The 57,671-nt window shown below is 40.7% G+C and carries 59 protein-coding genes (2 of these 59 only partly in view); 8 read left to right on the top strand and 51 right to left on the bottom strand.

Annotation, left to right across the window (positions count from 1 at the left end; genetic code table 11):
• Together tagH and KTHG_RS01425 are read right to left on the bottom strand one after the other, a co-directional pair.
• Nucleotides 1-73 carry the start of a teichoic acids export ABC transporter ATP-binding subunit TagH gene (gene tagH / locus KTHG_RS01430; RefSeq protein ID WP_020189136.1) on the bottom strand. It extends 725 nt beyond the left edge of the window, so only the first 73 of its 798 coding nucleotides appear in the window; it begins with the start codon at nucleotides 71-73; the stop codon falls past the left edge of the window.
• A gap of 11 nt (nucleotides 74-84) precedes the next feature.
• On the bottom strand, nucleotides 85-894 hold the full coding sequence (locus KTHG_RS01425; protein WP_020189135.1) for an ABC transporter permease: 810 nt from the start codon (nucleotides 892-894) through the stop codon (nucleotides 85-87).
• A 278-nt stretch (nucleotides 895-1,172) separates the two neighbouring features.
• Here KTHG_RS01425 and KTHG_RS01420 point away from each other — a divergent pair, with 278 nt between their 5' ends.
• Nucleotides 1,173-2,324: a CDP-glycerol--glycerophosphate glycerophosphotransferase gene (locus KTHG_RS01420; RefSeq protein WP_020189134.1), complete on the top strand. Its 1,152-nt coding sequence runs from the start codon at nucleotides 1,173-1,175 to the stop codon at nucleotides 2,322-2,324.
• A 13-nt stretch (nucleotides 2,325-2,337) separates the two neighbouring features.
• On the top strand, nucleotides 2,338-2,727 hold the full coding sequence (tagD, locus tag KTHG_RS01415; protein WP_020189133.1) for a glycerol-3-phosphate cytidylyltransferase: 390 nt from the start codon (nucleotides 2,338-2,340) through the stop codon (nucleotides 2,725-2,727).
• Between the two features lie 57 nt (nucleotides 2,728-2,784).
• Here the strand turns inward: tagD and KTHG_RS01410 are convergent, their stop codons facing one another.
• The 13 genes from KTHG_RS01410 to KTHG_RS01350 form a co-directional block, all read right to left on the bottom strand.
• Nucleotides 2,785-6,090 carry a YhgE/Pip domain-containing protein gene (locus KTHG_RS01410; protein WP_020189132.1) on the bottom strand — a complete coding sequence of 1,102 codons (3,306 nt, stop codon included), beginning with the start codon at nucleotides 6,088-6,090 and terminating at the stop codon, nucleotides 2,785-2,787.
• Between the two features lie 84 nt (nucleotides 6,091-6,174).
• Complete coding sequence (locus tag KTHG_RS01405; protein ID WP_020189131.1) at nucleotides 6,175-6,744, bottom strand: TetR/AcrR family transcriptional regulator; 570 nt, start codon at nucleotides 6,742-6,744, stop codon at nucleotides 6,175-6,177.
• 346 nt (nucleotides 6,745-7,090) lie between these two features.
• Entirely contained in the window at nucleotides 7,091-8,629 is a 1,539-nt protein-coding gene (locus tag KTHG_RS01400) for a glycosyltransferase (protein ID WP_020189130.1), read from the bottom strand.
• Between the two features lie 12 nt (nucleotides 8,630-8,641).
• Nucleotides 8,642-9,817: a CDP-glycerol glycerophosphotransferase family protein gene (locus KTHG_RS01395; protein WP_020189129.1), complete on the bottom strand. Its 1,176-nt coding sequence runs from the start codon at nucleotides 9,815-9,817 to the stop codon at nucleotides 8,642-8,644.
• A 31-nt stretch (nucleotides 9,818-9,848) separates the two neighbouring features.
• The gene (locus tag KTHG_RS01390) at nucleotides 9,849-10,982 is read right to left on the bottom strand and encodes a CDP-glycerol glycerophosphotransferase family protein (protein WP_020189128.1); all 1,134 of its coding nucleotides are present in this window, start codon (nucleotides 10,980-10,982) and stop codon (nucleotides 9,849-9,851) included.
• Nucleotides 10,970-11,995 carry a ribitol-5-phosphate dehydrogenase gene (locus KTHG_RS01385; protein WP_020189127.1) on the bottom strand — a complete coding sequence of 342 codons (1,026 nt, stop codon included), beginning with the start codon at nucleotides 11,993-11,995 and terminating at the stop codon, nucleotides 10,970-10,972. Before KTHG_RS01385 ends, KTHG_RS01390 begins: the two co-directional genes overlap by 13 nt.
• Nucleotides 11,995-12,708 (bottom strand): IspD/TarI family cytidylyltransferase, encoded by a 714-nt coding sequence (locus KTHG_RS01380; RefSeq protein WP_020189126.1) that lies wholly within the window; start codon nucleotides 12,706-12,708, stop codon nucleotides 11,995-11,997. Before KTHG_RS01380 ends, KTHG_RS01385 begins: the two co-directional genes overlap by 1 nt.
• Nucleotides 12,709-12,892: 184 nt before the next feature.
• The gene (locus KTHG_RS01375; protein ID WP_020189125.1) at nucleotides 12,893-14,059 is read right to left on the bottom strand and encodes an aminotransferase class I/II-fold pyridoxal phosphate-dependent enzyme; all 1,167 of its coding nucleotides are present in this window, start codon (nucleotides 14,057-14,059) and stop codon (nucleotides 12,893-12,895) included.
• Nucleotides 14,060-14,253: 194 nt separating this feature from the next.
• Nucleotides 14,254-14,982, bottom strand: coding sequence for an amino acid ABC transporter ATP-binding protein (locus KTHG_RS01370; protein ID WP_020189124.1), 729 nt, complete (start codon nucleotides 14,980-14,982; stop codon nucleotides 14,254-14,256).
• A gap of 12 nt (nucleotides 14,983-14,994) precedes the next feature.
• Complete coding sequence (locus tag KTHG_RS01365; protein ID WP_020189123.1) at nucleotides 14,995-15,651, bottom strand: amino acid ABC transporter permease; 657 nt, start codon at nucleotides 15,649-15,651, stop codon at nucleotides 14,995-14,997.
• A 110-nt stretch (nucleotides 15,652-15,761) separates the two neighbouring features.
• The gene (locus tag KTHG_RS01360; RefSeq protein ID WP_020189122.1) at nucleotides 15,762-16,577 is read right to left on the bottom strand and encodes a basic amino acid ABC transporter substrate-binding protein; all 816 of its coding nucleotides are present in this window, start codon (nucleotides 16,575-16,577) and stop codon (nucleotides 15,762-15,764) included.
• A 377-nt stretch (nucleotides 16,578-16,954) separates the two neighbouring features.
• The gene (locus KTHG_RS01355; RefSeq protein ID WP_020189121.1) at nucleotides 16,955-17,785 is read right to left on the bottom strand and encodes a flagellin N-terminal helical domain-containing protein; all 831 of its coding nucleotides are present in this window, start codon (nucleotides 17,783-17,785) and stop codon (nucleotides 16,955-16,957) included.
• Between the two features lie 143 nt (nucleotides 17,786-17,928).
• Nucleotides 17,929-18,375, bottom strand: coding sequence for a transcriptional regulator (locus KTHG_RS01350; RefSeq protein WP_020189120.1), 447 nt, complete (start codon nucleotides 18,373-18,375; stop codon nucleotides 17,929-17,931).
• A gap of 297 nt (nucleotides 18,376-18,672) precedes the next feature.
• On the opposite strand from KTHG_RS01350, the gene KTHG_RS21720 reads away from it, so the two are divergent.
• The 4 genes from KTHG_RS21720 (at nucleotide 18,673) to tnpB (ending at nucleotide 24,324) form a co-directional block, all read left to right on the top strand.
• Nucleotides 18,673-19,056 (top strand): SWIM zinc finger family protein, encoded by a 384-nt coding sequence (locus KTHG_RS21720; RefSeq protein WP_255512324.1) that lies wholly within the window; start codon nucleotides 18,673-18,675, stop codon nucleotides 19,054-19,056.
• 44 nt (nucleotides 19,057-19,100) lie between these two features.
• Entirely contained in the window at nucleotides 19,101-20,243 is a 1,143-nt protein-coding gene (locus KTHG_RS01345) for a hypothetical protein (RefSeq protein ID WP_255512323.1), read from the top strand.
• The gene (locus KTHG_RS01340; RefSeq protein ID WP_020189119.1) at nucleotides 20,240-23,005 is read left to right on the top strand and encodes a DEAD/DEAH box helicase; all 2,766 of its coding nucleotides are present in this window, start codon (nucleotides 20,240-20,242) and stop codon (nucleotides 23,003-23,005) included. The genes KTHG_RS01345 and KTHG_RS01340 overlap by 4 nt, the downstream gene beginning before the upstream one ends.
• A gap of 173 nt (nucleotides 23,006-23,178) precedes the next feature.
• Complete coding sequence (gene tnpB / locus KTHG_RS01335; protein ID WP_020189118.1) at nucleotides 23,179-24,324, top strand: IS200/IS605 family element RNA-guided endonuclease TnpB; 1,146 nt, start codon at nucleotides 23,179-23,181, stop codon at nucleotides 24,322-24,324.
• A gap of 125 nt (nucleotides 24,325-24,449) precedes the next feature.
• Here tnpB and KTHG_RS01330 read toward each other — a convergent pair whose 3' ends face one another.
• Nucleotides 24,450-24,863: a single-stranded DNA-binding protein gene (locus KTHG_RS01330; RefSeq protein ID WP_020189117.1), complete on the bottom strand. Its 414-nt coding sequence runs from the start codon at nucleotides 24,861-24,863 to the stop codon at nucleotides 24,450-24,452.
• 185 nt (nucleotides 24,864-25,048) lie between these two features.
• Here KTHG_RS01330 and KTHG_RS01325 point away from each other — a divergent pair, with 185 nt between their 5' ends.
• Complete coding sequence (locus KTHG_RS01325) at nucleotides 25,049-25,477, top strand: YwpF family protein (RefSeq protein ID WP_020189116.1); 429 nt, start codon at nucleotides 25,049-25,051, stop codon at nucleotides 25,475-25,477.
• A gap of 33 nt (nucleotides 25,478-25,510) precedes the next feature.
• Here KTHG_RS01325 and fabZ read toward each other — a convergent pair whose 3' ends face one another.
• The 34 genes from fabZ to KTHG_RS01155 all read right to left on the bottom strand — a co-directional run bounded on the left by fabZ (nucleotide 25,511) and on the right by KTHG_RS01155 (nucleotide 56,109).
• A complete protein-coding gene (gene fabZ, locus KTHG_RS01320; RefSeq protein WP_020189115.1) occupies nucleotides 25,511-25,945 on the bottom strand; it encodes a 3-hydroxyacyl-ACP dehydratase FabZ in 435 nt (144 codons plus the stop codon).
• Between the two features lie 53 nt (nucleotides 25,946-25,998).
• Nucleotides 25,999-26,295, bottom strand: a complete 297-nt coding sequence (locus tag KTHG_RS01315; RefSeq protein ID WP_020189114.1) for a DNA-directed RNA polymerase subunit beta — start codon at nucleotides 26,293-26,295, stop codon at nucleotides 25,999-26,001.
• A gap of 21 nt (nucleotides 26,296-26,316) precedes the next feature.
• Nucleotides 26,317-27,162, bottom strand: coding sequence for a flagellar hook-basal body protein (locus KTHG_RS01310; RefSeq protein WP_020189113.1), 846 nt, complete (start codon nucleotides 27,160-27,162; stop codon nucleotides 26,317-26,319).
• A 13-nt stretch (nucleotides 27,163-27,175) separates the two neighbouring features.
• Complete coding sequence (locus tag KTHG_RS01305) at nucleotides 27,176-28,012, bottom strand: flagellar hook-basal body protein (RefSeq protein WP_020189112.1); 837 nt, start codon at nucleotides 28,010-28,012, stop codon at nucleotides 27,176-27,178.
• Nucleotides 28,013-28,028: 16 nt separating this feature from the next.
• A complete protein-coding gene (gene mreB / locus KTHG_RS01300; protein WP_020189111.1) occupies nucleotides 28,029-29,042 on the bottom strand; it encodes a rod shape-determining protein MreB in 1,014 nt (337 codons plus the stop codon).
• Between the two features lie 311 nt (nucleotides 29,043-29,353).
• Complete coding sequence (murA, locus tag KTHG_RS01295) at nucleotides 29,354-30,661, bottom strand: UDP-N-acetylglucosamine 1-carboxyvinyltransferase (RefSeq protein WP_020189110.1); 1,308 nt, start codon at nucleotides 30,659-30,661, stop codon at nucleotides 29,354-29,356.
• A gap of 315 nt (nucleotides 30,662-30,976) precedes the next feature.
• Nucleotides 30,977-31,222 (bottom strand): DUF1146 family protein, encoded by a 246-nt coding sequence (locus tag KTHG_RS01290; protein ID WP_020189109.1) that lies wholly within the window; start codon nucleotides 31,220-31,222, stop codon nucleotides 30,977-30,979.
• Nucleotides 31,223-31,739: 517 nt separating this feature from the next.
• Nucleotides 31,740-32,147, bottom strand: coding sequence for a F0F1 ATP synthase subunit epsilon (locus KTHG_RS01285; RefSeq protein ID WP_020189108.1), 408 nt, complete (start codon nucleotides 32,145-32,147; stop codon nucleotides 31,740-31,742).
• Nucleotides 32,148-32,172: 25 nt separating this feature from the next.
• On the bottom strand, nucleotides 32,173-33,597 hold the full coding sequence (gene atpD / locus KTHG_RS01280; RefSeq protein ID WP_020189107.1) for a F0F1 ATP synthase subunit beta: 1,425 nt from the start codon (nucleotides 33,595-33,597) through the stop codon (nucleotides 32,173-32,175).
• Between the two features lie 51 nt (nucleotides 33,598-33,648).
• Nucleotides 33,649-34,503 (bottom strand): ATP synthase F1 subunit gamma, encoded by an 855-nt coding sequence (atpG, locus tag KTHG_RS01275; protein WP_020189106.1) that lies wholly within the window; start codon nucleotides 34,501-34,503, stop codon nucleotides 33,649-33,651.
• 44 nt (nucleotides 34,504-34,547) lie between these two features.
• Entirely contained in the window at nucleotides 34,548-36,068 is a 1,521-nt protein-coding gene (gene atpA, locus KTHG_RS01270) for a F0F1 ATP synthase subunit alpha (protein ID WP_020189105.1), read from the bottom strand.
• A gap of 29 nt (nucleotides 36,069-36,097) precedes the next feature.
• Complete coding sequence (locus tag KTHG_RS01265; RefSeq protein WP_020189104.1) at nucleotides 36,098-36,634, bottom strand: F0F1 ATP synthase subunit delta; 537 nt, start codon at nucleotides 36,632-36,634, stop codon at nucleotides 36,098-36,100.
• A complete protein-coding gene (gene atpF, locus KTHG_RS01260; RefSeq protein WP_020189103.1) occupies nucleotides 36,631-37,155 on the bottom strand; it encodes a F0F1 ATP synthase subunit B in 525 nt (174 codons plus the stop codon). Before atpF ends, KTHG_RS01265 begins: the two co-directional genes overlap by 4 nt.
• Before the next feature lie 212 nt (nucleotides 37,156-37,367).
• A complete protein-coding gene (gene atpE, locus KTHG_RS01255) occupies nucleotides 37,368-37,589 on the bottom strand; it encodes a F0F1 ATP synthase subunit C (RefSeq protein WP_020189102.1) in 222 nt (73 codons plus the stop codon).
• A 76-nt stretch (nucleotides 37,590-37,665) separates the two neighbouring features.
• On the bottom strand, nucleotides 37,666-38,379 hold the full coding sequence (gene atpB, locus KTHG_RS01250) for a F0F1 ATP synthase subunit A (protein WP_020189101.1): 714 nt from the start codon (nucleotides 38,377-38,379) through the stop codon (nucleotides 37,666-37,668).
• A gap of 36 nt (nucleotides 38,380-38,415) precedes the next feature.
• A complete protein-coding gene (locus tag KTHG_RS01245) occupies nucleotides 38,416-38,787 on the bottom strand; it encodes an ATP synthase subunit I (protein WP_020189100.1) in 372 nt (123 codons plus the stop codon).
• 485 nt (nucleotides 38,788-39,272) lie between these two features.
• The gene (wecB, locus tag KTHG_RS01240; protein WP_020189099.1) at nucleotides 39,273-40,379 is read right to left on the bottom strand and encodes a non-hydrolyzing UDP-N-acetylglucosamine 2-epimerase; all 1,107 of its coding nucleotides are present in this window, start codon (nucleotides 40,377-40,379) and stop codon (nucleotides 39,273-39,275) included.
• Nucleotides 40,380-40,397: 18 nt separating this feature from the next.
• Nucleotides 40,398-41,027 (bottom strand): uracil phosphoribosyltransferase, encoded by a 630-nt coding sequence (upp, locus tag KTHG_RS01235; protein ID WP_020189098.1) that lies wholly within the window; start codon nucleotides 41,025-41,027, stop codon nucleotides 40,398-40,400.
• 362 nt (nucleotides 41,028-41,389) lie between these two features.
• Nucleotides 41,390-42,643, bottom strand: a complete 1,254-nt coding sequence (gene glyA, locus KTHG_RS01230) for a serine hydroxymethyltransferase (protein ID WP_020189097.1) — start codon at nucleotides 42,641-42,643, stop codon at nucleotides 41,390-41,392.
• Nucleotides 42,644-42,687: 44 nt separating this feature from the next.
• Entirely contained in the window at nucleotides 42,688-43,245 is a 558-nt protein-coding gene (locus KTHG_RS01225) for a TIGR01440 family protein (RefSeq protein WP_020189096.1), read from the bottom strand.
• A 12-nt stretch (nucleotides 43,246-43,257) separates the two neighbouring features.
• Complete coding sequence (gene rpiB / locus KTHG_RS01220) at nucleotides 43,258-43,701, bottom strand: ribose 5-phosphate isomerase B (protein ID WP_020189095.1); 444 nt, start codon at nucleotides 43,699-43,701, stop codon at nucleotides 43,258-43,260.
• Between the two features lie 304 nt (nucleotides 43,702-44,005).
• Nucleotides 44,006-45,289 carry a methyl-accepting chemotaxis protein gene (locus tag KTHG_RS01215; protein WP_020189094.1) on the bottom strand — a complete coding sequence of 428 codons (1,284 nt, stop codon included), beginning with the start codon at nucleotides 45,287-45,289 and terminating at the stop codon, nucleotides 44,006-44,008.
• A gap of 12 nt (nucleotides 45,290-45,301) precedes the next feature.
• Nucleotides 45,302-45,733, bottom strand: a complete 432-nt coding sequence (locus KTHG_RS01210; protein WP_020189093.1) for a low molecular weight protein arginine phosphatase — start codon at nucleotides 45,731-45,733, stop codon at nucleotides 45,302-45,304.
• Between the two features lie 138 nt (nucleotides 45,734-45,871).
• Nucleotides 45,872-46,897, bottom strand: coding sequence for an L-threonylcarbamoyladenylate synthase (locus KTHG_RS01205; RefSeq protein ID WP_020189092.1), 1,026 nt, complete (start codon nucleotides 46,895-46,897; stop codon nucleotides 45,872-45,874).
• 16 nt (nucleotides 46,898-46,913) lie between these two features.
• The gene (prmC, locus tag KTHG_RS01200; RefSeq protein WP_020189091.1) at nucleotides 46,914-47,777 is read right to left on the bottom strand and encodes a peptide chain release factor N(5)-glutamine methyltransferase; all 864 of its coding nucleotides are present in this window, start codon (nucleotides 47,775-47,777) and stop codon (nucleotides 46,914-46,916) included.
• On the bottom strand, nucleotides 47,761-48,840 hold the full coding sequence (gene prfA, locus KTHG_RS01195) for a peptide chain release factor 1 (RefSeq protein ID WP_020189090.1): 1,080 nt from the start codon (nucleotides 48,838-48,840) through the stop codon (nucleotides 47,761-47,763). Before prfA ends, prmC begins: the two co-directional genes overlap by 17 nt.
• A gap of 156 nt (nucleotides 48,841-48,996) precedes the next feature.
• A complete protein-coding gene (locus tag KTHG_RS01190) occupies nucleotides 48,997-49,599 on the bottom strand; it encodes a thymidine kinase (RefSeq protein ID WP_020189089.1) in 603 nt (200 codons plus the stop codon).
• Nucleotides 49,600-49,811: 212 nt separating this feature from the next.
• Entirely contained in the window at nucleotides 49,812-50,012 is a 201-nt protein-coding gene (gene rpmE / locus KTHG_RS01185; RefSeq protein ID WP_020189088.1) for a 50S ribosomal protein L31, read from the bottom strand.
• 159 nt (nucleotides 50,013-50,171) lie between these two features.
• Complete coding sequence (gene rho, locus KTHG_RS01180; RefSeq protein ID WP_020189087.1) at nucleotides 50,172-51,455, bottom strand: transcription termination factor Rho; 1,284 nt, start codon at nucleotides 51,453-51,455, stop codon at nucleotides 50,172-50,174.
• Between the two features lie 184 nt (nucleotides 51,456-51,639).
• On the bottom strand, nucleotides 51,640-52,608 hold the full coding sequence (glpX, locus tag KTHG_RS01175) for a class II fructose-bisphosphatase (protein WP_020189086.1): 969 nt from the start codon (nucleotides 52,606-52,608) through the stop codon (nucleotides 51,640-51,642).
• 129 nt (nucleotides 52,609-52,737) lie between these two features.
• Nucleotides 52,738-53,997: a UDP-N-acetylglucosamine 1-carboxyvinyltransferase gene (locus KTHG_RS01170; protein WP_020189085.1), complete on the bottom strand. Its 1,260-nt coding sequence runs from the start codon at nucleotides 53,995-53,997 to the stop codon at nucleotides 52,738-52,740.
• A 97-nt stretch (nucleotides 53,998-54,094) separates the two neighbouring features.
• Nucleotides 54,095-54,742, bottom strand: coding sequence for a fructose-6-phosphate aldolase (fsa, locus tag KTHG_RS01165; RefSeq protein WP_020189084.1), 648 nt, complete (start codon nucleotides 54,740-54,742; stop codon nucleotides 54,095-54,097).
• Nucleotides 54,743-54,798: 56 nt separating this feature from the next.
• Nucleotides 54,799-55,653, bottom strand: coding sequence for a class II fructose-1,6-bisphosphate aldolase (gene fba / locus KTHG_RS01160; RefSeq protein WP_020189083.1), 855 nt, complete (start codon nucleotides 55,651-55,653; stop codon nucleotides 54,799-54,801).
• 84 nt (nucleotides 55,654-55,737) lie between these two features.
• Complete coding sequence (locus KTHG_RS01155; RefSeq protein WP_020189082.1) at nucleotides 55,738-56,109, bottom strand: response regulator; 372 nt, start codon at nucleotides 56,107-56,109, stop codon at nucleotides 55,738-55,740.
• Nucleotides 56,110-56,200: 91 nt separating this feature from the next.
• On the opposite strand from KTHG_RS01155, the gene KTHG_RS01150 reads away from it, so the two are divergent.
• Nucleotides 56,201-56,725 carry a DUF2529 family protein gene (locus KTHG_RS01150; protein ID WP_020189081.1) on the top strand — a complete coding sequence of 175 codons (525 nt, stop codon included), beginning with the start codon at nucleotides 56,201-56,203 and terminating at the stop codon, nucleotides 56,723-56,725.
• A gap of 709 nt (nucleotides 56,726-57,434) precedes the next feature.
• Here KTHG_RS01150 and KTHG_RS01145 read toward each other — a convergent pair.
• Nucleotides 57,435-57,671, bottom strand: partial view of an ABC transporter ATP-binding protein gene (locus tag KTHG_RS01145; protein ID WP_020189080.1) — the end only. Its footprint extends 426 nt past the window's final position; the window shows 237 of its 663 coding nt (coding positions 427-663); the start codon falls outside the window, past its right edge; its stop codon occupies nucleotides 57,435-57,437.

Raw genomic sequence — 57,671 nt, 5'->3', positions numbered from 1 at the left:
TGAGTTGCTCGGATTTCGATTCATACATTGAATACGTTTTCGTCACATTTTTTAAAATAACTGTTTTTGCCACCGTAAATCCTCCTAAATGAAGTCAGAGAAGCGTGTTCTGAACTTGAAGTGTGCTTTCGCGCCTAAGAATAGGAACACGAAAATAAGTGCTAAATTATAAAGTGTTAGCTCCCAGTGCGTAATGATGTACCATTCGCCGTTTAATAACGCGGCGCGGTAGCCATTTGCTAGGAAGTAAAACGGATTCAGCTGTAAGATGTTCGCTAGCCAGTCAGGGAATTTGTCTGAACGGTCCCATAAAATTGGCGAGATAAAGAACATCGCTTGTAGTAATGATTGGATTAGCATTTGTAAATCACGCACAACGACGGTTAATGTCGACGTTAAAAGCGTAATCGAAAAGGCTAATAAATAGCTTAGTGGGATAAAGAATAGAAGCTGTATATAATAGATAGTTGGTAAGTAACCACTAAACCAGAAAACAATCATAATAATTCCAACGAGCGCTAGATGACTGTAAAATTTGCTTGTAATAATGTAGCTAGGGATGGCTGATAGTGGGAAGTTCATCTTGGCGACGGTATTATACTTCTGGTAAATCGACTTTGAGCCGTCTAAAATGGCCTTGTTGATAAAGAACCAGAATGAAATACCGGCGAGCATCCAAAGGACGTATGGCATACCATCAATTGGCTCATTACGGTTCATTGCATAACCGAATACAAACCAGTACATCACCATTTGGATTGCTGGATTTAATACTTCCCAGACAACGCCTAAATAATTGTTGTTGTTATCGATTCGCATTTGGAACTTTGCCAAACGCTGAATCAAGTAAAAGGAGCTGATTTGCTCTTTTACGATTTTGATTAAATCTTTCATGTAGTGTTCCTCAATTCCACGAAATTAGGTTAATAATCCACATCATAGTATAACATAGAACATTCGCTGAAACTTGCGAAAAAAGAGAATTTTGTCGAAATCTCTCTACCTTTTGACGGGTTGTAAACCGTGTCATTTTCACTGTAAATTTCTTGTTTTGAAGCCTTATTTCCTTTTTCTGCTTCTTTGTTAGTGAAAAGCTCTTGTTCAATCGAGCTCAATTTTGCGCTATAATAGGCGTTAGGGTTTTCAATTCTATCTAGAAAACAGGTGACTGTATGAGAAAAGAATGGATCATTACCCTCTTTTTAATCGTCAATAAAATCTTTTTTAACACATTTAAGCTGTCTAAAAAAACAAATAACATCGTTTTTTTATGTGATTTCGGTGACAATGCCGAATATGTCACGAAAGAACTTGGTCGACGAGGCTATCAGGATGTTGTCGTTTTAAAAACCGGCAAATGTAAAACGTCTTTTAAAGACGCTGGTGTAGGCGAAATTGTTTCATTTAAGCCGACAAAACCTTTTGAGTATTTGCGCGGCTTGAAACGACTCGCTACGGCACGTACTGTCCTAATCGACAACTATGCCGCCATTCTTAGCGTCTGTCATTTTAACGACGAAGTGGAAGTCATTCAGCTCTGGCACGCGGCTGGTGCCGTAAAGAAATTTGGGATGGCCGACCCAAGCTTGACTTATCGCACACCAAGAGCAATAAAGCGTATTGCAAAGGTGTATGAGGAAATGGATAAGATTGTCGTTGGCTCACCGTTTATGGCTCAAATTTTTGCGAGAGCATTCCAAAAAGAGAGCAATGCGTTTTTACACACAGGTATTCCACGTACTGATTTCTTCTTTGATGAGAAAGCAAAGAACGAGACAATGGATAAGGTGTACGACACGTATCCAGAGTTGCGCGGTAAGAAGGTCGTCCTGTACGCACCGACTTTCCGTGACAATGAATTATCACAGCAACAAATCCCACTCGATTTCGTCAAAATTGCATCACAGCTTGGCGATGACTATCGATTAGTGATTAAATTGCATCCAGCGGTCGTGCATGATTTAAATGCCTTCCGTCATCCATATATTATCAATGTAGCAAACAAATTATCCGTAAACGATTTGCTGCTTGTCACCGATTACTTGGTGAGTGATTATTCATCGATTCCGTACGAATTTGCACTTCTTGGCAAGCCACAAATTTTTTACCCATATGATTTAGAACAGTACCAAATGAGCCGCGGTTTTTGGGATTCCTATGACCAGGTTGTGCCAGGTCCTGTCGTTGATAGCGACGAGGAGCTTGTGCACACACTGATGCATATGGACTTTGATTTACCACAGGTTGAGCAATTTGCTGCAAAGTGGAATTGCTACTCAGACGGTCATACCGCACAAAAGCTTGTAGACTACTTACTGAAATAGGAGTGATTTGTAAATGAAGACCGTTCTTACATACGGAACATTCGATTTACTGCATGTCGGACATATAAATCTTTTGCGTCGTGCGAAAGCCCTCGGTGACAAGCTAATTGTTGCCATTTCCACAGATGAGTTTAATGCGATGAAGCATAAGCAAGCGTATTACCCGTTTGAGCAACGCAAACAGATTTTAGAGGCCATCCGTTACGTGGACCTCGTGATTCCAGAAGAAAACTGGGAGCAAAAAATATCAGACGTTCAAAAATACGACGTCGATACGTTCGTCATGGGTCATGACTGGGAGGGTGAATTTGACTTCTTAAAAGAATACTGTGAAGTCATCTACCTTCCGCGCACAGATGGTATTTCTACAACGAAAGTGAAATCAGATTTAAGCGAGCATTAAATTAAAAAGAGGAAAAAAGCACTCAACAGGCTGTTGAGTGCTTTTTTGTATGCCTTATTAAGCTTTTGTTGCGCTATGGCGTTTTTTAAATACTAATAGGAAGTACATAAATGTAATCGCATAAGCTACGATTGCTACGACAACAAGTACCGCGATATTTTTCCAGAAGAACGGCATATCGCCTGTTGAAATAGCTGCTTTAAATCCTTGAATTGAATACGTCATTGGCATGAATGTATTTAATTTTTGGAAGAAGCTTGGTAGCATTTCAAGTGGGAATGTACCCGCACTTGATGTTAATTGCATCACCATAAACACAAGCATAATGTAACGACCGACATCATTGAAGATCGATACGAGCATTTGTACAAGTCCAATGAATGTGTAGCTTGCGACAAGCGCCATGAGATAGACCGCAAAGAGATTTTCTGTATGGAGGCCAAGGAATAATTTCACGACTGTTACGATGATGATTGCTTGGAAGAAGCCCATCACAAGTAATACAGACGTTTTACTCCAGTACCACGCACTTGCGCTTGTTGGCTGTACGGCAGGATGTGTCACATTGAAAATAACCGTAATAACAAGTGCCCCAACGAGAAGACCCATTGAGATAAAGTATGGTGCAAAGCCTGTACCGTAGTTTTCTACCGCATTTTGCTCTTTCTTATCAAGCTCGACTGGCTCTGCTTCCATATTGTATGTTTTTTCATCTGCATCGACATCTGCCTCGTCTTTGGCATCTGCAAGTTTTGTTTGAAGCTCTTTCGAACCGTCTGTTAAGTCATTTTGACCGTTTAGTAATTTAGTAGAACCATCAGCAAGTTCCGTAGAACCGTCTGCTAAGTCGCCTGTACCTTTGTGTAAATCACCGAGACCTGTTTTCAGTGAATTGGAACCTTCATCTAATTGACCAAGACCAGATACAAGTGAGCCAGAGCCATCTGCTAATTGTGTCATACCAGATTGTAGGTTACCTGCACCTGTTTGTAATTGACCTAAACCACCATTTAAGTCATTAGCACCTGTTATAAGCTGACCTAAGCCAGTTGTTAAATCAGTTGAACCTGTTTGGAGTTGACCTAAACCATTGTTTAAGTCGCCCGCTCCTGTTGCCAGTGTACCGAGACCATTGTTAAGGTCGGTCGCGCCAGTTTGAAGCTTTCCAAGGCCACCGTTTAAATCAGTCGCACCTGTTGCCAGTGTGCCGAGACCTTTATTAAGATCTGTCGCACCTGTTTGAAGTTGACCAAGTCCGCTATTTAAATCGGTCGCGCCTGTTGCCAGTGTACCGAGACCTTTATTTAAATCAGTTGCACCTGTTGAAAGTTTTCCAAGTCCACTATTTAAATCGGTCGCGCCTGTTGCCACTGCTGAAGCGCCGTCACTTAATTCACTTGCGCCCTGCTGTAATTCAGGCACTTTACTGTTTAATTCAGTGGCACCGCTTGCTAATTGTTTCGCGCTATCATTTAATTCATTAGCGCCGGCAATTGAGCTATCCCAGCCGTCTGCAAGTTTCGTTGTTCCTGCTGCTAATTCATCTGAGCCTGCTGCTAATTGATTCACAGCGCCTTTAATTCCGACTGTTTGCTCTGTACCATTTAAACCTTCCGCAACGGCTTTTGATAATGCTTTCGCATTTTCAGTTACGTCCGCTTTTGATGGTAGATTGCTCGCTGTATCAGAAATTGTTTTTTGAGCATCGGCTGTTGAGTTCGCTGCAGTCGCTGCTTTTGCTGTGGCATCCTTTGTCGCATTTGCCGCTTCAAGTAATGCCGCTTTTTGACTTTCGTCTATTTCTAAGGCATTAATTTGATCAACTAATGCTTGTGCACTTGCATCCGCACTGGCTGCTGTTTGTGCGCCATCTGCTGTGACCGCATTTGCTTTTTCGACTGCATCTTTCAGTGGTGCTGTCTCATCTGTTGATGTTGGAACAGCATCTAATGCTATCGCTAATTGGTTAGCCGCATCTGCAAGAGATGAGATTTTTTCATTTAAAGTATTTAATCCTGTTGATAAATCAGTTGCACCTTTATTCAATTCATTGATTTGTGGTTGCTGTTCGGTAAGTGATGTGACAAGCTTACCTGTCCCTTCTTTTTGAAGCTTTGTCGCACCATCGGCTAATTGCTGTGTGCCATCTTGGAACTGACCCGCACCATCGGCTAAGTCACTAGCACCACTTGCTACTTTTTTTGCACCATCCGCTACTTTTTCAGAACCTGTTGTCGCTGATTTTGCACCGTCTTCAAGTTTTTTAGAGCCTGATTTTGCAGATGTTGCACCGTCTGCTAGTTGTTGTGAACCATCTTTCGCAGAGTTAATCCCGTCTTTCAATTGTGTAGACCCTGATTTTGCAGATTTCGCACCGTCTGCTAGCTGTTGTGAACCATCTTTCGCTGAACCGATGCCGTCTTTCAACTGCTTCGAACCGTCCTTCGCGGAAGTAGCACCGTCTGCTAGCTGTTGTGAACCGTCTTTCGCTGACGTAATTCCTGTATTTAATTGCTCAGAGCCTGATTTTGCAGATGTTGCACCATCTGCTAATTGTTGTGAGCCATCCTTCGCTGACGTAATCCCTGTTGCTAATTGATTGGAGCCATCTTTCGCAGAGCCAATCCCTGTATCAAGTTGAAGTGCACCGTCTTTTGCTGAAACGATCCCGCTATGTAGCTCTGTAGCACCTGATTCCGCATCTGCAGCACCTGTATTCAGTTGGATCGAGCCATCCTTCACTTGAAGAATACCGTCTTGTAAATCCGTTGTCCCATCGGCTAATTTTTTAGAGCCATTTTTTAATTTTTTCGCACCTTTTGAAGCGTCACCGTAGCCATCGCTCATTTTTTTAATATTATCGAATAATTGCTCTGAGTACGTTTCGGCTACTTTTGTATTCACTTTCGTACGAATTTTTTCCATCGCTGAATTAGTAACTTGCGATGCCAAGAAGTTTAAGCCTTGGTTTTGTTTATATTTCAGTGTCATTTTCTCAGGGTCTTTATCTAATAAAGTTCCTGCATTTTCACTGAAGTTTTCTGGGATTTCAATCGACATATAATACTTTCGATCATCTAACCCTTTTTGCGCTTGTTCCTCTGTTACCTCATGGAAATCTAAACTTTTATCTTTCAGCAATTCATCGACTAAGTCATCACCGACTGTTAATTCTTTGCCTTCTACCTTTGCCCCAACGTCTTGATTGACGATAGCAACAGGTACTTTATCTAATTTGCCATACGGGTCCCAAAAAGACCATAGGAACATGCCTGCGTAAATGATTGGAACAAATAAAATGGCTGCTAATGAAATCATGAGCATTTTATTTGAAAAAATCTGCTTCCATTCTTCTTTAAACATGCATGTGACCCTCCTTTATTTTATATTCCGAAATACCAACTGACCAATTCCTTCAATTAGTCATTTTTGAGCAAAAAAATACGATTAGGGTGTAAGCCCTCTAAAAATCGTACCTTGGAAAAGATCAATGATTTGCTCTTCTGTCAGCTCGTTTTCATGATAATCTGACCATTCAACGGCAACTGCAAGATAAGCTTTCAGCAACAAGTACGCCACTAATCGCGTATCATTTGCGACCATTTCACCTTTTGACACCGCATACTCGATTCGCTCCTCTAAGAACGATAGCAGCGCATCCTCAATCTTCGTCATCATCGTATGAACTTCTGGTGTATTCATTGATTTTTCTTCTTCAATTAATTTGGCATAAAGCTTATGCATCTCACGAAATTCTAAAATTTTCATTAACACATGATGTGCATTTTTCGTAAATGGTAGGTCATGATCAATAACCGCTTCTACCTCTCGCTTCATCTCTGCAACCATTTGAAGCGCAATATGTTCGAATAATACGTCCTTGTTTTTGAAGAACGTATAAATCGTGCCCTTACCGACCTTTGCAAGTTTTGCGATTTGGTCCATTGTCGTTGCTTTATAGCCAAATAAAGTGAATGACTGACGTGCTGCTTCGATAATTTCTGTACGGCGATCCATGTCACTCAACTCTCTCTCTCGTATTTTCTCTAAAACTGACCAGAAACCTAATCCGGTCATCTAGTCATTCATTCTATCACCTTTCTAAAAAAATTCAACCGTTTTGCGTAAAAGAATGATGGATTGATTTCTAACAAACGAAAAAAAAGCGCCGGGATATGCGCTTTCTTTCGAAAAAAGTGAATGGGTTAAGGTAGAAGAAGCTGGTGAAACTTCTTCTATATTTAATCTATCATCTGACGAGCTTGTACTCAATAACATGCGCCAACACAAAAAAATGGCCTAAAAAAAGTGCGGAAAAATGACTTTCCCGCACTCCATCGATGCTTTTTTTCAGCTAAAGTGATTATTTTGCTGCTAGTTCTGAAAACAAGGCATCCCATTTTTTATACTGATCCGCAAAATGATAGTGATTTTTGACAAGTTCATACCCTGCCTCACCCATCGCTTTTGCACGCGCTGGGTCTTTAAATAATTCAATCATCGCATCCGATAAGGCTTCCTTGTCGCCATCCGGTACAACCGATGCGAGCTTCGGATTATCGTACATTTCTTCTACTAAGTAGTTAATGTCAAATGCGACAACCGCTGTTTTATTTGCGTACGCCTCTAGCGCGACAAGTGATTGTCCCTCATAAAGCGACGTAATAATCGTAAATTGCGACTCTGCAAACACATCATCCGCATTGGTCGTATAGCCTTTGAAGAACACATGATTCGTTAATTTTAATTTACGAACCAGCTTGCGTAGCTCAGGCTCTTCATCACCTGTACCATAAATATTCAAAATCGCATCCGGCTCTTCTCGCACAACTAATTTAAATGCACGAATCGCTAAATGGATACGTTTTTCAGGTGCTAGTCGACTAACAATCGACGCAACAAATGGCTTCTTCTCTACTACATTTTGGCGTACATTCATCGCATGTGAAATGACATGATAATCAAAGTTATCGCCAAAATCCGCTTCTAAATCGGCTTTTTGATGCTCCGTTAACACGACAACCGGTACATGCGCTTCTTTATTCGCAAATAAACGCTTATGATTGTCCTTCAGCTCGCTCCCCTGCGTAAATGGCTCTTCATACACCGTTGTATGAATGGCGTAAATCCGATGCGCAAGTGATGGCGACATCTTTTGAAGCTTCGTCGCAGAACCAGGACCATCACAAATAAAGTATGGCTTCGTATCCTCAGCCCTTGCAAGCTCTTCTAAGAAATATGTGTGAAACTCCGTATTATTTTCAAATGACACAACTTCTTTTTTATCGGTGCCAAACAGCACAATACGCTGCTGCTTGCCTGTGCCTGAATTAAACCAGCGCGCTAAGTAGCAATGACCATCCGGCGTATAATGTAAAATCTGATTGAGCCCCCCGTTTTTCGGGTGGTACGTCGATTTACGAATCAAATAGCCCTCAGGATGGTACTCCTCGGTATAAGCGATGACACGCGTATTTGAATAATAGTAATCAATGCTTGCAAGTTGTCCGTTCGTATCCCACTTTTTATGCTTTACGAACTGGCCATTTAAAAAGTACAGCGTCGCCTGCTCATCATCCTGTATTTTATAGCCTTTTTCTTCACGCTTATGAAGCTGCTCGTAATGCTCGCGGTCCTCGTCACTGACATTTTTATCGCGCGTCATTTTCTTGCGGTAATAATCATAGACATTAATAATAGAAGCTTCGCTATCAAGTCGACCGTCGTCATGCAGCTGTTTTTCAACCTCCGCATAGCCATACTGCTTATCATCGAACGTCACGATATTACTGCGGTAGCGCTCGTTATTAAACATATGGGTACGACGGAACATGACACTATTGATGCCGCCCTTATGAACATCTACATCCCATACAACCATAAATACTGTGCGTTTTGTCATCGCTTCTCACTCCTACTTGCGGTTCATACAATCGATAACAAGCTGTGCTACACGTTCAGTAGACTTACCATCTAAATCATCGAAGAATTTATCGGTGAATTCCGTTAAATCGACTACCTCGTCTGCACGATGTTTGTTCATTGACGCAACAAGCTCATCGGTATTACGTACGACATCTCCTGGTGTAAATTCGTCGTAGGATACGTAGAAATCACGTGATGCCACGTATTCTTCTAAGTCGAAGCAGAAGAAGATCATCGGTTTGTTTAATAACGCAAACTCGAAGCAAACAGATGAGTAGTCGGTAATTAAAATATCGGTAATAAATAAAATATCATTAACAGAAGGATATTTTGTGAAATCTTTAATTTTATCGCGATATTCTACTGGAATTTTAAATTTCTTCTTAACGAATGGATGCATTTTAATTAAGAACACATCATTTTCGCCAAGTGACGCATATAATTTATCGAAATCAAGCATATGGTGTGGGAAGTGGGCACTTGTTTGGCCATTACCACGGAATGTCGGCGCATATAATGTCACATGCTTGCCTTCAAGCTCTGGGTATTTTCCGTACATCATCGCTTGTTTATCTGCTTTGTATTGCTCATCGAAAAATACATCCGTACGCGGCACACCTGTTGCCACAACTTTTGATTCGTCGATACCAAAGCCCTCTGCATAAAACGGTGCGACATATTTTGAACTTACAATCGCTTTTGTATAGTTTTTATGCGATACAGACGTTGGCTTTGGACCACCTGGCTTACCCATACGGCTAAAGCCGAATGTTTTGAACGCCCCAACTGCATGCCAAATTTGAATTAAGTCGGCACCTTTGCGGATTTTCAATGGATAAATCATTGGGTAAAAGTCATCGAGCATGATAACTTTTGATGTAGCGATATTGTACGCTAATTGAATAATTTCAATGTAGCGTTTACGTTTTTTCACACTTGGTTTTAATAAAAAGTAATACTTATAGTTCTCACGACGTTGTAACTCATCATAAACCATTTGGAAGTTATCACTTAAATCTTTACGGCTATCTGATAGAATCGATACTTTATTTTTTTGAATTGGGAGCATCGAGAAACCTTTATACATCGCTTGGAAAATTTCTTTTTTAAATTTACGGTCTAATTTTTTCTTAAACGATTCTTTTTTCTTCTTTTTTGTTGCCATTTGTCTACCTCTTTTCGAAACAAAATCATCCTTAATTGGATTCAAATAGATGTTGTACGATTTTTTTCGATACATCCTCTGTGTGGCTGAAATTAAACTCAACCATACGCGATGTATCATACTGTTCATTTTTCTTGCGGTTGTTAATCCAAGAAACAAGCGCGTGTTGTTCTTGTAAAATCGTACCATCCGAAATAGCTTCAAGTGGACGATAAAGCCCTCTGCTTGCTGTATACTCCGCTAAATCTGGCACGTAATGTGCAAGTGGGCGTTCGAATAATGCAAATTCAAAAATCGCTGATGAATAATCCGTAATAAATGCGTCTGCTATCGGCATCCATTCATTTAACGGGTGCTGATAATCGAGCACGATATTATCAAATTGTGTCAACACACTCCACTCAGTACGGTCCGAATACGGGTGCGGCATAACGATAAGCTGAATATGGGGCGCTAATTGCGGTGCAATCGTTTGTAGCACAGCGAGCCAGTCTAGGTTCGACTCACTTTGGCCACTTTTCGCACGATACGTTGGCGCAATCAATACTTTACAGCGCTCTAGTTGAACCGGTGTTAATGCATCACTCGGCACAACTTCCTCACCGAGTAGGTCCGTACGCGGAATTCCTAGTGGATACACTTGATTTTCCGACATATTAAACGCTTCTGCGTAATACGGTACGACCGCCTTTGATGACACATAGACATGCGAATAATGCATATGGACAGGCACAATATTTAAATACTGTGAGGACGGTCCAAATTTCGTATCCTTCGTACTATACCCGAATTTTTTAAATGCACCTGCTGCATGCCATAATTGAACGAATTTTGTTTCTTTACGTGGATTTATTAAATAAACCGGTAAGAAATAATCGTCTAGTAACACCATTTTTGCATTAGCGATAGCCGGCAGCTCTTTAAATAACGCAAGTCCCATTTGCTTAGGTGCCTTGCGTATTTCGATATGCATTTCCGGATGCGTCTTTTGGATTTCACGCACGACGGCCTTTAGATTGCCCTCTAGCTGATTCGAGCGATACGTGTAGACGACAATTTTTTTCTCATCAATCGATTTTTGCTCTAAAACGAAATAGAAGAATCTATAAATTGCTTTATAGATTCTTTGGATTGTATATTGGATTGTCTTTTTTAGATTTTCCATAACATGACGCTCTTACCCCATGAGCTAGATAAGTCACTTTCAAAGGCAGTGATAATGTCTTTAACAGATGTCACTTCTTGTGTGTATCCAACTAATGTCGATAAGTACTCAGGAATTTCAGGATGTGCTTTATAAAGATCCACTGTTTTTTGGAAATCAACAGCACCACTACGGCTTGAGCCAACAAGTGTTAAGCCTTTTTCAAGCACCATACGTGTGTTGATTTCTACAGGATATTCACTTACACCTAATAAGCAAAGTGTTGCTTCAGGGTGTACGTGGTCGATCATTTGGTCGATTGCGTATTGGCTACCTTTACCGCCAGCACATTCGAATGCATGGTCTACCATGTAGTCCTCAGGGATTTCGTTAATGAAGATTTTTTCGTCAACGAATGAGAAGTGGTCTAATTTATATTGTGTTTTACCAAAGATGGTTACTTTGCAGTCTGGGTACATGTATTTTAATAATAGACATGTGATGAAACCTAAGTTTCCGTCGCCCCAAACGCCAAATGTACCGCGGCGTTTAATTGCTTTGCGTTCAAAGCGAGCGATTGAATGCGTAGCGATAGTTACTAATTCTGTAAATGCCGCTACTTCCATATTCATATCTTCTGGTAATACGACTAAGCGGTCACGATTTAAGAACACATAATCTTGCATGAAGCCATCGTAGCCTGAAGAACGGAACTTACTAGAGCGTAAGTAGTTTTCTGCTACATATGGGTCTTCCTCTGTTGGTGTATTCGGTACCATGACAACCTTTGTGCCGACCGCATATTCACCAGTTGGGTCGTAAGCGACTTCCCCTACGCCTTCATGGATTAATGCCATCGGTAATTTTTTCTTCATCGCTTCTTCGCCGCGTGTTCCTGTGTAGTAACGTTGGTCTGCAGCGCAAATTGAAAGGTGAGTTGGACGTACAACGACGTGGTCAGAAGAAATTGCACGATCCTTATAAGTTACTTCGATCTGGCGAGCAGATACTAATCGATAAATTTGGTTAATCATTATTTATCTAAACTTCCTTTTAAAATTGAATTCGCCACGTTTAAATCGTAAGGCGTTGTCACTTTAATGTTATAACTTTCACCACGTACTAATTTAACTTTCTCACCTTTGATTGCGAAGATTTTACATGCATCTGTTAAGATTTCTTTTTCATCTTGAGACAGGCTATTATAAAGCTCTTGTAATTTTTTGATGTTGAATGTTTGTGGCGTTTGGCCTTGGAACATATGGCTACGCACTGGAATTTGTGTAATAAATTCGCCGTCTTGTGATTCAACGATTGTATCGATAGCTTCGATTACTGTATCAACTGAACCAAATTCAAGACCTGCATCGATATTTTGCTCGATGATGCGGTGTGTTAAGAATGGACGTACGGCATCATGTGTTACTAAAATATCGTCGTCGTTTAAGCCGTTTTGGCTATCGATTGCTGCGATGACGTTCATGATTGTGTCATTACGGTCTGCGCCGCCTTGGATTACTTCAACTTTTGGTAAATCTAGTTGATGTTTTTTCACAAGATCGCGTGTGTATTGAACCCAATCTTTTGGTACTGCGATGAAAATTTTATCTAGACGATTGTTTAGAATAAATTTCTCTAATGTATGGATGATGATTGCTTTATCATTTAATGTTAAAAATTGTTTAGGCATTGGTACGTTACCCATACGAGTTCCTTTACCACCTGCTAAAATACCTGCATAAATCATGTATAGCACCTCATTGATTATAAAATTAATTATTATTATTTTTGGAATTTATCTCTAAAAGTAAGAATAGCATAAATACCTTTCAAAAACATAGAAACATCCGTATTGTTATACAGTTGAAATACATTTTGAAGGCGTTTTCTTCACATTTAGAACGTCTAAATGTCGATTTGGGTTGCGATAATTAGTGTGATGCTTGCTCAGCGCGTACTTTTTCAACAAATGCAGCGAGGCGGTCCATCGCTTCAACTAATGTTTCAAATGCATAAGCATACGTAATACGTAAATAACCTTCTGCCGCAAATACAGCGCCCGGTACAACGCAAACGCCCGCTTCTTTTAATAAGCGTGTCGCAAATTCATGAGAGCTCATGCCAAATTGTTTAATAGAAGGGAAAATGTAGAACGCACCATTTGGCTTATGTACTTCAAGTCCCATTTCTACTAGACGACCATAAATGTAGTCGCGACGTTCTTTATAAGACGCTGTCATCGCAATTGGCGCGTCTTTTGAGCCTGTAAGTGCCTCAATTGCTGCGTACTGGCTTGGTACCGCTGCACATAAAATATTGAAGGCATTTACTTTTACCGTAATATCCGTCAATGCTTCAGGTGCTAGGATAAAGCCAATGCGCCAGCCTGTCATCGAATGTGATTTTGATAACCCCGAAATTAAGAATAGCTTATCTTTCAGTGCAGGGTAACTACCAAATGAACGATATTCCCCTTCAAATGTGATTTCACTATAAATTTCATCGGAGATTAAATAAATATCTTGCTCTGCTAAAAACGCAGCTAACGCATCCATACGTTCTGGACTTACCGTTGCACCGGTTGGATTTGACGGGAAGTTAAATAAAATCGCTTTCGTTTTTGGCGTAATCAATGCTTTTAAGGCATCGACTTCGGGCTCAAAGTTTGTTTCCGTGATGTCTAAAAATACAGGTTTTGCTTTTGCATATTCAATCATTGGAACATAACCTGCATACATTGGTGCAGATAGGATGATTTCATCCCCTGGCTCGATAATCGTACGTAATACCGCGTCAATCGCCTGTGTTGCACCATTGGTTACGAGCACTTCATTTGCGTTGTAATTGCAATTGTAGCGTTCGTTGAAATACGCCGCCGTCACTTGACGCAATTCAAGCAAACCGGCATTCGGAGAGTACGATGTTTTGTTTTCTTCAATCGCACGAATACCAGCTTGCTTCACAGCTTCAGGCGTTGGAAAATCTGGTTGGCCAATTGTTAAGTTTAAGGCATTTGGGTAATCTACTAGTTGATTTGAAAATTCACGAATTCCAGAGATACGAAGTTGTGTTGCTTCGCTATTTAATGTTAATGACATGAGTCAATCAATCCTTCTTTTCCTTATAAATGACGTGCTTTTAAACACGTTTTTTGAATTTGTCCTTATTATACAATTATATGACGTAAAGAGAAATACAAATACATCATTCTGTCAAGTTGACTGGCACGACACATCAAATTTTTAGCACAAAAAAAGTACTGCTATTAAGCAGTACCCTCTTTTGTCACAGATTAATGATTTAATACTGCTTTTAAAAATTCTTGTGCACGCACAGTCTTTGGTGCTGTAAAGAATTCAGATGGTGGTGCTACTTCGACAATTTTACCCTCAGCCATAAACACGATGTCATTACAAATCTCTTTTGCAAAGCCCATCTCATGTGTCACGACGACCATCGTCATACCGGCATCTGCTAAACTACGGATCGCATCAAGCACCTCTTTTACCATCTCTGGGTCAAGTGCTGATGTCGGCTCGTCAAATAGCATAACTTCTGGGTCCATCGCAACGGCACGTGCGATTGCGACACGCTGCTGCTGACCGCCTGATAGACGTCCTGGATAAGCGTCAAATTTATCCCCTAAACCAAGCTGCGTTAGTAATTCCTTACCGCGCTTTTCTGCCGCTTCCTTCGATAAGCCTTTTACTTTCATTGGGGCCATCGTGACATTTTCAAGTGCCGTTTTAAACGGATATAAATTAAAGCTTTGGAATACGAAGCCAATATTCGTACGTGCTTTGTTAATGTTTGTTTTTTTATCGTGGATGGAAATACCATCGACAATAATTTCGCCGCTATCAATCGTTTCAAGTGCATTAATCGTACGAATAAGCGTTGATTTACCAGCACCACTTGGCCCGATAAGCGCGATAACGTTTGATTTTGGTACTTCTAAATTAATATCTGTTAGCACATGGTGGTCACCATAGCTTTTATTGACGTTTTTAATTGAAATCATGATGATTACCTCCTACTGCTCTTTATCCATCATACGTTTTTCGAAGTAACGAATAACTAATGATAGCACGAACGTCATGATGAAATAAATGACAGCAATCGCCGTATAAATTTCTAATGGTTTTAATGTTGTTGCAACTAAGTTTTTACCTTTTAGCATTAAGTCAACGCCACCAATAACAGAGATTAAAGATGAATCTTTAATTAACATAATGAACTGTGAGGCAGATGGTGGCATAATGCGACGAACTGCTTGCGGTAAAATAATGTAGCGCATCGCTTGTGCACTCGTCATACCGCTCGCACGCGCTGCCTCCATTTGACCTTTTGGTACTGCTTGGACACCTGCACGGAAAATTTCCGCTAAAAAGGCACCGTTAAATGTTGCTAAACCGACGACTGCTGCAACCGTTGTCTCAACGTTTACAACATCACCTAAACCAATATAAATCCACATTAATAAAACTAATAGTGGTACACCACGCATAATCTCAACATATGCTCCAGCTAAAAAACGAATGACAGGGTTTTTCGCAATTCGACCGAAGCCTACAATAATACCAATTGGCAAACTAAAAATCAGGGCTATAAATGAAATTTTAATTGTGAACCAAGCGCCTAACATCAATACTTCCCAGTTATCAGAAACAACGCTCCAGTCCCAAGACATGCTACTCAATACATTAACCTCCTATAATCGAAACCTTCTTATAATAAAAAAACGAAAAAGAAAGGATTCTCATCCCTTCTTCTCGTCAAAAGTCTATGAACTAAAAATGATTATTCTTCGTCTACATTGTTCATCCAATCAGCATTGTTGAACCATTTCTTTTGAAGTTCTTTTTCTTCTTTTGAACCTTTAAATTCTTTTAAGTACTCATTGATAAAGTCAACTGTCTCTGTGTCGCCTTTTTTCACTGCGATACCAAGATCATCCGCTGCAAGTAAGCCATCTAGTTTCACAACTTTACCTTTGTTTTGTAATTCGTAGATTTGGATTGCTGGCTCATCATAGACAACCGCTGCAACTTTACCTTGTTGTGCAGCCATTGCTGCTGTTGGGAAATCTTCAAATTCTTGAACTGTTGCGTTTTTGATTTCTTTTGCTGCAACAATTGCACCTGTTGTACCGATTTGAACAGCTACTTTATTGCCTTTTTTATCGATATCTTTAATTTCTTTTGCTGTGCTGTCTTTGCCGACCATTACTGCCTGACCTGTTGTATAGTAAGAATCCGCGAATTCAACTGTCTTTTTACGTTCATCGGTAATTGTCATACCCGCTAAGACTAAATCAACTTTACCAGCATTTAATGATGGAATTAATGTTTCAAAGCCAAGTTGTTTTACTTCTAATTTTGCGCCCATTTTATCAGCGATAGCTTGCGCAACGTCCATGTCATAACCAATCATTTTGCCGTTTTTATCAAACATTTCAAATGGGTAATAACCTGCATTTGTTCCTACTACTAATGTTTTTTCTTCTTTTACTTTTTCAAGTGTTGTTTGTGAATCTTTTTTATCATCCCCACCGCCACATGCTGCAAGTGCTGCAGTTACAACGACTAATAAGAATGCTGCTAACCATTTCTTCATGTCTCGCTATCCCCTCTCGGAATTCTTTTTTCGAATATTTATTATATATGAATTATAGTTTATTTTTATTCATCTGTCTACATAAAAATTAATATTTTTACATTAAAATGAGTGTATTATTCAATATTTTTAAGTAATATACAGCATTTATGAATAAATAACGTATACACAACAGCATATATATACATATTTCAATTGACGATTCTCGCTAGTAAACGTTGCTTTAACGCCATTTTTTTGAACTTTTTACTATTATTAGTGAAATATCATGTTGTTTAATGTATATTTATACACTTTTATTTTATTTTATTCGTTTGTATTATGCAATGAAAAAATGCTTTTGTAAGAATATTCCCTTTCAAAAGCACTTTATGCGTTCATCCATTCATTTTTAATAGCTGTAACATGCCTTGTGCCGTCTGCATATGCATTGCCATCGCATATTGTGCGGCTTGCTGTAAAATATTCGCCTTCGTAAAGTTCATCATTTCCTTCGCAATATCCGCATCACGAATACGCGACTCAGCGGCTGTTACGTTTTCCGCGGTATTGACGTTGACATTATAGGCATGTTCCATCCGATTTTGATACGCACCTAGACGTGACCGCTCCATCGATACACTTTTAATCGCAGCATCAAGCGTGGAAATCGACGCATCTGCCTCGTCCCGTGTCGCAATCGACGCGTCTGTGATGCCAATCGCATCCGCACTCATATCATTCATCGTTAAATCAATCGTCTGTCCTGCATTCGCACCAGCCTGAATTTTCAGCGGTGTCGTCGCATTATCACCATTTAATAATTTGCGTGTATTAAATTCCGTATCCGTCGAAATACGTGTTACTTCTTTTTTAAGTTCCTGAAACTCCACATCAATGCGTGCGCGGTCGTCATCCGTCAACGTATCATTCGCCGCTTGCACGGATAATTCACGCATGCGCTGTAGCATTGCATGTGTCTCATTAAGCGCACCCTCTGCGGTTTGAACCATTGAGATGCCATCCTGTATATTCTTCGATGCCATATTCAGTCCACTAATTTGGCCACGCATTTTTTCAGAAATCGCCAGTCCTGCTGGGTCATCGCCTGCTCGGTTTATGCGATAGCCGGTTGATAGTCGTTCAAGCGCCTTCGATGCTGCATTCCACTGACGATTCATATTGCCCCAAATCATCATACCCTGGCCATACCATGCACCAATTCTCATTCTTACGCCTCCCTTCTTATTACTCCTACTTCTACTATCGGCACAGGGACCTTTTTTTCGACAAAAAAGCAGGCATCTATGAGTGCTTCACATAGATGCCTGTTATTGACTGTGGTAACTTTTTAAAATGTCGATCCGCTCCTTTAACGCATGTTGGTTAAGTCATCAAATAAATTTTTATCCCGACGATCGAGCGCTACATCAATTAAGTGGAGGCGATTTTGGTTTTCCATTTCGTTAAACAACAACTCAAATTCTGAGTGTGCCGCTGCGCGTGCCTCTTTCTGCTCTTTTTTCAGCTCTAGGTCATCTAAAATCTTTTGAAGATGATCATGGATGTTAGAGACGAGCAATAACTGATACAACGGTAGGCGGATAAAGCGGCTACCTCGTTGAAAAACGAAAACATCGGATAAGTTTTCGACTTGTAGCGTTTTGAGATTAATAATAATCTCTTTCCCTTCGACTGGAATAAAATTAAATAACTCATCATCTTTTAACACGGAGAAATATTGATAGGCAAACACAAGTTTTAAACGGTCCCCTACGCGTTTTGTATAGAACGGTTCGATTCGACGGATTTGTAACATGCTGTTCCCCTCCTTTTAACAAGGAATGATTAATCCTTAATGCTAACGGAGTCCTATTAAGTGATCGATATCTTGCAATAAGAATTGAGGATGAATCATGAGGAAAGTCACGCACTGTCCTATTGCAATATTCTGACTACTTATATAATACCACCATTTACATGTTTTCACACATATTCTGATTGAAATCCAACATTTTAACTAGAAGAAATGTTGTTTCAATCGAAAACATTTACGCATCACCTGAATGGGCATATAATGGAGAGAAAGATTTTTTTTGAGGACGGGATTATAAACATGAATACAAACGTTTCAGAAATCGCTCATTTATATGAAGATTTTTTACGCAATAAAATGCTAGAACTTAGCCTTGAACTCGATTCCTCGAATGAACAGGATGAGGAAACGGTTCGCCGTGCTGCCTTCTTAGCACGCCACAACTATGTAAAATTACGCAGCTTCCGCGCTGAATTGGGACGTCTACAATTTGCTGTGCAAGATGCTGGTACGCCGACGGTTACAATCGTCGTAGAGGATGAGAAATTATCATGCGACTGCCCGACAAAAAAACCTTGCCGCCACCAATTAGCAGCGATGTTTACGCTTTATCAATATGTCGATTCATTATCGCAGTGGTTAGAAGATTTTCGTAACAAAAAAGTGTACAGCTACGCCTTTTAAATGAAGAACGTACACCGGAGTCATGGCTAAAGCTTGTACAACAAGTGTATCGCCAAAATTTATACAATCAACAAAAGCTTAATCCGTATTTACTAGAAAGTATTTTTTCAGATATGCAGCAGCAAATTTTCCGCTATACCCCACTTGAGCGTGAATGGAGCAGTATGTATCAGCTCTTCACACATGTTGCGCTATTGTCGCATACGTGGAAGCATTTAAGCACGTCAACAGAAGCTTCTCGCTCATTTTATATTAATTTCATTGAGCATGAGGCAGATAAAATGAAAGAATTCATTCGCCAATGCGCGAATAAATCACGCCTTTTTGCGTTGGACCCTTTTTATGAAAGCCTACAGCAGGTCGTCAATTACTTCTTGCTGCACCAGGAAGGCTATTTTGATGAGCGCTTAACTATTTATACGTTGTTCTGGGAATCGATGTTTCAGGATAAACGCTCACGTGAGGCAGAGCTTTTAATGCTACAAAATGAGCGTCATATTGCAGACGATGTCGACATCAATGCGGTGTATGCGATGTTTTACATTATGCTTGATAAGCGCGATGACTTTGCGGCGATGCTTGAGTCGATTGAGGCGAAGCAGTTGCTTGTGTGGACCGATTTAGCACATTTTGCGAATCGTAACGGCTATGACGATATGCTTGCGATGATTGTCCGCGCGATGCTTCCACATGTCGATGCCTTTATTAATGAATGGCTAGCGACGCGCTATCGTTCCACATTTGTTAATGAATTTAATGAGCTTTGTAAGCAAATTAATTTAACAGATGAGGAAAATGAATTGCTATTTGCCGCTTCTGGCATGTATGGCATTCAGCCGTATTCACGCTATTTAATAAAAAAAGAACGTTATATCGAATGGTCTGCCCTCCATCAGCGCTTCCCCTCTTCACTTAGCTACTTAGAGCTTTGTGGGCTACGCGATATGCTTGAGCAAAAACCAGAGGCCCTACTGCCACTTTATCATACGCTTGCGATGAATGAAGTGAATCAAAAATCACGTCAGCATTATAAACAGGCCGTTCGTGTATGGAAAAAGATGAAAACTGCCGCGAAAAAATCGGCGAAAAATGAATTTTGGAATGATTATGTAACGACGTTAAAACAAAGTTATAAGCGTTTACGTGCCTTACAAGAAGAAATCGAGAAAGGAAACTTAATGCTATGACAATGACAAAGCATGTACCAAGCACTTTTTTAAAGTCATTTATGCTAGAAATCTCAGAATTTAATCATGTCTACTCGCTTTCTGCATATGATGCCTCAACTGGTACAGCATTAAAAGCGGAGGACTGGGTACCCTTTTTATACTTCCGCTATGAGCGTGGCTTTTTCGGCTTAACAGCTAATACAACAGAGGATTCGATTTTATTATCACCACTTGAAATGATCGAGCTATTTTCCCCTAATCAGCTTCACCCATTCGCAACGTATAGCGGGAAATCACTGCATGACCAAGATGTACTAGATGCGGCAACACGTGCGGGCAATTATTGGTATAGCCCTTCGCTTTGGGATTATGTGTCATTAAAAGAGGATACGATTCACCTTTCATTAGAGGATAAAGAAATCAATCATCTGCTAGAGCTTGCCCTAACGCAGAAGCTTGTCGATGAGGGCTTACGCTTTGACGATTTAGACGCATTGATTCCATTATTTAAAGATGGTGGCTGGCCGCTTCAAGATAAACAAATTGATGATACACTCGTTGTTGCATTACGTCTAAGTGAGCCCAAAGAAGGCGAAAGCGATTGGACACTAGAAACCGTACTACGTGCGAAAAAATCAGCGAGCTACTGGGCTGTGCCAGCACGTAAACAAGCACTATCCATTGAAAACGCACTGCCCTCTAAGTGGGCCGACTATAGCGCTCAAGTACGTGAGCTGCAATCGCAAATGCTGAAGTTACTACAGAGAAGCGTATATGGTGAAAATCTAACGAATGCACAATTTATCCATGTGAAATTAGCAGATCGTGATGTGCGTGAATTTTTACGTAGCGACTTTATTTACTTACAGGCACTTGGCTTTGAAATTGTTCTGCCTGGTTGGCTAAAAGAATTAAAAGAATCACGTATGAAAGTACAGGCAAGCGCCTCTACTGCCTCAAACTATAAATCAGCAGCTGGTCTGGATGAGATTTTAACATTCAACTGGAAGCTATCACTTGATGGGCATGAGGTCAGCGCGGAGGATTTTGAAAAAATGGTCGCTGAAAATCGTGAGTTTATTCGTGCGGGTACAGAATGGATTCGCGTGGATGCAGCATGGATGCAAGAAATCCGCAAGCTGATGGAGAAAGCCGAAAACGAAAACTGGACGGTGCGCGATTTACTCTTTAAAGATATCGGCAAGGATTTGACGATTCCACTTGAATTAGAAGAGGAAGATTATTTAGATGACCCTGTGCTGCAATTTGAGCTACAGCGTTCGCTAAAAGATTATATGCAAAAAATCGTTGATAAGCAGGGACTTCCTGAAATTCCACTGCCTAAAACATTGCAAGCTGAGCTACGTCCGTATCAGCAGGTCGGCTTTGACTGGCTTGTATTTATGCGTGAGCAAAAATTCGGTGCCTGCCTAGCGGATGATATGGGGCTTGGGAAAACGATTCAGCTTATTTCGTATTTACTGCATGTATACGAAACGGCGACAGAACCAACGCTTATCATCTGTCCGACATCGGTGCTAGGAAACTGGCAAAAAGAATTAGAACGCTTTGCGCCTTCTCTGAATACGTATTTGCATTACGGTGCAAAACGCTTAAAAGAGCAGGACTTCATGCAAACAATCGAACGCGATAATGTCCAAATCATTTTAACGACGTATGGTACGGTGACACAGGACATTGAGATGCTAGAAGATTTAACCTGGGCGAATGTGACGCTCGATGAAGCCCAAAATATTAAAAATATGAATACGAAGCAATCAAAAGCAATTCGTCGTTTACGCGGGACACATCATATTGCCCTAACAGGAACGCCTGTTGAAAACCGTCTGTCTGAGCTATGGGCGATTTTCGACTTTATTTACAAAGGCTATCTTGGTAGCTTCTCGCGCTTCCAAGAAAACTTTATCGCGCCAATTGAGCGTGATAATAATGATGAAGTGAAAGAGCAACTACGCCGAAAAATCCAGCCGTTCTTATTACGTCGAACAAAACAAGACCCAGAGCTTCAACTAAATCTACCAGATAAAATTGAGCAGCGTGAATATTGTCCATTAACCGAGGAGCAAGCCGTTCTTTATGAAAGCTATATTCAAGAAACGATGCATAAGCTTGAAACGCTAACGGGCTTTGAACGCAAAGGGCTTATTTTAAAAATGCTCGGCAAATTAAAGCAGCTGTGTAATCACCCGGCCCTTTACTTAAAAGAGCCGTTTGATAATGCGGAGGATATGATTCATCGTTCTGAAAAATTAGAGCGTCTCGTATCACTCGGTGCCGAAATCGTGCAAAACGGTGAGCAATGCTTAATCTTTACACAATACATTGGCATGGGGCATTTAATGCAGCACTGCTTCTCTGAGCTGTATGATATCGACGTGCCGTTCCTAACAGGAAGTATGCCGAAGCAGCAGCGTGACCATTTCGTCGAATCTTTCCAGCGTGGGGACTTCCCTATTTTCATTCTGTCATTAAAAGCAGGTGGTACGGGCTTAAACTTAACAGCCGCAAACCATGTACTTCACGCCGATCGCTGGTGGAACCCTGCCGTTGAAAATCAAGCAACAGACCGTGCCTACCGTATCGGTCAAACGCAATTTGTCCATGTGCATAAATTTATGACGACGGGCACAATTGAAGAAAAAATCGATGCGTTACTAACGGAAAAACAAGCTTTATCTGAACAGCTTATTCAGTCAAGTAATTGGCTGACCGAATTAAATGATAAGGAACTCGAAGACTTACTAAGCTTCTCCTTCTAATGAATGACGCAAGGCTCCCTAAAAATACAGGGAGCCTTTTTTTATCATTTTTTCGCAGAAGACACCCTCCTCAACGCGTGGAGCGAGTAGGTGGGTGATGAATGCGGTGCTTAAAAGTAGAAACAGAACGTTTGTTTGTGTTAAACTAGAAGGCAAACAAGGAGGTGTTCGCCATGATCTACAAAGCATACCCATTTCGTCTCTATCCGAACAAAGACCAACAAGCGTTGATTCATCAAACGCACGGTCATTGTCGTTTTGTCTATAACCATTTTCTTTCATTATGGAATACAACATACAAAGAAGAAGGAAAAGGCTTAAATCGCTCCAGTATGTCTAAACTGCTGACAAAACTGAAAAAACAGGACGACACAGCCTGGTTGCGCAACGTAGATAGTGTGGCCCTACAAACCTCCTGTGAACAGCTTGTGGATGCATTTGGGCGTTTTTTCAAGAAACAAAACAACTATCCGCGTTTCAAAAGTAAGAAAAACGCCGTGCAAAGCTATACGACTAAAAATACGAATCATAATATCGCGATTGTCGGCAACAAAATCAAGTTACCCAAACTAGGACTCGTGAAATTCAAACAAACACGCGCGCTCGAAGGACGGATTATGCGCGCAACGATTCATTATCACGCGAGTGGTCGTTTCTCGGTGTCCATTACGTGCCAGGTCCCCGAATTTCACCCCCTGCCAAAAACACATCAAGCAATTGGCATTGATTTAGGCATTACCGATTTCGCGATTCTTTCGGATGGGCGTAAAGTGGATAACCAACGCTTTACGGCTAAGATGGAACAAAAGTTAAAACGTGAGCAACGAAAACTTTCACGCCGTTACGAACAAGCGAAAAAAGACAACCAGGTTTTACGAGACTGCATGAACTACCAAAAACAACGCCGTAAAGTGGCGCGTTTGCGTGAAAAAGTGGCGTTTCAGCGAGAGGACTTCTTACACAAGTTGACGACGGCATTCATTCGTCAGTACGATGTCATTTGTATCGAAGATTTGAACACCAAAGGCATGCTGAAAAATCATAAACTAGCAAAAGCGATTAGTGACGTATCCTGGTCTTCGTTTGTGCAAAAACTGATGTACAAAGCGAAGTGGTATGGCCGAACAATCGTGAAAACCAATCGCTTCTTCCCATCAAGCCAACTATGCCATGTATGTGGGCATCATGATGGCAAGAAAGCCTTAGAAATTCGCGAATGGACTTGTTCATCATGCCACACGACACTCGACCGCGACATCAATGCAAGTCGCAACATTTTAGCAGAAGGATTACGCCTTTTTGAAGCAACCCAACCGTAGGGACTACGGGGCTAGCCTACTAATAGAAGTGAAGCCGCTGTTTCGAGCAAAGAGGAACAAGCATACACTGTTCGTAGGAATCCCCCACTTCAAGCGAGATCGTGAAAACGCTAAGTGGGGGTAGTTCAAACGGGTAAATTTTCTGGTGTCGTAAAATGCGATAGCAGCTCAGCATCAGGTAGCATCGGTGAATTCCCATCTGTGATTTTCTTCTTCGATGATAAAAAGCGTACATCTGAAACGACAATTTCCGTCGTATAGACGCGTTCATTTTGTTTATTCGTGTATGAGTTACTTTGCAGGCGGCCTATCACACTAACGAGGGAGCCCTTGCCACAATATTTCTGCATATTTTCAGCATCCTTGCCCCATACATTACATGATAAAAAGTCAGCCTCAATCACCCCCTGTTTATTTTTAAAATTACGAGATACAGCGATTGAAAAGCGTGCGACTGCCTGCTGTTTATCACCAACATAGCGTACATCTAAATCCTTTGTAATTCGTCCAACACAAGCAACTTGATTCAGTTGAATCACCTCCATGCGCTTACTATACGATAGAGGCCTTTAAAGCTCGAATCGTCATAAATGAAAAATCACATCATTTTGCAGATGATTTCAAAGCGATGCGCACTTTTCTCTCTTTGCACCGGCTGTTTTCTCAAATATCGCATATGGTATACTTTTAATACGACTCTTTATAACGAAAGGCGATGAATCATGTGAAAACGTTTAAATTGATGTCCTTTGAAGTGTTTCAAAACGATAGCTTTAAAAAATACCCGCTTGAAGATGGTATTATTATTAACCAAGAAAGTAGCCACCAATCATGGGTGCTCGAAATCTTCGTAGATGCAAGCTATGAGGATGATTTCAAAGCGTACATTGGTACGGATACGATTTTAGAGGCACGCGCTGTTATTTCGTATCCAGACAACGAGCCCGCTGCATTCCGCGTGCTCGTACAGCAACTCGAACATACGAGTGATGGCCGTTTATCGATTTTATTTAAAGGCACATTGAAAACGCAAAATCGTCAGCAATACGCCGAGCTATTATTGGCGCACTTAATTAGTACCGGGCTCACTGGCGAGGAATTACTGACACAATTCCAACATGATATGAAACGTCGCCCGCGCATAAAAGCATAAAAAAAGAAGGCTTCCAAAAGGAGGCCTTCTTTTTTATTCTGCTTTCGGTCCAATTGCAAATAAAATATCACATTCACAAACAAGCTCACCATCAACTGTCGCAGTAGCATGTCCTTTACCCATTTGACGACGTAGTCTTGTGAATTCAACTTCCATTTTTAATTGATCGCCAGGAGTTACTTGGCGTTTAAAACGCGCATTATCAATTCCTGTTAAAAAGGCTAAATGCCCTTTGAATTCATCTTTAGAAAGTAGCGCAACGCCACCAACTTGTGCAAGTGCCTCAACGATTAATACACCTGGCATTACTGGATATCCAGGGAAATGCCCTTGGAAAAATGGTTCATTAACCGAGACATTTTTTAAACCAACAGCGCGTACCCCTTCTTCCATTTCCGTAATACGATCAACGAGTAAAAACGGATAGCGGTGCGGTAAAATTGCTTGAATTTCTGATGCATTTAACATAAAAATTAGTACCTCCCAGTAAATTATTACCTGATACTAATAGTATACCATAATTAATCCATTTTACCATTCATGATGTCAAAGATGTGCGTCCATGTTCCAGGGTTTAATACTTGTAATGGATTACCATCACCAATCACACCATAGCCAATCATTGAGCCTACTAGCGCCACGACTAAAAATAATACAACAACGATTAAAATTCGTGTAATCCATGAAGCAAATCCAATCGATACGATAGGTTGCTCTGTTAGCACATCTTGTGGTAGCTCCTCTTGTACGCGTTTTTCTTTCTTCACTTTACGATCCTGACGCTTTTGCATACGCGTTTGTTTTGTTTCCTCTGTCATTCAAATAACTCCTTCATTCTGTTATCGAATGCTATTCACGAGTCCCATCATTTGGTCCGCCATCGAAACGGTACGAGCATTAAATTGATATGAGCGCTGTGTTTGAATCAAGTCACTCATTTCCTTCGATGTATCAACATTTGACGATTCAATCACACCATTTTCAAGCGCAATTTGATTTCGATTATTACCAACTAATTGTTCCATCGCTCCATCAACGTCTAGGTCGACAGCATTTTCAGGAAGTGTAAAATACGTGCCTGATAAATGCGATAAGATTTCTGGACGGTTCACTTTTGTGACACTAAATGCAATACGCTCTGTTGAGCCATCTGTATACGCCACTTGCATGACACCGTTATTGTCCATGCGAATGTCCTTTAAATCACCTTTAAATTGAATCGGCTCGCCATCTGCATCGAGCACATAGTTACCACTTTCATCGACTAAATTTGACGTGCCATCGTCATTTGCAGACAATTGGAAGTCCCCTTGTCTTGTCCAAACAATTTGTGCTGGCTCGCCATCTAGCTGGTGATTATTCATTTGCACATTGAAGAAAAGATTTTCATCGGTAAAGGCAAAATCCAAGTAGCGATCTGTCGTTTTTAAGCTCCCTTGCTTCGTTACAAGCTGTGTTTGCGCAATTTGCGCGCCAACGCCCATACGAATGCCTAAAGCTGTCTGACGAGGTGCTTCGTCTGCCTTGTCATTGTTAAATTGTTGATATAATAGCTCACCAAATGTAGCATTCTTAGACTTATATCCTGACGTATCTGTATTCGCCAAGTTATTCCCAATAATATCAATTTTCGATTGTAATTGCGACATTGTATTCGCTGCTGACAGCATCGTACGATTAACCATTTATTTCTGCCCCCTATACTTTCCCAATCTCATTAACCGCCTTATCCATACTGCGGTCATAAGCTTGTAGCATTTTTTGATTCGCTTCAAATGAGCGATAAGCGGACATCATTTCGGTCATTGTCGAGCCTGCATCAACATTTGATTGCTCAATATAGCCTTGTCGCATAGAAAACGCAATATCATTATCATCATACGCTGATGTTAATTCATTGCCATCCTCTGTATAGTATAACCCATTATCTTGTTTTATTAACCTATCTGGGTCTTCTACATATGCGACGTCAATTTGCGCAATAAGTTCATTATTTTCGAGTACGCGACCATCCTCTGTGATTGTATAATCATCTGATGTCACTCGAATCGGCTCTCCTGTTGTTGATAACACATAGTTACCGCCCGATGTTACGAGCGAGCCTTGGCTATCAACAGTAAAGTTCCCATTTCTAGTATACGCTTCCTGGCCATCTGTTTGTAGACGGAAATATAGCCCACCTGTGCGGCTTTCATCTCCTCGAACTGGTAAATATTCATCAACTAATGCGACATCTGATTTTAAATCCGTTTGTACTAGTTGCCCCTGTGTATAATCCGGAATCGTCTCCTGCATATAAACGCCCGTTCCGAGTGTACCGATTTGCTGGACGGACATTGGATTAAAGCCATTTTGCAAATTGGCCTTTCCATTTTTCTCAATTGCTGACAGCAGCATATTCGGAAATGCGCGCACCGTCGATTGATCCGCCTTATAGCCTGGCGTTGATGCATTTGCAATATTATTTGAGAGCATTTCTGTACGGCGCTGCTGTGCAATCATCCCTGTTGTAGCTGTGTAAAACCCTTTAAACATCGTTTATACCTCCTCATTAAGCCTCAATCATTTTTTTCGTTTTTGAAATACGGTCCATATTTTCTAATAAAATACCGGTGCCATCCGCTACACAGCTCATGGCATTGTCCGCCACAAATACCGGTACGAATAATTCGTCAGTTAATAGTTGGTCTAAGCCATGAAGTAATGCACCACCACCTGTGAGCATAATGCCGCGGTCAATAATATCCGCTGATAGCTCTGGTGGTGTTTTTTCGAGTACATTTTTTGCGCCTTGTACGATATAACGAATCGAATCGCGCAGTGCATCAAAAATTTCATCTGAAGAAATTTGCACCGTTCGCGGTAAGCCATTCATCATATCACGTCCACGAATGTCTGTCACTTCGCTGCGAAGACCTTTCACAGCGGTCCCAACCTCTATTTTAATACGCTCTGCCGTATGTTCACCAATTAATAATTTATACTGTTTTTTAACGTACTCTGCAATATCAGCATCAAACGTATTGCCAGCAGTTTTTAAGGACTGTGATGTCACAACACCACCTAATGATAACACCGCAATATCCGATGTACCGCCACCAATATCGATGACCATATTGCCGTATGGCTGAAAAATATCCATCCCAGCACCAACCGCAGCTACCTTAGGCTCCTCTTCTAAGAAAACCGTAGCACCACCTGCATGTTTTGCCGCATCACGAATCGCTTTTTGCTCAACTTGCGTCACATTTGTTGGGCAACAAATTAAAATACGCGGCTTTTTTGACCAGCGTCCACCTAAATTCAGTGAGCGAATAAAATGCGTCAGCATCGCCTCTGTCGTATCAAAATCTGCAATAACCCCGTCTTGTAGAGGGCGAATTGCTATAATATTACCTGGCGTACGGCCAACCATTCGTCTCGCTTCTTCACCAACAGCTAATACTTTCTTTGTTTTTTGGTCTAGCGCTACTACTGAAGGCTCATTTAATACAACACCTTGTCCTTTAACATACACTAATACGTTCGCCGTTCCTAAATCGATACCGATATCATTTGAAAACATCCCCATGTTTCCCCTTTCATGTCGTAAATAATCTATATTTCGTCAAAACATTCATCGGATTCCATACGTAACTCACACTAGTGTATCATAGGTATTAAAGACGAATATAGAGTATATTTAGTGAAATTTATAAGGCTTTCATACGCAAAACGTTAGTTATCACAACGAAATTAGTCCTAATATATCAATATTAAATAATAGTTATCTACTCTATGTAAGGCTTAAGATATAAAAAAAGAGAGATTGGCAATCGCCAACCTCTCTAGACACTTCTTAGCTTTAGTTAAAATTTAAAATAAATAATAGCGTGATTAAGCTTTTTGAAGTTCTTTTTCATCTGTAGTTTCTGTTTCAGTGTCGATACGTTCAATATCTGCACCTAAAGCTTTTAATTTACCGTGGAAGTTTACATAGCCACGATCTAAATGTTTTAGTTCAGAAACGCGTGTTACGCCTTCTGCTACAAGACCTGCAAGAATAAGTGCTGCTGCTGCACGTAAGTCAGTTGCTGCAACTTCTGCGCCTTGTAATTTTGTAGGACCTTCGATTACTACTGAGCGACCATCAATTTTCGCATTTGCGTTCATACGACGGAATTCTTCCACGTGCATGAAACGATTTTCAAATACAGTTTCAGTCACCATGCTGCTACCTTTAGCAACTAGCATTAGAGACATCATTTGTGATTGCATATCAGTTGGGAAACCAGGGTGTGGAATTGTTTTTACATCTGTTGCTTTTAAAGGATGTGTTGCACGAACGCGAACGCCACCATCTTCAAGTTCTGTAATTTCAACGCCCATTTCGCGCATTTTCGCTACTAGAGCTGTCATGTGCTCAACTTCTGCATTTTCAACGATCACATCGCCACCAGTAATTGCTGCGGCTACCATGAAAGTACCTGCTTCAATACGGTCTGGAATGATACTATGTGTTGTACCGTGTAATGTTTCTACACCTTCGATACGGATTTTGTCTGTACCTGCACCAACAACTTTACCACCCATTTCGTTGATAAAGTTTGCAAGGTCAACGATTTCTGGTTCGCGTGCTGCGTTTTCGATAACTGTTGTACCATCTGCAAGTGCTGCGGCTGTCATTAAGTTTTCAGTTGCGCCAACTGATGGGAAGTCCATATAAATTTTAGCACCTTTAAGACGACCATCTGTTGTCGCTTCTACATAACCGTGACCCATTGTAATTTTAGCACCCATTAATTCGAAACCTTTTAAGTGGATGTCGATTGGACGAGAACCGATTGCACAGCCACCTGGCATTGCTACACGAGCAAAACCGTTACGAGCTAATAGTGGACCCATTACTAAGATTGAAGCACGCATTTTACGTACAAACTCAAATTGTGCCTCCGAGTTAATTTCGTTAGATGCATCGATATTTACGATGTTTGTTTCTGGATCGTATGATAGTTCTGCATTTAAGCTTTTTAACACTTCATCAATTGTATATACGTCTGATAAGTTTGGTACATTTTTAATTACATTTTTTCCTTCTGATGCCAGTAATGTTGCAGCAAGTACTGGTAATACAGCGTTTTTAGCGCCCTCTACTCGTACTGTACCTTTTAAAACATTGCCGCCTTTTACAACGATTTTTTCCACTTTTTGTCCCTCCGAATGTATTTATATCAAAAAAATTTTCATCATCTATTCATTATTCATTATTAATGTCTGTTGTCAATTATTAGTAGCAAAACACATATAATGATACATGGTTTTCTAGGGATTGACAAGCATCCAAAACACTAATTTCAATTAGCCTTTATAAATTTTAACATAAATCTATTACCGATGCCTACTTCCATCATATTATTCCCCAGGAAATAGTAAATTATTCATGTCATATAAAATTAAACAACTTAGGTTATAAGAAAAAAATTTTCAATCAGGTTTCTATTATATCAAAATATAAACGGTCTACGAAAATAAATAACTAAGCTGCTTGGCCCATCCTGTAAATTCCAAGAAAACCCTAGATGCCGCTCCTCCGATGGCAATGCTTAATAGAATTAAAATGAGTCGCGTTTGAAAGACATGATTTTTTTTGAAAAACTGGCTGTACATTAAACTTTGTAATCCATAAAATGTAATTGCCATGAAAAAGATATGTGACAATAAACTGAACAGTGCGTTCTGCCCAATTAATGTAGAGACCTCACCCATACTACTTAACCTCCAATTCATCATGATTACCTAGTTTAAAAAATAGAAACTCGACTAATTGCTGCTTAAGACATAGTCGAGTTTTTTTGAGTTTCTTCTATAATATATTCTAATGGATTTGATGTATTTTTTCGACAGAAAGCTTCGGAAAGAAAATTGACTTTATCCGCTAATTCGTAACAATGTTTTCCCTCTCTATTACGATGTATTCATTCCTTCATATACATATTCTTTGAAATGGATTTTCTTGTGGTTAGTTGCTTCTATATAAAGGAAGTTTTTTATAGTACGTTAAAAGGAACTGACTGAGTGCTAATGCTTTTATAAATGAGGTTCTGCTAAAACCGCCGCATCCTTTACAACTTCAATGAAATGCTGAGGCTCTAGTTTTTTTTCAAGGAAGCTCTGACAGAACGCCACGTCCTGTGGCTTGTCAGAGCTTTTCGCATCCGTGCGAATAAAAAAACGAGTAGATCCCGGCCGGAAATCTACTCGTTTTATATAGTAAGCACAGAGCTTAAATGTTACCCTCTTTAACGTTGATACGATTTATCGCGCGGTTAAGAGCTAACTCAGCGCGCTTAACATCGATGCCGTCTTTTTTCGCTTGCAGGCGTTGTTCCGCACGTTTAAGTGCTTCTTTCGCACGAGCAAGGTCAATATTTTCGGCAACTTCAGCAGATGGTGTAAGAATAGTAACTTGTTCAGGACGGATTTCTACAAAACCGCCAGTAACAGCTACTAATTCCGTTTTATTGTCCGCAGTTTTCACGCGTACAATACCAACAGCAAGTGGTGCTACTGTAGGAATGTGACCTGGTAAGATCCCCATTTCCCCAGATGTAGCACGAACACTTACCATTGCAGCTGCTGAATCGTATACAGGACCGTCAGGAGTGACAATGTTGACTACAGTGGTCTTCATATTTTCTTCCTCCTAGTCCCTTTGATTAAAGTGTTACGCCTAAGCCTTTAGCTTTTTCGATAACGTCGTCGATGCCACCAACTAAGTGGAAAGCTTCTTCAGGGAATTTATCGTATTTACCTTCAAGAATTTCTTTGAAACCTTGAATAGTATCTTTCACTGCAACAAGAGAACCTTTTTGACCAGTGAATTGTTCTGCTACGTGGAAGTTTTGAGATAAGAAGAATTGGATACGACGTGCGCGGCCAACTAATACTTTATCGTCATCAGATAATTCATCCATACCTAAGATAGCGATGATATCTTGTAATTCATTGTAGCGTTGTAATGTTGATTGAACTTTACGAGCTACGTCGTAGTGTTCTTGACCAACGATTTCAGGTGCTAATGCACGAGAAGTTGAAGCTAATGGGTCAACTGCAGGGTAGATACCCATTTCAGATAATTTACGTTCAAGGTTAGTTGTTGAGTCTAAGTGAGCGAATGTTGTAGCTGGAGCCGGGTCAGTGTAGTCATCGGCTGGTACATATACCGCTTGAATAGAAGTAACAGAACCTTTGTTAGTAGAAGTGATACGTTCTTGTAATTTACCCATTTCAGTTGCAAGAGTTGGTTGGTAACCTACAGCAGAAGGCATACGACCTAATAATGCTGAAACCTCTGAACCTGCTTGAGTGAAACGGAAGATGTTATCTATGAATAGAAGTACGTCTTGACCCATTTCATCACGGAAGTATTCTGCCATTGTAAGACCAGAAAGTGCTACACGCATACGAGCACCTGGTGGCTCATTCATTTGACCGAATACCATCGCAGTTTTAGTGATAACGCCTGCGTCAGTCATTTCGTAGTAAAGGTCATTACCTTCACGAGTACGTTCACCAACACCAGCGAATACTGAGATACCGCCGTGACCTTTGGCGATGTTGTTGATTAATTCTTGGATTAAAACGGTTTTACCTACACCGGCACCACCGAATAGACCGACTTTACCACCTTTGATGTAAGGAGCTAATAAATCGACTACTTTAATACCTGTTTCAAGAATTTCTACTGAAGTAGATAATTCATCGAATTTTGGAGCTTCGCGGTGAATTGGATCGCGACGAACTGAAGCTGGTACTGGTTCTTTACCTGCTTCTAAATCGATTGGATCGCCTAGTACGTTAAATACGCGGCCTAGAGTTTCTTCACCTACTGGTACTGAGATTGCAGCACCTGTGTCAGTTACGACTGCACCACGACGTAAGCCATCAGTTGATGCCATTGCGATCGTGCGGACAGCGTTGTCACCTAAATGAAGAGCTACTTCTAATGTAAGAATAGTAGGTTCTTCGTTAGGTTTGTTAATTTCTACAGTTAGCGCGTTATAAATTTCTGGTAGTGTACCTTCGCCGAATTGTACATCGACTACGGCACCCATAATTTGAAGAACGTGTCCTGTGTTCATTATGCGTTTCCCTCCTATCAAAATCTACAGGGATCAGTGCATAGTGAGAGCCTATTCTAAGGCAGCTGCACCTGCAACGATTTCTGTAATTTCTTGTGTAATCGCCGCTTGACGCGCGCGGTTATACAATACTGTTAAGTCATTAATTAATTCTTTAGCGTTGTCTGTTGCGTTTTTCATTGCTGTCATACGTGCAGCATGTTCACTAGCTTTCGCATCTAATAATGCACCGTATACTAGGCTTTCCGCATATTGTGGAAGTAATACTTCAAGGATTTCTTCACCTGATGGCTCGAATTCGTAAGAAGCATTTGTAGTAGCTGGTGCGATATCAGTGATTGGTAGTAATTTGCGTTCAGTGAACACTTGTGAAACGGCATTTTCGAAATGCGCATAACACATTACTACTTCATCAATTTGACCATCTGTGAACATACCAACAGCAGTACGAGCAATACGTTTAATGTCAGAGAAAGCAGGTTGGTCTGGTAAACCGATTTCAGAATCGACTACGTTATAACCTTGTTTCGTGAAGAAGTCTGATGCCATACGACCTACTGCGAAGATGACTGCTTGATCTTTCGATTGTTTGCGGTCTTCCATTGCAGTAATTGCTGTACGAATTGAATTCGTATTATAAGCACCAGCAAGTCCACGGTCAGAAGCGATGACGATATACGCCGTCTTCTTAACAGGACGTTCTACTAACATTGGGTGAGAGGCAGCTGTACCGTTAGCGATTGCAGCTACCACGTCTTGAATTTTATTCATATATGGAACGTATTTTTTCGCGTTACGCTCTGCACGTGCCATCTTAGAAGATGATACTAAATGCATTGCTTGCGTAATCTTTGAAGTAGACTTCGTAGAGTTAATACGTTGTTTGACCTCACGTAATGTTGCCATTGATATTTCACCACCTTATTATTTTAAGTTAGTCACAAGAAAGATTATTCAGCTGAACGAGCGAAAGTTTTTTTGAATGCTTCAATAGTAGCTTTCATATCTTCATCTGCTGGAAGAGCTTTAGTATCTTTGATTTGACCTAAAATGTTTTTGTGGCCTGCATCGTTAGCATCTAACCATAAGTTGAATTCGTTTTCGAAACGTACGATATCTTGTACCGGAACGTCATCTAAGAATCCTTTAGTTAATGCGTAGATGATTGCAACTTGTTTTTGAACTGGGATTGGTTTGTTTAAGTCTTGTTTTAAAACTTCAACAGTACGTTTACCACGTTCTAAGCTACGAGTAGTCGCTTCATCTAAATCTGAACCGAATTGTGCGAATGACTCAAGTTCGCGGAAACGAGCTAAGTCAAGACGTAATGTACCGGCAACTTTTTTCATTGCTTTGATTTGCGCAGAACCACCAACACGAGATACAGAAAGACCTGGGTTGATCGCTGGGCGTACACCAGAGTTGAATAAGTTAGATTGTAAGAAGATTTGACCATCTGTGATAGAGATTACGTTTGTTGGGATGTAAGCACCGATATCACCAGCTTGTGTTTCAACGAATGGAAGAGCTGTGATTGAACCACCGCCGTAGTTTTCGTTAAGACGAGCTGCACGTTCTAATAAACGAGAGTGTAGGTAGAATACATCACCAGGGTAAGCTTCACGACCTGGAGGACGACGTAATAATAATGACAGTTCACGGTAAGCTGCTGCTTGCTTAGAAAGATCATCATATACGATTAATACGTCTTTACCTTGTAGCATTAATTCTTCCGCCATTGATACACCAGCATAAGGAGCTAAGTATAACATTGGAGATGGAGAAGATGCTGCTGCAGTAAGAACGATTGTGTAGTCTAATGCACCGTGTGCACGTAAAGTTTCTACTAAGTTACGAACTGTAGATTCTTTTTGACCGATAGCAACATAGATACAAATAACATCTTGGTCAGCTTGGTTGATGATTGCATCAACTGCTACAGATGTTTTACCTACTTGACGGTCACCGATGATTAATTCACGTTGACCACGGCCAATTGGAACTAATGCATCGATTGCTTTGATACCTGTTTGTAATGGTTGGTCTACTGACTTACGAGCCATTACACCGAAAGCTGGGCTTTCGATAGGACGAGTTTTTGTTGTGTTGATTGGACCTAATCCATCAACTGGTAAACCTAATGTGTTTACAACACGACCAATTAGTTCTTCACCAACTGGAACTTCCATAATACGGCCTGTACGTTTTACTTCGTCGCCTTCTTTGATACCATCACTTGGACCTAGAATAACGATACCTACGTTATTTTCTTCTAAGTTTTGTGCCATACCAAGAACGCCTGTAGAGAACTCTAAAAGTTCGCCTGACATAACGTTATCAAGACCGTGAACACGAGCGATACCGTCACCAACAGTGATGATTGTACCTACTTCGCTTACTTGCATTTCAGATTGGTAATTTTCCATCTGCTGTTTAATAAGTACACTGATTTCTTCAGCTTTGATGCCCACGTTTGTCACCTCTCAAAATTGTTTTCGGATTATCCGATTAATGTACGTTTTAAGCTTTCTAATTTAGTAGCAATAGTGCTGTCATAAATTAAATTACCTACTTGTACTTTGATACCACCAAGTAATGATGGATCGATTACATTTGTAATATGAAGCGTATCTTTGCCAACTTTTTTAGCAAAAGTAGCTGAAATACGATTAAGTTCATCTTCAGTTAGGGTAGTTGTTGAATAAACAACAGCTTCCGCAGCACCAGATGCATTGTAAGCAAGTGTCATGTACTCGCTAATGATTGCTGGTAACTCGTGGATACGACCCTTATCAAGGATTACTTTAAGTGCATTAAGCACGATTTGCTCTGCGCCAGCGAAAACTGTATCAAACAGTTGACGTTTTTGCGTAGCTGGGATTTGAGGAGAATCTAATAAAACCATAAGGCCATTATCTTCGCCTAAAACCTTTTTGATTTCTGCGACGTTAGCTGTAACAGCTTCAACAGAATTCGTAGAGTTCGCTAATTGAAAAAGTGCTTCGGCATAGCGTTTAGCTGCTGGTGATTGACTCATCGAGCTTCCCCTGCCTTCGCAATCGTTTCTTCGATAAGAGCACGATTATCTTGTTCAGATACTTCTTTAGAAAGAACTTTAGAAGCAGCAAGTACTGAAAGTGATACCACTTCTTCACGTACTGCAGCGATAGCTTTTTCACGTTCTGCTTCGATATCACGTTTAGCAGATTCTTGTAAACGCACAGCTTCATTTTTAGCTGCAGAAACAATCTCTTGTTTTTGCATTTCAGCTTGTTTCTTAGCGTTTTCAACAATCGCTTGTGCTTCGTTTTGAGATTTGTTTAAAAGGCTACGTTGTTCTTCTAAAAGTTGTTGAGATTCTTGACGATTCTTTGCAGCTTCGTCTAAATCATTTGCGACTTGTTCTTCACGTTTTTGCATGATACCCATTAAAGGACCCCATGCAACTTTCTTAAGGATTGCCATTAAGATAATGAACATGATAAGGGTAAATGCGATATCACCCCAGTTCACACCTTGGTGTCCGGCAGCTCCTAGTACTAGATGATCTAGAAACACGATTGTTTCACTCCCTTCAAGAGCTTATAAAATTCATTGTTACACACACAAATCTTACATGTTATAAAAAGTAAAACACACTTGTTCTACTAATAGTTAAATCAAATGAGCTACGCCTAAACTATCGCTAGAAACCTTGTAACTCAGAAGGTTATTGGAAAAACATAAAGGAATGGCGAAGGAATACTTCGCCATCTTTATCGTAATTGAAATTATTTGTTCATTACGATGAATGCGATTACTACCGCGATGATTGGTAATGCTTCTACTAAAGCGACACCGATGAACATTGTTGTTTGTAAAAGACCTTTTAATTCTGGTTGACGAGCGATACCTTCTACTGTACGACCTACGATAAGACCGTTACCAATACCTGCACCAAGTGCACCTAAACCAACTGCTAATGCTGCTGCGATTAAACCTAAACCTGCCATTGTAATGTTTTCCTCCTTGGAAATAATAAAATTTTTTTTGGTTGTCAGCTGCCTAGTTTCCTAGACAATTTTTATACTAATGGTCTTTGCTCACTTTGTGAGACATGTAAACCATTGTTAACATAACGAAAATGTACGATTGGATCGTACCGATGAAGATTGAGAAACCTTGCCATGCTAATGTTGGAATGATTGCTGCGATAATACCAGCACCGCTCCACATGCTTGCAAGACCTGCAAGTAAGCCTAAAAGAACCTCACCTGCGTAGATGTTACCATAAAGTCGAAGACCTAATGTTAACGTGTTGGCAAATTCCTCGATCAATTTGATTGGGAATAACCACCACATCGGTGTGAAGAATGTTTTCGCGTAGCCGCCAATCCCTTGTGCTTTAATACCATAGTAGTTAGAAAGAACAATGATCATGACTGCAAAAGTTAATGTAATTGCTGGATCGGCTGTAGGTGATTTCCACCATAAGTAACCATCAATTTGGACTGAGAATGGTAAACCTAACATATTTGCTACGAAAATAAACATGATTAATGTAATCCCTAGAATATGGAATTTACCACCTGTTTTCCAGTCCATGTTGCTGCCGATAATGCCTCTTACGAAGTCCATTAACCACTCCATAAAGTTTTGCATACCAGTTGGCTTCATTGCTAACTTACGTGTCGCAAGGACAGCGATTAATAATACGATTAAACAAGTAATTGTAATCATCATTAAGTTAGCTGGATTGAAACCTAATCCCATGAACTCAAAATACGGATTTAAGTGATTCATTTCTGTGTGTTCACCTCTCTTTCGAATGCGCCGAGCTTATTGGTTTTTTAAATGAAATACGATCCTGTCCACTAATAGCAGAACGTACGGAATCATTAATCCAATGATCGTGCCGCCAACGCTAATATACTGCGGATACGTGAGCGCAAGCGCAACACCTAACACACCAGAAGCGAAGCGAATAAGGGTACCTAAAGAACGCGTCTTTTTCCCCTGCTCTACATTACGACCAAAGCTTTCCATTTTCCGGACCAGATTCCAAAAATTAAATAGACCGCAAAGCGCACCTACTGCGAGACCAGCGAATACTTGTTGATATGTCGTAAAAAACCAGCCTAACGCGCATACGAGAAGAAACAAAAGAACAATCTTTTTTAATCTTCTATAAATGAGATGCATTTCTACCATTGGCCTTTAATCTCCTGAATCTTTTTTCGAATGATGGAAGTACTAGCTGACCACCGGTAAGTTACCGGATAAGTAGCGTTAAACTACAAATGCGGGAGGGAAACGAGCTCCCTATATGTGAGCGTTAAGCTTTTAGGAAACCCTTTTCATTCTTTTAACGTCTAAAGAAACACCAATAAATATGCGAATAATCGTATTTTTTATTCAAAAATAGGTATTCCCACATACTGGTGACTTTTCCGATAAAAGATAGAGTAGAGCCATAATAAGCTTAACCATTTTTAACCCTTTGTTAGCATACAATAGTGAATATTTCATGTCAATTGCTTAGAGTGAAAAACTTCACAAGCAAATAACTTTTGTCGATTTGTTGACAAATTTGTGTAAAATTTAAGAAACGTTGTTATAACAACGTTTCTTAAACACCTTAGCGAGCTTTTTCCCTACATTGAAAAGAGAGAACGTGCTGTCTTTTTCACTAACTATTATTGTAAGAAAGTAATTAGCGCCTTTACAATCCGTTCTGACGCATGTCCATCCCCATATGGGTTTGAGGCATGGGCCATTTTTTTATAGGCTTGCTCATCTGTCAGCAATTCTGTAGCTAATCGGTAAATTTGTTCCTCATCCGTACCCGCAAGTTTCAGCGTTCCTGCCGAGATCCCTTCTGGCCGTTCCGTCGTATCTCGTAAAACGAGTACCGGCTTCCCTAGAGAAGGTGCCTCTTCTTGTACACCACCAGAGTCCGTCATAATCATAAAGGACTTAGCAGCAAAGTTATGGAAGTCGAACACATCAAGCGGTTCGATTAAGTGTACTCTGCTCTCCCCCCCTAGTACGTCTGTTGCGATTTCTCGCACGACAGGGTTCAGATGAATGGGGTACACAACTTCCACATCCTCGTGATCTTGAAGCAGGCGCTTAATCGCCCCGAAGATATGACGCATCGGTTCGCCAAGATTTTCACGACGATGTGCTGTCAGTAAAATCATGCGCTCCCCTACTAGCTTCTCTAAAATCGGATGCGTGTACGAATCGTCGACCGTCGTTTTTAAAGCATCGATGGCTGTATTGCCTGTAACGACGATTGCGTCTTCCTGCTTGTTCTCACGAAGTAAGTTTTCTTTTGCTTGTTCAGTTGGTGCAAAATGAATATCCGCCATGACACCTGTGAGCTGACGATTCATCTCCTCAGGGTATGGTGAATATTTATTGCCCGTGCGAAGTCCTGCTTCTACATGCCCGACTGGGATTTGATTGTAAAATGCTGCAAGACTTGCAACAAATGTCGTTGATGTATCTCCATGTACAAGCACGATATCTGGACGAGCTTCTTTCATTACAGCATCTAGCCCCTCTAAGCCACGTGTTGTGACATCGATTAGCGTTTGACGAGCTTTCATGATGTTCAGATCATAATCTGGTGTAATCTTAAACGTTTCAAGCACTTGGTCGAGCATTTCTCGATGCTGTGCTGTCACCGTCACGATTGTTTCGATTTCTTCGTGCTTTTTCAGCTCTAGTACGAGTGGGGCCATCTTAATGGCTTCCGGTCTTGTTCCAAAAACTGTCATGACTTTCAACTTCGACATTTCTACACCGTCCTCTAATTATTTAGTACCGAATAAACGGTCTCCTGCATCACCTAAACCAGGAACGATGTAGCCGTGGTCGTTTAATTTTTCATCTTTTGCTGCGATGTAAATATCAACATCTGGGTGTGCTTTTTGAAGTGCTTCTACGCCTTCTGGAGCTGCGATTAGGCACATGAATTTAATGCTTGTCGCACCGCGTTTTTTAAGTGAATTGATTGCTTCAATTGCAGAACCACCTGTTGCTAACATTGGGTCAACAACGTAGAAGTCACGTTCTTCAATATCTGCTGGGAATTTTGCATAGTATTCCACTGGTTGTAATGTTTCTGGGTCACGGTATAAACCAATATGCGCTACTTTTGCAGCTGGGATTAGTTTTAACATACCATCTACCATACCTAAGCCTGCGCGTAGGATTGGCACGATCGCCATTTTTTTACCAGCTAAAACTTTTGTTTTTGCTGTTACAACTGGTGTTTCTGTTTCCACTTCTTCAAGCGGCATATCACGTGTGATTTCAAATGCCATTAACGTAGCAACTTCGTCTACTAGTTCACGGAATTCTTTCGTACCTGTATTTTTGTCACGAATAAAAGTTAATTTGTGCTGAATTAATGGATGGTCAAAGACGTATACTTTACCCAAGGTTAAACACTCCCTATAAATAATTATCTTATCTATTATAGCAGAAAAAGCACTTTCTTTTATGTCATTTCAATGGAAAATCAATTTTATGACAATGAAACTATATTTTTTGAAGTTGCTGTATACTGTCCAATGTCCTATTAAAATCCACAAACTACAAGAATAGATATATTATATAGAAGAAACTAGTATTTTCTAGCATCCTCTTCTATTCTCCCCTCTTCTTAATTTCACAAAAAATAATAATTAAACACGGAAAAATAAAAAAAATGGACCATGACCTTGCGCTCCCCTATTAGAAAGCGCACCAAAAAACATGTACAAACATGGCATTTGGAAAACATCATCGTCCATTTTAATAATTAAGCGTAGATTGGGTGTTTATCTGTTAAAACTTTTACGCGTGCTTTCGCATCTTCTTTAACAGCTGCATCTTCTGGATTTTTAAGAACAGCCGCAATTAATGCGCCTACTTCTTTCATATCCTCTTCTACAAAGCCACGAGAAGTAATAGCTGGAGTACCGATACGTACACCTGAAGTTACAAATGGTTTTTCAGGGTCATATGGGATACCATTTTTATTTGCTGTGATGTTTACTTCATCAAGTAAGGCTTCGGCTACTTTACCAGTTAGGTTTAGTGAGCGTACATCTAATAGAAGTAAGTGGTTATCTGTACCGCCAGAAACAAGGTCGATACCTTCAGCTTGTAATGCTTCGCCTAGCGCTTTTGCATTGTTGATCACTTGTTGTGCGTATTCTTTAAATTCAGGCTGTAATGCTTCACCGAAAGCAACTGCTTTACCAGCGATAACGTGCATTAATGGACCACCTTGGATACCAGGGAAGATTGATTTATCAATTTTCTTAGCCCATTCTTCTGAAGTTAAGATCATACCACCACGTGGACCACGTAATGTTTTATGTGTTGTCGTTGTAACGAAGTCCGCATATGGTACTGGATTTGGATGAAGGCCTGCTGCTACAAGACCAGCGATATGCGCCATATCCACCATGAATAATGCGCCTACTTCATCCGCGATTTCGCGGAATTTTGCGAAGTCGATTTGACGAGGGTATGCACTAGCACCTGCAACGATTAATTTTGGTTTGTGCTCTAATGCTTTTGCACGTACATCTTCATAATCGATTACGTTTGTATCTTTTGTTACACCGTATTCAACGAAGTTGTATTGAACGCCAGAGAAGTTGACTGGGCTACCATGTGTTAAGTGACCACCATGAGCAAGGTTCATACCAAGCACTGTATCGCCTGGTTCTAAAACAGTGAAGTACACAGCCATGTTCGCTTGTGCGCCAGAGTGTGGTTGTACGTTTACATGTTCTGCACCGAATAATTCTTTTGCACGATCGCGCGCAATATCTTCAACGATATCAACGAATTCGCAGCCACCATAGTAACGTTTACCTGGATAACCTTCTGCGTATTTGTTTGTAAGTACTGAGCCTTGCGCTTCGATAACTGCTGCTGAAACGATGTTTTCAGATGCGATTAATTCGATGTTTGCTTGTTGACGCGCAAACTCTTTTTCCATCGCTTCAAATACTGCTGAATCTTGTGCTTTTAAATTTTCTTGTGCTGCAAGTTTTGCCATTACTCTTTTTCCCCCTAAAATCTTTTTTAATTTATATGAACATCCTATTCAGATGTTTCTAACGTATAAACTGCGCGTTCACCGCCGATTAATTTCGGACGTGTTTTCGCTGCTGTAACAACTGCCTCACCAATTGTTTTCACCGATGTACGAATCGGAACAGCCACGCGTTTTAAATGCATACCAATGAGCGTTTGCCCAATATCGATGCCTGCGTGTGCCTGTACTTCCTCAACGACAACCGGATCTTCCAAATGGCGATATGCATAGGTTGACATCGAGCCCCCAGCTTTACGCACCGGAACGACTGCTACTTCTTCATAACCATATTTTTCGGCTGCCGCGCGCTCTAGTGTGATGGCACGATTTAAATGCTCACAGCCTTGAAAAGCTAAATAAACACCTTGTTTATTTGCGAAGTTTTGAAGTGGTCGGAATAATGCTTCTGCAATCTCCATGCCACCTGCTGTGCCAATTTTTTCACCTTTCACTTCAGATGTTGAACACCCGATGACGAACAGTTGGCCTTTTTTAAGTGGTGCCTGTTCTACAAATTCATCGAGTAACGTTTGAAGCTCGATTTCGATTTGTTGTAGCGTCATGCTTGTCACCTCTTAGTTTTTTGCTTCGATTTCTGTGATTTTGCTTACGCGACGCTCGTGACGACCGCCTTCAAAATCTGTCGCTAACCAAATATCAACGATGTCTAATGCTAGACCAGCGCCGATAACACGTTCGCCCATTGCGATAACGTTTGAGTCATTATGACAGCGTGTTGCTTTTGCTGAGAATGTATCGTGAACTAACGCACAACGCACGCCTTTTACTTTGTTCGCCGCAATTGACATGCCGATACCTGTACCACAAATTAGAATCCCTTTATCAAATTCGCCGCTCGCTACGCCTTCTGCTACTGGCATCGCGAAGTCCGGATAATCGACTGAGCCGTCCTCTTTTGGACCGAAGTCAGTATATTCATAACCTTTTGCGTCTAAAAGTCCTTTAATTTCTTTACGTAAGTTGTTACCACCGTGATCAGATGCGATTGCAATTTTCACAGTTATCCCTCATTTCTTAATCTTAGTCAAAATCAGTGTACCACTTATTTCAAGAGAATAACATCATTATGAGATGAATTTCAGGAATAAATTTTCGCTAAAAAGCGAACATTTAAGTCCATAAATAAGTGAACATATGTATTTTAAAATAAAATTAGCGATTTAAAAGATTAATCTACTCGGATAATTCGTATTTTACCAAGTATTTCATTGTTGCACAACCTAAAAAAGATGATTCTGTATCAAATACAGAATCATCTTACATGACTGCCTTAAATTTGTTCGTAAACGAGCACTTCATTCACTAGCGTTGAAACTTCGCTATGACTTCATATAACTCACGAGTTTGATAATTTACATCTTCCATTAAACGATTCATGTCATCAATCGCTTTTACTTGTTTTTCAGTCGCCTGCTGAACATCCTGTGTACCGACGGACGTTTGCTTCGCAATGGCTGCTACTTCCTGTGACTGTGCGGTGGTTTGTTCAAGCATATTACGCTGCTCATCTGCAAGATGTGAAATCTCTGTCACCGACTTCGCTACCTCATGAATCATCGTCGTCATACCGTCCACTGCCTCAGTTGTCGCGGCAACACGTGCCACCTCTTTTTCCGTTGTTGTCACCTGCTCATGCATCGACGCAACGACCGTTTTTACATCACCCTGCATTTTATGAATTAAATCCGTAATATTATGCGCGGCTTCTGAGCTACCATCTGCTAGTTTTCGTACTTCCTCGGCAACGACCGCAAAGCCTTTACCATGCTCCCCTGCACGTGCCGCTTCAATCGATGCATTTAGCGCAAGTAAATTTGTCTGATCTGCAATTGAGCTCACAAGCTGAATAATATGTTCAATTTCCGTCGCATTTTTCTCAAGCTGTAAAATTTCTTCAAGTGATTGACGATTATTATCGACCATATTTTGTACACCATCTACGAGTAAATTAATCTGCTCTGTCGCAGCCGTCAATTCTTTAACCATTAATTTTGAAGTTGATTGTGAAACATCCACATAATCACTCACTGAGTTCGTAATGTCGCGTACATTTTCTAATGAGTTTGCTGTAAACTGTACCGCATTCGATGATTGCTCAGCACCAATTGAAATATCCGAAATCGTTTTCGCGATAGCATCGGTTTGTGCCGTCGCCTGCTGCGTACCTGATGATAATTTTTGCATGCTCGTATTCGTCGCTTCAAAATTATCCTCGATACGCGCAACCATTGAGCGTAAATTGACAAGCATCGTTTGGAAAGCCTTCGCAAGGGATTCCATTTCGTCATTCGTTTTTGGAATATCAATATCACGACCAATTTCACCACGCGCGGCCGCATTCGCCACTTCCTCTAGTTGCTGAAGTGGTCTCACTAAAATAACACCTAAAAATCCAGCTAAAATACCTGACCAAATAATACCCAGTGCATATGTAACGATTTCAAATACTTTTCGATTTGTCTCCGGGAAAAACATTGGTTGTACATATTCAATGAAAAGAAAGCTAATGCTGTATGTAACGATGGCCAGCGCCACCACAAATACAATCAATTTTTTCCGCAAACCAAACTTCACACGACTTTCCATACGATTCCTCCTCTAATGCCATTTTTCTACGATCACATCAATCAGCTTTGATAACTCTTTAAATGTTTCACGATAAATTGCGGTCGAACCACCGTAAGGATCACTTACATCCCCGTCTTGGTCTAGCGCATATTCCTTCAGTGAGAACGTTTTATCTGCTACATGAGGATATGCTTGAAGAAGACCATTTTTATGTGATACGGTCATCGTTAAAATTAAATCGGCCCATGCTAAATCATCTGGCGTAACGGCTGATGTTGTGTGTGGCATCCACATATTTTCCTCTTGTAGTACTTGTGTCGTACCTGTAGACATCACACCTCCTGGCATTGCGTAAATTCCTGCTGATTTTACTTCAACACCTTCTAATTTTTTGGCTGCTAAAATCGCGGCAGCCATCGGACTTCGACATGTGTTTCCCGTACAAATGAAATAAATATTCATTGTCTTCTCCACCTTTCTTTCATCGTTCTAATTACATTGATTATAAGCTATTTTAAGTCAAAAATCACAAAAAAGAGGCCTTAACAGTAGGCATATGAAATGGCAACTGTCAAAACCTCTCTTTTTCTATTCTAAGGATTAGCCTTCATACCAATGACCGCCTGCTGATTTTTCAAGACGGTTCATAATCGCTGAACCCATATCATTTTTATCCGTTACCGTCGCCAAAACGACATCGGCATTGGTCGCATTACACGCGCGCAGTGCATCATATAAATGGGCCGCCATCTGCTCATGTGTCCCATCACCGAATGTGAAGAACCAATCCGCTTCAAGTTTTCCAAAATGGTCGGGTGCAAGGAGTGCTACCTTTTTGCCGTCCGCATGAAGCGCTGCTAGTGCCTCTTTTACTGCTACTTCATCGTTATCGATTAAAAGCACAGGTGCATCTGGCGCGTAATGTGTATATTTCATACCTGGCGCCTTAGGGGCACCGGCTTTTTGCTCGATATGCGTTGGCTCATTGACTGGGCCAATGACCGCTTCGAACATTTCTTTCGTAATACCGCCCGGACGTAAAATCGTTGGGGGATTAAGTGTTAAATCGATAACAGTTGATTCCACACCAATGCCTGTCGCACCGCCATCTAAAATCAGTGGAATGCGACCTGTTAAGTCTTCCTCAACATGAACGCCCTCGGTCGGACTTGGTTTCCCACTTGTGTTGGCACTTGGCGCAGCCACTGGTTCATCCAATTGTCGTAATAATCGTAAGGCAACAGGATGATTTGGCATACGAATGCCTACTGTATCAAGACCAGCTGTTACTTTTTCAGATAGCGCACCAGGCTTCACATGACAAATGACCGTTAATGGACCCGGCCAAAATGCATCCATACATTTTTTCGCCTTTTCTGAAATGTTATCAACATAACGCTCCAGTTGGTCAAAGGCGCCAATATGCACGATTAGCGGATTATCCGACGGACGACCCTTCGCAGCATAAATTGCGGTTACGGCCGCATCATTCGTCGCAATACCACCAAGGCCATACACGGTCTCGGTTGGAAATGCGACAACCTCGCCTGCTTTTAATAACGCCACTGCCTCGTCAAAAGCAGGGTCTTCTGTTACGCCATCTACGATTACTCGTTTCGTTTCCATGTTGTTGATTCCTCACTTACTTAGTTAATTCGCAAAATACCATACGGTCCTGCCCAAACATATCTTTCACAACTTCGACTTTTGCATGTTCAACATGCTGACGGAAGAAGCCGGCTACTGCATTCCCTTGTAGATAGCCAATCTCAACGCCAATTAGTCCAGGTCGATTCATCAGTGCTGGTAGATTCTCTGCTAGCTTACGATATAAAATCAATCCATCTTCCTCTGCAAATAATGCAGTATGTGGCTCGTGCTTAATGACGGAATCATCCATGACAGCCACTTCTGACTGTGCGATATAAGGTGGATTCGACAATACAACATCCCATTTTTGATGTGCAATCGGTGCCGTTAAATCCCCTTCTAGAAACTGAATATCCGCCTCTAGTGCCTTAGCGTTACGCTTCGCTACCGCTAGTGCTGCCGCTGAAATATCCGTTGCTGTGACATGAAGCTTCGCACATTCTTTCTTCATTGAAATCGCAATCGCACCACTGCCTGTGCCGATATCTGCCACCTGAATATCATCATGACCAAATAATTTACGCATACGCTGCAATGAATAATGAACAAGCTCCTCCGTTTCCGGACGTGGAATTAAGACATTTTCATCGACATAAAATGAACGACCGTAAAATTCCTCATGATGTGTAATGTACTGTACAGGCATACCACCAATATGTGTATGCACAGCCTCTTCAAATTTTTGAAGGTCAGCCGCCGCTACCTCATCTTGCATCGCCATCACTAAATGCGTATAATCCACATCCAACACATACTGCATCAGCAGCTGACCGACACGCGTCTCACAATTTGCTTCCTCTAAAATAGAAGAAGCCCAATCAAGGGCCTCAAAAACTCGCTTAGAATCGTTGTTCATTTAGAGCATCCAATTTTTTAGCTTGTTCTTCCATAATTAATGCATCGATAACGTCATCTAGTTTACCGTCAATAATTTGGTCTAATTTTTGGATTGTTAATCCGATACGGTGATCCGTTACGCGGTTTTGTGGATAGTTGTACGTACGGATACGTTCTGAACGGTCACCTGTACCAACAGCTGATTTACGTTCTGCATCGTATTTTGATTGTTCTTCTTGTTGTAATTTATCGTAAACACGTGCACGAAGGATTTTCATCGCTTTTTCACGGTTTTTAAGTTGTGAACGTTCATCTTGCATTGCAACAACAACGCCTGTTGGAATATGTGTCATACGAACAGCTGATGCCGTTTTGTTGACGTGCTGACCACCGGCACCTGATGCATGATAAATATCAACGCGGATATCTTTATCTTGTAAATCAAGTTCAACTTCAGCAGCTTCTGGCATTACAACAACCGTTGCTGTAGATGTGTGCACGCGACCTTGTGATTCTGTTTCCGGAACACGTTGTACGCGGTGTGCGCCACTTTCATATTTTAATTTAGAGTAAACATCGCTACCTGAAATCATAATAACGATTTCTTTATAACCACCAAGCTCAGTAGGGTTAGCAGAAACGATTTCTGTTCTCCAACCTTGTGTTTCAGCATATTTGCTGTACATACGGAATAGTGAGTTTGCGAATAAAGCCGCCTCGTCGCCACCCGCTGCACCACGAATTTCCATGATAATGTTTTTACCATCATTCGGGTCCTTTGGAATTAATAAAATTTTCATTTTTTCTTCTAAATCAGGAATTTGCACTTCAAGTTCTTTTAATTCCTCTTGTGCCATTTCCTTCATTTCAGGATCATCTTCCATATCAATTAAATCTTTCGCATCTTGGATTTGTTCTTTAATTGATTTATATTCACGATAAACAGTTACGGTTTCTTGAATATCCGATTGTTCCTTTGAAAATTGGGCTAATTTTTTTGAGTCAGATACGATATCTGGGTCACTAAGAAGTTCGTTTAAACGTTCATAACGGTCTTCTACTGCTTGTAGGCGATCAAACATATACTTTCACCTATTCCTTTCTGTTCTATCTATTATTTATTTTTCATTAAAGTTAAATTACTTCCTCAATTAGTATAAAGAAAAAGAGTAACACATGCTACTCTTTTCAAAAATTGCACTTTCTTCATTTTACTACGAAAGCGTCTTTTTAGGTCATTATTTTACTTCATCTAATTGCGTTGCACCGGTTGGTACATAGTGATGATGACGACAACGTGGCTCGTAGGCTTCTGAAGCACCTACTAAAATAACGGGATCATCTGCTTTCGCAGGCTCACCATTAATTAAGCGCTGTGTACGGCTTGCAGGTGACCCACAAACGCTACATACTGCTTGTAGTTTCGTTACTTGCTCCGCAATCGCCATTAAGAATGGCATTGGTCCGAATGGAACCCCTTTAAAGTCTTGGTCTAACCCAGCTAAGATAACACGGAAGCCGTGATCTGCAAGTTTTTGAACCGTTTCGATAATATCTTCTCCGAAAAATTGTGCTTCATCGATGGCGATTAAATCGTACTCATCATCAATATAAGACCACATTTCCTCTGTTTTTTCGATTGGATGTGCAATAACTGTCGTACCGTTGTGACTTACGACCGCTTCCTCGCTGTAGCGATTGTCAATCTTCGGTTTGAATACCGCAATCTTTTGTTTTGCGAATTGGGCGCGGCGCACACGGCGGATCAGTTCTTCCGATTTTCCAGAGAACATACTGCCGCAAATTACTTCAACCCAGCCATTTTGAGACATAACGTACATGGTGTATAGGCTCCCTTCTAAAAATATCTACTCTCTATCATAACAAAAAAGAGCTCACGTACTGCTCTTTTTTTAATAATTATTTGTTATGTACGAACGAAAATCTTTAAGTAATAACGGAATTTATACTACACGATTTTCGTATCGCAGGCAAGAAAAATACCTGCTACGCAACATGTGCATAGCAGGCATATTTTCTACTTAAATAAAAATTATTTAAGGTTGTATTTTTTGTTGAAGCGATCAACACGACCGTCAGCAGATGCGAATTTTTGACGACCTGTGTAGAATGGGTGACATTCGTTACAGAATTCGACGTTAATAGTTTCTTTTACTGAACCTACAGTGAAAGAGTTACCGCATGAGCATGTTACAGTTGCTTGTTTGAAATCTGGGTGGATACCTTGTTTCATAGTTAATGTTCTCCTCTCGCCCTGAACCATCTGGAACAGAGTTAGTATATACGGTTGCCTTACACGACCCATTGAAACGCCGTATATGCAACACACAATATTTGCATTATGAAAATATGATAACAAATTTCTTTAATCAATGCAATCATTATTTCTTTTCTAAATTAAGCCGCGACCATTTCGTTGCTCTTTTGATTTATTGTTCAGTGATTCGAAAAACTCCACATTCGATTTTGTTGAGCGTAGTTTTCGTAAAAACTTCTCTGTGAAATCGGATGAATCTGAAAATGTTTTACGAATCGCCCATAATTTATCAAGCTGGTCCTTTTCAAGAAGTAGTTCTTCTTTACGTGTTCCTGAGCGACGAATATCAATCGCTGGGAATATACGACGCTCTGCTAATGAACGATCTAAATGAAGCTCCATATTCCCCGTACCTTTAAATTCCTCATAGATGACCTCATCCATGCGCGAACCTGTATCAACAAGTGCAGTCGCTAAAATCGTTAAGCTACCGCCCTCTTCGATATTACGCGCCGCACCGAAGAAACGTTTCGGACGGTGGAATGCTGCCGGGTCAATACCTCCTGACAGTGTACGACCACTTGGTGGCACAGTCAAATTGTATGCTCGCGCTAAACGCGTAATCGAATCCATTAAAATAATGACGTCACGTTTATGCTCGACAAGACGCATCGCACGTTCAAGCACAAGCTCGGCTACTTTCACGTGATTCTCTGGTAGCTCATCAAATGTCGACGATACGACGTCTGCATTTACAGAACGCTCAATATCGGTTACTTCTTCTGGACGCTCATCAATTAATAAGACGATTAACTCCGATTCCGGATGCAATTCTGTAATGGCGTTCGCAATTTCTTTTAATAAAGATGTTTTCCCTGCTTTTGGCGGTGCAACAATTAAACCACGTTGACCAAAACCAACAGGTGCCACTAAGTCCATAATGCGCGTTGATAATTTATTTTTTGTTGTTTCAAGCTTAATTTGACGCTCTGGGTATAGCGGTGTGAGTGCAGGGAAATGCACACGTTCTTTCGCTGTTTCAGGGTCCTCTCCGTTCACCGCATCTACATGTAGTAGGCCGTAGTAACGTTCGTTTTCTTTCGGTGGACGTACTTTCCCTGCCACCTTGTCACCATTACGTAGGCTGAAGCGACGAATTTGTGAAGCAGAAATATAAATATCCTCCGAGCTAGGCGAATAATTAATGGGACGCAAAAAGCCGAAGCCTTCTTGTTGAATGATTTCTAACACGCCATCCATATAGAAATAGCCTTCGCGTTCTGCGCGCACTTTTAAAATCGCGACAATTAATTCTTTTTTTGTGAGCTTGCTATAGTATGACACTTTATATTCGCGTGCAAGCGCATAAAGCTCTTTTAGCGTCATATTTTCAAGCTGTGACATTGTTAAATTAGCCATCTTGAGTACACCACTCTTACATTGAATTTTTCTTTATCGAAATGTGTATAGTTTTGGTAAATTTTAGTTGTACATATACTTTCCTATTATACGATTTACACACCGAAAAAGAAACTTATCTTTGCATGCAAAAAAAGAGGTCGCCCATACAGGCAACCTCTTTGTTATCGTATATAAAATTAAATTAGTCTTTGATGTAAAGATCTGGTTTTTTATCTAAACGGTGACGTCCTTCTACGAAGCGAACAGTTCCTGATTTAGCACGCATAACAACTGATTCAGTTGTACAGTGACCACCTTTAAATTGAACACCTTTTAAAAGTTCGCCATCTGTAACACCCGTTGCTGCGAAGATTGCGTCATCACCTTTTACAAGGTCATCCATGTTTAACACAGTATTTACTGCGATACCCATTTTTTCGCAACGAGCTACTTCTTCGTCATTAGACGGTACTAAACGACCTTGGAAGTCGCCGCCTAAGCATTTAAGTGCTACAGCTGCGATAACGCCTTCTGGAGCTCCACCAGTACCGAACATAATATCCACGCCAGTTTCATCAAATGCAGTGTTGATAGCTGCTGCTACGTCGCCATCGTTGATGAATTTAATGCGAGCACCTGCTGCACGAATTTCATCGACGATACCTTGGTGACGTTCGCGTTTTAATAAAGTTGCTACAACGTCCTCTACATTTTTGTTTTTCGCTTTAGCTACTGCTTTTAAGTTGTCTGTCACAGAAGCATCGATGCTAACCATGCCCGCTGCTTCAGGACCAACTGCGATTTTTTCCATGTACATATCAGGTGCATGAAGTAAGTTACCACGGTCTGCAATTGCTAATACTGTTAAAGCATTCCCGCTACCTGCAGCAACGATGTTTGTGCCTTCAAGAGGGTCAACTGCGATATCCACTTGTGGACCGTTTTTATCAGAACCCAATTTTTCACCGATGTAAAGCATTGGCGCTTCGTCCATTTCGCCTTCACCAATTACAACAGTTGCGTCCATAGGAATTGAGTCGAATACTTGGCGCATTGCAGTTGTTGCTGCGTCATCCGCTTCCATTTTAAGACCGCGACCCATCCATCGAGCTGATGCGATTGCTGCTGCTTCTGTTACACGTACTACTTCCATTGATAAACTACGTTTCATGTTTTACTGTTCCTCCCGTTTGCCACTCTATACCGAGTGGTTGTGGTTTAAAAACCAAATCTATTGTAGCACAGTTTATATACAATTTATGTGTTTTTTCACAATGTTAGCAAATGAAAAAATATTTCATCAGTCTTTGATTTCGACTTTACGAATATCTGCTCCAATAGCGGTTAATTTTTCTACAATATGACTATATCCGCGCTCAATATGATAAATATCATGAATAATTGTTTCACCATGTGCAATTAAGCCTGCAATAACAAGTGCTGCACCTGCACGCAAATCTGTAGCAGTAACTGTAGCACCCGTTAGCTCAGTTGGTCCCGTAATAATTGATGTACGCCCTTCAACTTTGCCTGTTGCCCCCATACGATTGAGCTCTGCAATGTGTTTAAAGCGCGCAGAATAAATCGTATCCGTAATGACCGCCATCCCGTTCGCCTGCGTTAAAAGTGCCGCAAATGGCTGCTGAAGATCTGTTGGGAATCCAGGATACACAAGTGTCTTAATATCGACAGCCTTCATCTGTTCGACTTTCGGAATCGTAATGCTTTCCTCGTCTTCAATTACTTCAATGCCCATTTCACGCATTTTTGCCGTCAATGAATCGACGTGCATTGGAATGACATTATCAATGACAACCCCATCGCCAATCGCCGCAGCCAGTAGCATGTATGTACCTGCTTCAATACGGTCCGGAATAATCGTATGGGTCGTACCGTGTAAGCTTTCCACACCGTCAATACGAATAACATTTGTACCAGCGCCTTTAATACGCGCACCCATGCTTGTAAGCAGTGTCGCAACATCAATGATTTCAGGCTCTTTTGCCGCATTTTCAATGATTGTTTGTCCTTCTGCAAGAACTGCTGCGAGCATAATATTAATCGTTGCACCGACACTTGAAACGTCCAAATAAATTTTTGCACCCGTTAATTTTTCAGCACGTAAATAAATCGCGCCATGCTCATTTGTCACGGTCGCACCAAGTGCCTCGAAGCCTTTAATGTGCTGGTCAATCGGGCGTGGTCCAAGGTAGCAACCACCCGGTAAACCAATGACAGCCTGTTTAAAGCGGCCAAGCATTGCGCCCATTAAATAATATGAGGCACGTAGTTTTTTTACATTGCCATTTGGAAGCGGCATATCAATCATCTTCGTTGGATCGACGGTCATATCGCCGTCCTCAAATGTCACTTCACCGCCAATTTCTTCTAGTAACGATTTTAAAGTCCACACGTCTAAAATCTCTGGTAGGCCCTCAATCGTCACTTTTGAATCTGCTAAAATTGTAGCCGGAATTAAAGCTACTGCACTATTTTTGGCACCGCTCACTTTAATCGTTCCTTTTAAACGGTTGCCACCATTTACTTTAAATACGTCCATAGAAGTCAAAATCTCCTTAAATACAAATTTGTCCCGAAACCACACGCAAACAAGCGCGCAGCTTCAGGACTAAATTGTTATAAATTATTGGAACAAATTATTTGTCTTTGTTAGCCCAATCTTTCATGAATCCGTCGATTCCTTTGTCAGTAAGTGGGTGTTTAAATAATTGTTTTAATACTTTGTAAGGTGTTGTTGCAATATGTGCACCTGCAAGAGCTGCTTGTGTCACGTGTTGAGGGTGACGGATTGATGCAGCAATGATTTGTGAATCGATTTCATGAATCGCGAAGATTTCAGCGATTTCACGGATTAATTCAACGCCATCGATACCGATATCATCAAGACGGCCGATAAATGGTGATACGTAAGTTGCACCAGCACGAGCAGCCATTAATGCTTGGTTCGCTGAGAAGATTAATGTAACGTTTGTTTTAATGCCTTCTTTTGTTAAAGCGGCACAAGCTGTAAGACCAGCTTCAGTCATTGGAAGTTTTACAGTGATGTTCGGGTGGATTTTAGAAAGTTCTAAACCTTCTTTAATCATGCCTTCTGCATCTAAAGAAATAACTTCGCCAGATACTGAACCGTCAACTAATTCAGCGATTTCTTTTAAACGGTCGTGGAAAGAGATGTTTTTTTCTTTTGCTACTAATGATGGGTTTGTTGTAACACCTGAAAGGATACCCCATGCATAAGCTTCTTTGATTTCGTCAAAGTTTGCTGTATCGATGAAAAATTTCATTGTGGATTGTTCCCCCTAATTTATAAAACGATGGCTAGTTGCCAAATTATATGTGATTATGCTTGTTGATTACTACCGAAGTCACGGATTTTGCCGATAACTGTTGCTTTAATTGCTTCACGGCCAGGACCCATATATTTACGTGGATCGTAAACTTTTTTGTCGTTTTCTAACACTTCACGAATTGCTGCTGTTTGTGCAATTTGGTTTTCAGTGTTTACGTTAATTTTAGCAGTACCTAAAGAAATCGCTTTTTGGATGTCTTTTAATGGAATACCAGAACCACCATGTAAAACTAATGGTAAATCAGCTAATTCAGAGATTTCTTTCATTTCTTTGAAGCCTAAGTTTGGCTCACCATGGTAAGGACCATGAACTGAACCTAATGCTGGAGCTAAGCAATCGATTGCTGTAGCTTCAACCATTTTACGGCATTCTTCAGGATCCGCGTACATGATACCGCCGATAACGCCATCTTCGTCGCCACCTACTGTACCAAGTTCCGCTTCTACAGATACGCCATGTGCATGTGCGTATTCAACAACTTTAGAAGTAATTTCGATGTTTTCTTCGAATGGGTGATGTGAAGCATCAATCATTACTGATGTGAAACCAGCATCAACTGCTTCTTTACATTTTTCGAAGCTTGAACCGTGATCAAGGTGAATCGCTACTGGTACGGTAATTTTGTAGCTTTCGATTAAGCCTTTTACCATATACACGACAGAAATAAAGCCGCCCATATATTTACCCGCACCCTCAGATACACCTAGGATTACTGGAGATTTTTCTTCTTCTGCAGCTTGTAGAATCGCTTGGACATATTCAAGATTGTTAATGTTGAATTGTCCTACCGCGTATTTACCCTCTTTTGCTTTTTCTAGCATTTCTTTCATAGAAACCAAAGCCATAATATGAATCCTCCTCATGAAATCAAGCATAATTTATTTATTATTCTTAAACAGTACAATCATATCAAAAAGTGATACAATTTACTACTTTAAGTCGTTATCTTTTAACAATTCATTAATTGTTTCGCGCACTTCGATAATTTCAAATGGCTTCTTGAAAAAATGAGCTGCGCCAAGGCTTTTCGCCTGATCTACAAGCTCTTGCTCGCCATATGCTGTCATCATCATGATGACGAATTTTTTGTTCAAATCAGCCGCATGCTGAAGAATTTCTACACCATTCATTCCAGGTAATTTCATATCCGTAAGTAGCGCATCAAAATCTTCATTTTTGATTAATTCAATTGCTTCTAGCCCACTGCCTGCTGTTTGAATTTCGTAGCCTTCATTTTTTAATACTTCTTGTAGCACAATGCGAATCCCAGGTTGGTCATCGACGATTAAAATTTTTTTCATAGCTTCCCTCTCCCTTTCCTTCATAGTATCATATCTTCCCTTTACAACTGTTTAAAAAAATCCTTATAATGAGCATCATGAGGTGAAAAAAATGTTAAAAATGTTAACAACACAATTAACGGGCTTATTACAACGTATTGCTTCTGACCAGGAGGAAACGATTGAGGAGGCTGCGCGCCTACTTGCACAAGCAGGCATTACAGATGGCAAGGTATATTTTGCCTGCTTTGGTGAGATGAAAGCACTTGAATATAATGCGGCACATGCCGAGGAGCCATTTGCGAAAATGACGCCTTGGACAGACGATGCTGTTATCACAGATATGGACCGTGTGCTTATCGTGACGCGCCATGCAAATGATGAAGAAGCACTTACGCTTGCACAAAAGTTATACGATCAATTTATTCCATTCGCAGTCATTACGAGTGAAAAAGAAGCGGACGCAGGAAAAATGGCGGACCTTGCGTATGTGTACGTGTCACTAAAAATGAAACAAGGATTAATTCCAAATGATATCGGCGAACGCATCGTTGTGCCGCATCTTTTAGCAGCACTTTATCTTTACGAAGCCATTAAGGTGCACTATGACGACATGCTATTTAATGACGAAGAATAATGTACCGAGCCGCCTCTGTGCGGTTTTTTTTATGTGCAATGAAAAATCGTTCATTCCCTCAAGAAGCGTGTTTTGGCTACGACATATTTTTAACTAAGCGACACGTACAGGTCAAAGAGCACGCTGTTTTTGTATATATTTGCGCAGCGGCTATCCTATGACAAAAAAGCAACATGATTTTTCCTGTTTTTTTGCGCGTTGACAAATGCTTTTTTAATAAAAGGCTCCCTTAAAAGGGATAAAAACCGGGCGTTTTTGTCCCAAAATGCGCTTTTTCGGGTTCAAAAAGTGGTTGCCATTCTCCTTTTTACTAGTGGTGAATAAATGACAGCCGATTTTCTTGAAATATCGATTTTTCTCGGTCGTGCTGTGTTGAAACTGCCCCTCGGAGCGCCCGAATCGACCCTTTTTTGGTGATTCAGAGCGATTTTCGGCACTTTTTCAGGCTGCATCTTTTGAATAAATGACAGGTTTTTCGTAAACATCTCTGCTTTTTAGCGAAAATGCCTAATTATTTGCGCGAATGGCACATATTTTTAAGTAAGTTGTAGCCAAAACACGCTTCTTAGCAAAATCGTTCATTTAAAAGAGGCTGGGACAAAATACATCATGTTGCTTTTTTAACGTTCGCAATGAAAAACCGGAACCGCGCCACCGCGCGATTCCGGTTTTTCTTATGCTCATAGGAGCGTTTCTTTTTACACGTATTTTACAACTTCGTATACGCGATATTTTTTTCTTCTAGCATATCACGGTAAAACGTATCCTCGCCGATCAGCACAATATTATCTGTGAACGCTTCGATTTCATCTAGTAAGTGCGTCGTTAACAGTACCGTACACGTCGCTGATAATTCATGTAATACATGCTGAATTTCGGTACGTGATTTTAAATCAATGCCTACAGTCGGCTCATCTAAAATTAAAATCGTTGGTTTTGCGAGTAA

Source organism: Kurthia sp. Dielmo (assembly GCF_000307285.2).
In the GTDB taxonomy this organism is placed as follows: domain Bacteria; phylum Bacillota; class Bacilli; order Bacillales_A; family Planococcaceae; genus Kurthia; species Kurthia populi.
This window is presented reverse-complemented; position numbering and strand designations above follow the sequence as displayed.

Coding starts and splice junctions, on each gene's coding strand:
- KTHG_RS01425 (WP_020189135.1), bottom strand. CDS start 894: ATGAAAGATTTAATCAAAATCGTAAAAGAGCAAATCAGCTCCTTTTAC.
- KTHG_RS01420 (WP_020189134.1), top strand. CDS start 1,173: ATGAGAAAAGAATGGATCATTACCCTCTTTTTAATCGTCAATAAAATC.
- tagD (WP_020189133.1), top strand. CDS start 2,338: ATGAAGACCGTTCTTACATACGGAACATTCGATTTACTGCATGTCGGA.
- KTHG_RS01410 (WP_020189132.1), bottom strand. CDS start 6,090: ATGTTTAAAGAAGAATGGAAGCAGATTTTTTCAAATAAAATGCTCATG.
- KTHG_RS01405 (WP_020189131.1), bottom strand. CDS start 6,744: ATGGATCGCCGTACAGAAATTATCGAAGCAGCACGTCAGTCATTCACT.
- KTHG_RS01400 (WP_020189130.1), bottom strand. CDS start 8,629: ATGACAAAACGCACAGTATTTATGGTTGTATGGGATGTAGATGTTCAT.
- KTHG_RS01395 (WP_020189129.1), bottom strand. CDS start 9,817: ATGGCAACAAAAAAGAAGAAAAAAGAATCGTTTAAGAAAAAATTAGAC.
- KTHG_RS01390 (WP_020189128.1), bottom strand. CDS start 10,982: ATGGAAAATCTAAAAAAGACAATCCAATATACAATCCAAAGAATCTAT.
- KTHG_RS01385 (WP_020189127.1), bottom strand. CDS start 11,995: ATGATTAACCAAATTTATCGATTAGTATCTGCTCGCCAGATCGAAGTA.
- KTHG_RS01380 (WP_020189126.1), bottom strand. CDS start 12,708: ATGATTTATGCAGGTATTTTAGCAGGTGGTAAAGGAACTCGTATGGGT.
- KTHG_RS01375 (WP_020189125.1), bottom strand. CDS start 14,059: ATGTCATTAACATTAAATAGCGAAGCAACACAACTTCGTATCTCTGGA.
- KTHG_RS01370 (WP_020189124.1), bottom strand. CDS start 14,982: ATGATTTCAATTAAAAACGTCAATAAAAGCTATGGTGACCACCATGTG.
- KTHG_RS01365 (WP_020189123.1), bottom strand. CDS start 15,651: ATGTCTTGGGACTGGAGCGTTGTTTCTGATAACTGGGAAGTATTGATG.
- KTHG_RS01360 (WP_020189122.1), bottom strand. CDS start 16,577: ATGAAGAAATGGTTAGCAGCATTCTTATTAGTCGTTGTAACTGCAGCA.
- KTHG_RS01355 (WP_020189121.1), bottom strand. CDS start 17,785: ATGAGAATTGGTGCATGGTATGGCCAGGGTATGATGATTTGGGGCAAT.
- KTHG_RS01350 (WP_020189120.1), bottom strand. CDS start 18,375: ATGTTACAAATCCGTCGAATCGAACCGTTCTATACAAAACGCGTAGGG.
- KTHG_RS21720 (WP_255512324.1), top strand. CDS start 18,673: ATGAATACAAACGTTTCAGAAATCGCTCATTTATATGAAGATTTTTTA.
- KTHG_RS01340 (WP_020189119.1), top strand. CDS start 20,240: ATGACAATGACAAAGCATGTACCAAGCACTTTTTTAAAGTCATTTATG.
- tnpB (WP_020189118.1), top strand. CDS start 23,179: ATGATCTACAAAGCATACCCATTTCGTCTCTATCCGAACAAAGACCAA.
- fabZ (WP_020189115.1), bottom strand. CDS start 25,945: ATGTTAAATGCATCAGAAATTCAAGCAATTTTACCGCACCGCTATCCG.
- KTHG_RS01315 (WP_020189114.1), bottom strand. CDS start 26,295: ATGACAGAGGAAACAAAACAAACGCGTATGCAAAAGCGTCAGGATCGT.
- KTHG_RS01310 (WP_020189113.1), bottom strand. CDS start 27,162: ATGGTTAATCGTACGATGCTGTCAGCAGCGAATACAATGTCGCAATTA.
- KTHG_RS01305 (WP_020189112.1), bottom strand. CDS start 28,012: ATGTTTAAAGGGTTTTACACAGCTACAACAGGGATGATTGCACAGCAG.
- mreB (WP_020189111.1), bottom strand. CDS start 29,042: ATGTTTTCAAATGATATCGGTATCGATTTAGGAACGGCGAACGTATTA.
- KTHG_RS01290 (WP_020189109.1), bottom strand. CDS start 31,222: ATGGGTGAGGTCTCTACATTAATTGGGCAGAACGCACTGTTCAGTTTA.
- KTHG_RS01285 (WP_020189108.1), bottom strand. CDS start 32,147: ATGAAGACCACTGTAGTCAACATTGTCACTCCTGACGGTCCTGTATAC.
- atpD (WP_020189107.1), bottom strand. CDS start 33,597: ATGAACACAGGACACGTTCTTCAAATTATGGGTGCCGTAGTCGATGTA.
- atpG (WP_020189106.1), bottom strand. CDS start 34,503: ATGGCAACATTACGTGAGGTCAAACAACGTATTAACTCTACGAAGTCT.
- KTHG_RS01265 (WP_020189104.1), bottom strand. CDS start 36,634: ATGAGTCAATCACCAGCAGCTAAACGCTATGCCGAAGCACTTTTTCAA.
- atpE (WP_020189102.1), bottom strand. CDS start 37,589: ATGGCAGGTTTAGGTTTAATCGCAGCAGCATTAGCAGTTGGTTTAGGT.
- atpB (WP_020189101.1), bottom strand. CDS start 38,379: ATGAATCACTTAAATCCGTATTTTGAGTTCATGGGATTAGGTTTCAAT.
- KTHG_RS01245 (WP_020189100.1), bottom strand. CDS start 38,787: ATGGTAGAAATGCATCTCATTTATAGAAGATTAAAAAAGATTGTTCTT.
- wecB (WP_020189099.1), bottom strand. CDS start 40,379: ATGTCGAAGTTGAAAGTCATGACAGTTTTTGGAACAAGACCGGAAGCC.
- glyA (WP_020189097.1), bottom strand. CDS start 42,643: ATGGCAAAACTTGCAGCACAAGAAAATTTAAAAGCACAAGATTCAGCA.
- KTHG_RS01225 (WP_020189096.1), bottom strand. CDS start 43,245: ATGACGCTACAACAAATCGAAATCGAGCTTCAAACGTTACTCGATGAA.
- KTHG_RS01215 (WP_020189094.1), bottom strand. CDS start 45,289: ATGGAAAGTCGTGTGAAGTTTGGTTTGCGGAAAAAATTGATTGTATTT.
- KTHG_RS01210 (WP_020189093.1), bottom strand. CDS start 45,733: ATGAATATTTATTTCATTTGTACGGGAAACACATGTCGAAGTCCGATG.
- KTHG_RS01205 (WP_020189092.1), bottom strand. CDS start 46,897: ATGGAAACGAAACGAGTAATCGTAGATGGCGTAACAGAAGACCCTGCT.
- prmC (WP_020189091.1), bottom strand. CDS start 47,777: ATGAACAACGATTCTAAGCGAGTTTTTGAGGCCCTTGATTGGGCTTCT.
- prfA (WP_020189090.1), bottom strand. CDS start 48,840: ATGTTTGATCGCCTACAAGCAGTAGAAGACCGTTATGAACGTTTAAAC.
- KTHG_RS01190 (WP_020189089.1), bottom strand. CDS start 49,599: ATGTACGTTATGTCTCAAAATGGCTGGGTTGAAGTAATTTGCGGCAGT.
- rpmE (WP_020189088.1), bottom strand. CDS start 50,012: ATGAAACAAGGTATCCACCCAGATTTCAAACAAGCAACTGTAACATGC.
- rho (WP_020189087.1), bottom strand. CDS start 51,455: ATGGCTAATTTAACAATGTCACAGCTTGAAAATATGACGCTAAAAGAG.
- glpX (WP_020189086.1), bottom strand. CDS start 52,608: ATGAAACGTAGTTTATCAATGGAAGTAGTACGTGTAACAGAAGCAGCA.
- KTHG_RS01170 (WP_020189085.1), bottom strand. CDS start 53,997: ATGGACGTATTTAAAGTAAATGGTGGCAACCGTTTAAAAGGAACGATT.
- fsa (WP_020189084.1), bottom strand. CDS start 54,742: ATGAAATTTTTCATCGATACAGCAAACTTTGACGAAATCAAAGAAGCT.
- fba (WP_020189083.1), bottom strand. CDS start 55,653: ATGGCTTTGGTTTCTATGAAAGAAATGCTAGAAAAAGCAAAAGAGGGT.
- KTHG_RS01155 (WP_020189082.1), bottom strand. CDS start 56,109: ATGAAAAAAATTTTAATCGTCGATGACCAACCTGGGATTCGCATTGTG.
- KTHG_RS01150 (WP_020189081.1), top strand. CDS start 56,201: ATGTTAAAAATGTTAACAACACAATTAACGGGCTTATTACAACGTATT.